27 protein-coding genes are annotated in these 47,968 nt (G+C 34.6%); 8 read left to right on the forward strand and 19 right to left on the reverse strand.

Translation table 11 applies throughout. From position 1 onward, the window contains the following. Positions 1-98: 98 nt before the first annotated feature. The 3 genes from JGH11_RS05565 to JGH11_RS05575 all read right to left on the reverse strand — a co-directional run bounded on the left by JGH11_RS05565 (position 99) and on the right by JGH11_RS05575 (position 9,340). A complete protein-coding gene (locus JGH11_RS05565) occupies positions 99-3,974 on the reverse strand; it encodes a response regulator (RefSeq protein WP_201110582.1) in 3,876 nt (1,291 codons plus the stop codon). Between the two features lie 308 nt (positions 3,975-4,282). Next, on the reverse strand, positions 4,283-5,128 hold the full coding sequence (locus JGH11_RS05570; protein WP_201110583.1) for an outer membrane beta-barrel protein: 846 nt from the start codon (positions 5,126-5,128) through the stop codon (positions 4,283-4,285). An 18-nt stretch (positions 5,129-5,146) separates the two neighbouring features. Then, positions 5,147-9,340 carry a family 43 glycosylhydrolase gene (locus JGH11_RS05575; protein WP_201110584.1) on the reverse strand — a complete coding sequence of 1,398 codons (4,194 nt, stop codon included), beginning with the start codon at positions 9,338-9,340 and terminating at the stop codon, positions 5,147-5,149. Between the two features lie 277 nt (positions 9,341-9,617). On the opposite strand from JGH11_RS05575, the gene JGH11_RS05580 reads away from it, so the two are divergent. The 3 genes from JGH11_RS05580 (at position 9,618) to JGH11_RS05590 (ending at position 16,262) form a co-directional block, all read left to right on the forward strand. Next, a complete protein-coding gene (locus tag JGH11_RS05580; protein WP_201110585.1) occupies positions 9,618-12,218 on the forward strand; it encodes a two-component regulator propeller domain-containing protein in 2,601 nt (866 codons plus the stop codon). A gap of 104 nt (positions 12,219-12,322) precedes the next feature. After that, positions 12,323-14,764, forward strand: a complete 2,442-nt coding sequence (locus JGH11_RS05585) for a glycoside hydrolase family 31 protein (RefSeq protein WP_201110586.1) — start codon at positions 12,323-12,325, stop codon at positions 14,762-14,764. 130 nt (positions 14,765-14,894) lie between these two features. After that, positions 14,895-16,262: a glycoside hydrolase family 43 protein gene (locus JGH11_RS05590; RefSeq protein ID WP_370567565.1), complete on the forward strand. Its 1,368-nt coding sequence runs from the start codon at positions 14,895-14,897 to the stop codon at positions 16,260-16,262. 93 nt (positions 16,263-16,355) lie between these two features. Here JGH11_RS05590 and JGH11_RS05595 read toward each other — a convergent pair whose 3' ends face one another. The 5 genes from JGH11_RS05595 to JGH11_RS05615 all read right to left on the reverse strand — a co-directional run bounded on the left by JGH11_RS05595 (position 16,356) and on the right by JGH11_RS05615 (position 26,561). Further along, positions 16,356-18,998 (reverse strand): MG2 domain-containing protein, encoded by a 2,643-nt coding sequence (locus JGH11_RS05595; protein WP_201110588.1) that lies wholly within the window; start codon positions 18,996-18,998, stop codon positions 16,356-16,358. Positions 18,999-19,148: 150 nt separating this feature from the next. Next, positions 19,149-20,066: a BT_3044 domain-containing protein gene (locus JGH11_RS05600; protein WP_236263876.1), complete on the reverse strand. Its 918-nt coding sequence runs from the start codon at positions 20,064-20,066 to the stop codon at positions 19,149-19,151. Between the two features lie 31 nt (positions 20,067-20,097). Further along, complete coding sequence (locus JGH11_RS05605) at positions 20,098-22,110, reverse strand: RagB/SusD family nutrient uptake outer membrane protein (protein WP_201110589.1); 2,013 nt, start codon at positions 22,108-22,110, stop codon at positions 20,098-20,100. 11 nt (positions 22,111-22,121) lie between these two features. Then, positions 22,122-25,211, reverse strand: coding sequence for a TonB-dependent receptor (locus JGH11_RS05610; RefSeq protein ID WP_201110590.1), 3,090 nt, complete (start codon positions 25,209-25,211; stop codon positions 22,122-22,124). 30 nt (positions 25,212-25,241) lie between these two features. Beyond that, entirely contained in the window at positions 25,242-26,561 is a 1,320-nt protein-coding gene (locus JGH11_RS05615) for an IPT/TIG domain-containing protein (RefSeq protein ID WP_201110591.1), read from the reverse strand. A 404-nt stretch (positions 26,562-26,965) separates the two neighbouring features. On the opposite strand from JGH11_RS05615, the gene JGH11_RS20515 reads away from it, so the two are divergent. Genes JGH11_RS20515 through JGH11_RS05630 form a run of 3 tightly spaced genes read left to right on the forward strand, consistent with a single transcriptional unit; the run spans position 26,966 to position 28,822 of the window. Further along, the gene (locus JGH11_RS20515) at positions 26,966-27,163 is read left to right on the forward strand and encodes a hypothetical protein (RefSeq protein WP_370567566.1); all 198 of its coding nucleotides are present in this window, start codon (positions 26,966-26,968) and stop codon (positions 27,161-27,163) included. Between the two features lie 30 nt (positions 27,164-27,193). Further along, positions 27,194-28,108: a hypothetical protein gene (locus tag JGH11_RS05625; protein WP_201110592.1), complete on the forward strand. Its 915-nt coding sequence runs from the start codon at positions 27,194-27,196 to the stop codon at positions 28,106-28,108. A gap of 6 nt (positions 28,109-28,114) precedes the next feature. Then, positions 28,115-28,822: an NUDIX domain-containing protein gene (locus tag JGH11_RS05630; protein WP_201110593.1), complete on the forward strand. Its 708-nt coding sequence runs from the start codon at positions 28,115-28,117 to the stop codon at positions 28,820-28,822. Positions 28,823-28,877: 55 nt separating this feature from the next. Here JGH11_RS05630 and JGH11_RS05635 read toward each other — a convergent pair whose 3' ends face one another. The 3 genes from JGH11_RS05635 to JGH11_RS05645 form a co-directional block, all read right to left on the reverse strand. Continuing rightward, entirely contained in the window at positions 28,878-30,188 is a 1,311-nt protein-coding gene (locus JGH11_RS05635) for an RtcB family protein (protein ID WP_201110594.1), read from the reverse strand. A 769-nt stretch (positions 30,189-30,957) separates the two neighbouring features. Further along, entirely contained in the window at positions 30,958-31,605 is a 648-nt protein-coding gene (locus JGH11_RS05640) for a hypothetical protein (RefSeq protein WP_201110595.1), read from the reverse strand. 342 nt (positions 31,606-31,947) lie between these two features. Beyond that, positions 31,948-33,462: a TROVE domain-containing protein gene (locus JGH11_RS05645; protein WP_201110596.1), complete on the reverse strand. Its 1,515-nt coding sequence runs from the start codon at positions 33,460-33,462 to the stop codon at positions 31,948-31,950. 133 nt (positions 33,463-33,595) lie between these two features. Here JGH11_RS05645 and JGH11_RS05650 point away from each other — a divergent pair, with 133 nt between their 5' ends. Both JGH11_RS05650 and JGH11_RS05655 read left to right on the forward strand, forming a co-directional pair. Continuing rightward, positions 33,596-34,078, forward strand: a complete 483-nt coding sequence (locus tag JGH11_RS05650) for a hypothetical protein (protein WP_201110597.1) — start codon at positions 33,596-33,598, stop codon at positions 34,076-34,078. Between the two features lie 3 nt (positions 34,079-34,081). After that, positions 34,082-35,092 (forward strand): YafY family protein, encoded by a 1,011-nt coding sequence (locus tag JGH11_RS05655; protein ID WP_201110598.1) that lies wholly within the window; start codon positions 34,082-34,084, stop codon positions 35,090-35,092. Positions 35,093-35,128: 36 nt separating this feature from the next. Here JGH11_RS05655 and JGH11_RS05660 read toward each other — a convergent pair whose 3' ends face one another. The 8 genes from JGH11_RS05660 to JGH11_RS05695 form a co-directional block, all read right to left on the reverse strand. Then, complete coding sequence (locus JGH11_RS05660; protein ID WP_201110599.1) at positions 35,129-36,388, reverse strand: aspartyl protease family protein; 1,260 nt, start codon at positions 36,386-36,388, stop codon at positions 35,129-35,131. A 77-nt stretch (positions 36,389-36,465) separates the two neighbouring features. Beyond that, entirely contained in the window at positions 36,466-37,848 is a 1,383-nt protein-coding gene (locus JGH11_RS20145) for a TlpA disulfide reductase family protein (RefSeq protein ID WP_236263877.1), read from the reverse strand. 2 nt (positions 37,849-37,850) lie between these two features. Next, positions 37,851-39,527, reverse strand: coding sequence for a PKD-like family lipoprotein (locus JGH11_RS05670; protein ID WP_201110600.1), 1,677 nt, complete (start codon positions 39,525-39,527; stop codon positions 37,851-37,853). Positions 39,528-39,575: 48 nt separating this feature from the next. Then, complete coding sequence (locus tag JGH11_RS05675) at positions 39,576-40,433, reverse strand: DUF4843 domain-containing protein (protein WP_201110601.1); 858 nt, start codon at positions 40,431-40,433, stop codon at positions 39,576-39,578. Positions 40,434-40,440: 7 nt separating this feature from the next. Then, complete coding sequence (locus JGH11_RS05680; protein ID WP_201110602.1) at positions 40,441-41,991, reverse strand: RagB/SusD family nutrient uptake outer membrane protein; 1,551 nt, start codon at positions 41,989-41,991, stop codon at positions 40,441-40,443. A 10-nt stretch (positions 41,992-42,001) separates the two neighbouring features. Continuing rightward, positions 42,002-45,379 (reverse strand): SusC/RagA family TonB-linked outer membrane protein, encoded by a 3,378-nt coding sequence (locus tag JGH11_RS05685; protein ID WP_201110603.1) that lies wholly within the window; start codon positions 45,377-45,379, stop codon positions 42,002-42,004. Positions 45,380-45,406: 27 nt separating this feature from the next. After that, positions 45,407-46,555 carry a FecR family protein gene (locus JGH11_RS05690; protein WP_201110604.1) on the reverse strand — a complete coding sequence of 383 codons (1,149 nt, stop codon included), beginning with the start codon at positions 46,553-46,555 and terminating at the stop codon, positions 45,407-45,409. 165 nt (positions 46,556-46,720) lie between these two features. Next, positions 46,721-47,302, reverse strand: a complete 582-nt coding sequence (locus JGH11_RS05695) for an RNA polymerase sigma factor (protein ID WP_201110605.1) — start codon at positions 47,300-47,302, stop codon at positions 46,721-46,723. Between the last annotated feature and the right edge of the window lie 666 nt (positions 47,303-47,968).

Consider the following 47,968-nt stretch of genomic DNA (forward strand, 5'->3'; position numbering starts at 1 on the left):
CATATAACTTTTAATGTGGGTAGAACATGCTGTAGACACAAACACGCGAGGTTAATATATCACAGTTATATAGTCGTTAGCAAGTGATTCTGGCATATTCAAATTTCAGTCGGAGACTTATCAAAGTGCTTTTTGAAAGCCGTACTAAAATAGCCAACACTCGAGAAACCGCAAAATACACTTACTTCGGTTACACTATATTTTCTGGTCTGCAGCAATTCTAAAGCATGGTTTAGTCTAATACCCTTAATAAAATCAACTGGAGATTGATTGGTTAACGTCTTTATTTTTTTATATAGAAGAGATGGACTCACATACATTTCATTAGCAAAATCATCTTTCCCAAATTTAGGATTATCCATATTTGCATGCACAACTTCTATTGCTTTTTTTACGAACTGGTCATTAAACTCATTTGCAAAAACTTGCTCTTCCCCTCCTTTTGTTATAGCTTTCAGAGCCCTGTCTCTTACTGCATTTCGGTTCTGAATAATTGATACTATTTTTTGAAACAAAAGAACCATATCAAAAGGCTTAGTTATATAATCATCAGCCCCTATCGCCAGCCCTCGCAATTGCTCTTCTCTTTCGGTCAGAGCTGTAAGTAAAATAACGGGTATATGTGATGTTTCGAAAGTAGATTTTATCATATTACACAGCTCATAACCATCCATTTCTGGCATCATTATATCAGAGACGACTAAATCGGGCATTGTTTTCTGAATAAGACTCCAAGCCTCATCCCCATTTTGAGCCACAGAAACATTTAATTTATAACTTAACGAGTGCTGAATAAAGTTTCTTAAATCATCATTATCCTCAACTACCAGAATCTGCATATCTTTATCTATAGAATTATCTTTTATTGATAATCTTTGGCTAAAGCCCGTTTGCTTAAAATCTATATCCTCTCTGTTTAAAGTAAATACCTCATCATCCTCATTTATCGCTTTAATAGGCATGGTAATTTTAAACTTAGAGCCCTCGTTTTCCCTGCTATCAAAACTTATCGAACCTCCATGTAATACAACATAATGTTTAACCAGTAGTAACCCTATTCCCGAACCTACAATCTTTGAATTAATAGCATTCTCGCTACGATAAAATTCCTGAAAAAGCTTATTCTGCTCTTTTTTTGATATTCCTATTCCATAGTCCTGAACTTCCATAATCCAATCATTTTTATCGAAAGTCATAGTAATCTCTACCTGACTGTTCGGATACGAATACTTTATAGCATTTGAGATTAAATTATCTACTATTTTAGTCATCATAACCTCGTCTACTTTAACATAAAAATAAGGCCGATTATGGATTAAGATCAATTCAATATTCTTATTTTTAGCTAACGACTCGAACATTAGCTTACGATGTGATACAAATCTTACAATATCAATCATGCTAAGCGACATTTGTTCCTTGCCTATATCAACTTTTTGAAAATCCAAAAGCTGGGTTGTTACAGAAGAAAGCCGTCTAATCTGTTCGATAGCTAAACATAAAAAATATTTACCTCTTTCTGTTAAATTCGGCTCTTCACTGAGTTCTTCCACCGGAGCTTTTATTAGAGTTAAAGATGTTCGAATATCGTGAGCCATATTTGTAAAAAATCGAACTTTATCTTCTGTATGTTGCTGTTTTAACCTATTTATATAAAATTTTAATGACGAATATACGATATATGATAATATCAGTATAATTAGCAATCTAAACCACCATGTATTCCAAAACGGAGGAGCTATATATATAGATAATTGGCGCTCACTGATTATTTCAGACAAAGAACTGTCAAACATCCGAATTTTCAACTCAAAGCTACCACTCGGTAGGTTCGTATAAGTAAGATTTCGATAATTAGTCGGTTCAGTCCAGTCACTATCTATTCCTTCCATTTTCCACGAAAATTTAGAGTCGGCAGTAGATGCCCCGATAAATAAAAATTCGAGTGTTAAGGTATTTTGAGTATAATCAAGCGATATTTTTTTTAAAGCATCAAGAGGTTCATCTAATGTAAATGCTGAATTTTTTCTTATAGATCTCCCGGAAACAATTAGATCTTGAAAGAAAATACGTCCCTCGGATGGGATTGGCTGTAAAGATATAGGATCGAACATTATTGCCCCATTATTAGTTCCCCATATTAGCTCACCACTTTTCAGCTTGAATCCTGAATTTGGATTAAAAGAAACATTTAATGTAGGAGATATCGAAGAATATACCGAAACATTATGATCATTTGGGTCAAATTTACATAATCCGTTTTCTGTACCTAACCATAGATAACCATTTATAAGAAGAATGTTATTTATATAGTCTGATAACAACCCTGATTTTGTAGTAAACTTATTAACCGATTTACTTTCTAGATTAAAACATAATAAACCATCACCACTAGTTCCAAGCCATATATCGTCTCCCATAATTAGAATGTCCTGAACTATATGGCCATCTAGTATAATCTGGGTTGATTCTTCTTTTTTGTCTAATACACACAATCCGAAAGTACAACCCAATAATATTTTATCCGGAGACAATTCTGCGAATACATTAACTGGCTGATATGGATAAGCCTTAAATCTATTTTCAGAAGCCTTATAACAAAAAATATTACCTGGAGGGCCTCCTAGCCAAAGGTCTCCATCGCTATCTTTAAAAATATCAAAAATAAAGTTATTAGTAAGGGTTGAATTTTGCCGTTCTTTTGAATAATATGCTTTTTCTTCACCTGTTTTGCCATCAATTACATGAACTCCTGAAGAATAAGTTCCTGCCCATATATTACCATTATTATCTTCACAAAGGGATAAAAATACTTGAGCATTATCATTCTTACTATCAAAATAAGTTTTCCATTTATTCGTTTTCACATTCCAACAACTTACACCGTTGTTAGTTGCAAACCAGATATTGCCCTTACTGTCTTCAATTATTCTATTTACATCGTTATTTTTCAGCGAGTTTTGATTATTTATATTATGAGAAATCTGAGTTACATTGTGTGTCTGCCTATCGAAGAATGATATTCCGCCACTATAAGTACATACCCACACTCGTTTATTACCCTCACTAAAAATATCATATACTCCATTTCCTTTCAAGGATTGAGGATTATCTGCATTCTCTTTATAGATATTAAGGACTTTATCTCCAGCTCTGGTCAACTCCCAGACTCCTTGCCCATCGATTCCTATGAGTATAGTAGAATCGCTATTGACAGAAAAAGCCTGAACTGGCTGTTTTGGAAAATTTTTAACAGAAACTTGCTGTAATTTTTTATCAGAAATATCAAAAATAAAAGCACCATCTGTACTACTTCCCAGCCACAGTTTTTTTATTTTTCTATCATAAAAAAGTTTGACGAACTGAATTGACTTATATGATGAATAATCGCAAAGCTTTTCACTTTTTTTGCTATTTGTATTCAAGAGCCAAATTCCACCATCACATATAACAAAGAATCTATGGTCCTCATACCATTCAATAGTGTGTATCTCTGTAGTGAATCCTTCAAAACGATGCAATTCTTTATTATGATATCTGTATAGGCCAACCGAAGATGCAATTATATACGACCCATCATTATTAACAACAACTTTACTTATTCCTAAAAAATAATCATTTAGAGGCTTTCTAATATCTATTACCAGACTAAATTTATCAGACACTTCTTCATATTTAAATATCTGTCCATTATTGGTATAAGCCAAAAGAGTCTGATTTTCGTAGGTCAGTTTAACAAAAATTACATTTGCTGTTTCATAGGGTAATTTGTAAATACGATAATCATCTCCGGAAAGCCTCAGTATGCCGGTTTTTGATGACCCCCAAATAAAACCATTATTATCTTTACATATAGATGCGACTTCTCGCATATTTATATTTAAAGTTTCATTGATATTATAAAATTTAGTATTTGATGAATAACCGGTAAATATTGATAATATAATCAATAATGTGATCATTATAATTTTCATAGTAACAAGATAAAGTTTAACTATATCATATTTGTTGAGAGCCAATATTCAATATTACGTTAGATCTGAAACTTATCCTATTAGTACAAGGTTAACAAAATTCATACAAATAATTTTTTACTTACATTTTCCTTCTTAAATAATCAATTATAATTCATTTATATATTTAGCCAGCTTACTATAATATACAGACGAAAGGTCTGAATAAAATATTCTATTCAAGACCTCTTAATAATTAAACAATACTGATAAAGTATTGTTACGAACAAAGAACGCTTAACTTACGTTATTCATCGTCGTGAAGCAAATCATAAATTAAATGATAGTCTTATTTTTATTCCTGCAGCAATAGGTACAGCTTTACCTATAACCTTCGTATTAACAACACTATTGTTAACAAAGTTTTCAGATTCATCAATTTTATATTCTATTAGCTTTTTACCCTTCTTACTTATATCATTAAGTCCAAAATCAAAATACCCTCCGGTATAGAAAGAAAAGGCTTTATCCAATTGCCACTTTATACCGGTTTCAATAGATAAAAGACAAGCTATTTTTAGACTAATGTCATCCTTTATATTTTGTCGCTCGAAATTTCCAAATCCCATAAACTCTTGTGTATTTAGAATTAGGTCCTTTTCTCCACTCCAAATCGGATATAATCCAGAATTAGAAATGGAAGCATTCAGTATCTCATATTTACCTGAAACCGGTATACCAAATTTGAATCCACTCCCTACGAAAAAATGATGATTTTTAAGAATAGGAGTTAGATAGTGTACATGAATAGGAATGTTCAAGAATAATGCCTCTTGCTTTTCTTTATAGTTTGTAACCACTGTTCTAAACTCAAAATCATATTCTCCATCATTACTACTATAAGAATCTGAATAGTCATCCAATGTTATTTGAGCATTATGTAGAGATAGCTCTAGCCCTGTCCCAACACTCCATTGCTTCGATAAATAGTAATTATACCCTATTCCAAAAGAACCTCCTATACAATTCTTCATACTTCCAAAATCACCACTGTATCTCAACGTCGATAAACCTCCAGAAATAGAGAATGATATTTCGTGCTTCGAAGGGCCTTGCGCTAATATATTTTTCTGTGGGAATATTACTATTATTATCAATATTAATATTTTCTTCATATTCTTATAAATTCATTGTTACTTTACAATTAACCGCTCTTGCCCAGTCCATCCTTCCGACACAGCTTTTAATATATAGATTCCGCTTGAAGAAGGCATAACAATGGTCGTCACATTTCCTGTTGCTTTAGTCGAACCCATTTTTATTCCGTTAATATTATATATCTCTATTGTTGTTTTGTCTAGGAGACCTTGGTCAACATCTAACAGAACTGAGACAGTCTCTCCATTCTTAATCGGATTAGGATATATCTTCATCAACATTGAATAGTCTATCTTGATTTCTTTGTCCCATGAACGAAGTACCTCGCCACCTTTAGTCGTAAGCTCTACATAATAATTTCCACTTAGTTTGTCTGTTTTATTAGGTCCTGCCGAATAATATTGACCTCTCGAAATTTCTTTTCCGTTATTGAACCACTTATACTGATCAAACTCAAATCCTCCGTTGGTGCTACTATTACCGTTTACAATTAAAGTATTGTCCCATCGTGTAATAATAATGTCATCGAAGTTAAAGCGTTTTTCTAGTCTTAAGGTATAATTTTGACTATGTTTCCCATCCGGAGAAACAATCTTAAAAGTCAAAGTCTGAATAGAAGGCTTAGATGTATTTACTACCATCTTTTTGCTAACCAACTCCTCATTGCCAATAAAAACTTTTGCATCTAAGGCAGTTTCAATTATAAATGAGTTTTCTGATAATGTATTATCCCGAGGAACAATATACCATTCATTTATATCAATATCTTTACCATCTTCAGTTATCAATCGATGTAGAGAAGCGTCACTGTTCCATTCACCTTCTTCATCCAAATAAGGATATACATCTTCAAGATAGATAGGAATATTACCAAATGACCAGAAACCGACTCTATATATTCGGGACAAATCTAAAGGTTTCGCCTCTCCATCTATATACTTAACTAAGGTTTTAAGCTCTATTTCAAGTAACTCTGTCCCATCTGCAATATTAATCATCGCAGGTTCTGTCCAATAACTACTTTCATCCCATATTCTGAAAGAGAAATTACCTCCTTGTACAGGCTTTGTGAATTTAACTATCAAATGTGAGTACTCCGACAGGTTTAGTCCGTTGTTAAACTCCCAACCTCCGAAGCCAAAAGGACCTGTTATCAATTTGCCATTACTCTCATCAAAGCTACCATCTGTCCATATTGAAGGGTTTAACAGTTCACTAATTAAAGGGAACATCTTCGAATTGACCTGAACTTCCAATGATCTAGGATCACCAAATGCAGACTTATAGTTTATTGTAAGATCTGCTGCCCCCTCCCTTAATCCAACTATTTGCCCATTAACATATCTTATAATATCAGGATTATTATTAATTACTGTCACCTTGGTAGTAACATCCTCCTCACGCCCATCTGCAAATATGGCCGTCACCTTTAATGTTTTGCTCGTTCCAACAAGCATCGTTATATCATTTGATTCTGTTTTAAGATCAACAAGTGTCAATTGTTCCTCAGAATATCCAACGAAGGAATCATCGTAAAATTTATCTTCGGTAAAAATCTCTTCCGTACTGAACCAATCTACATCCACATAACCACCCAACTCTGAGGTTGCATAGTTGAATATACTAAATTTGACTCCGCAAAAAATGTCATAGTCGTAGACCATTGTCAACTCATCCCCCAACTGTTTATAGCTCACATTGTCTAAGCTGTAATAAAATCGGGCTTTACTTGTTCCATAGTTTGTTATTGCTCTGAAATATATAATAGAATCATTAGTTACTTCCCCAAAACTATAATTCGTATTATTTTTAATAAAAAGTTTTCTCTCCCCACTCTCATACTTAACCCCAATCAAAGCATCAGGTTTTTGAAATATTCCTAGCCCAGCAACATCCCCCTCTTGCATATTTTGTATATGCATCTTGATTGTACCATACGAATCTATCTCATCCGAGTGATAACCGAATATTCTTTGAGTCAATGTATTTTTAGCATCTATAAATTCATTTGTAACTTTTGCTGTTTTCATTCTCAAAAAACCCGGACGTTCCGTCAACGACCATTTTGATCCATCGGCATTATGATTCCATCCCCATTGTAGTCCCAATTTATAATCTCTAAAATTATCGTTCGTTGGTAATATTCTAATTGGGTAATCTCTCCCGACATTTGGTTTTTGATAGGTTTTAACACCTTTATTTACTCCATCAACTTTCACCCCTATTTCAGGCCAGTTATCGGCCCATTTTATCGGCTGCAGATTGGGTAACCGCCCATAAGGAAGCTTATCATAGAATAATACAGTCCACCATTCTCCTGTCTGAGTTTCAACTAATGCCCCTTGATGAATATTATCATCGTCCAACAATATTTTTTCTTCATAAGGGCCAAATATGTTTTTTGATCGTAAGGCCGTTTGATAGGAAGGAAAACCTCCATACGTAGCATAAATATAGTAATACCCATTTATCTTATACAAGTGAGCACCTTCAAGCCCCTCCTTTGCTGTTCCTGTAAAAACAGATTCTTCTTTTATAAATTTAAATTCTTGATCCAACTCGGTTATTCTAAGTTTCGAAATACCATGTGCGATGTATATTTTTCCATCTTCATCAAAGAATAATCCCGGATCATAATAGCTATGAGATAACTTCCGAATACTCCATTTTTCAGAGGGATCTGTCGCTGTCATCAAATAACTACCTTCATTCAAGGTCGTAAAAAGTAGATAAAATTTACCATTGTTGAATTTTATACTTGTAGCCCATTGTCCACGTGCATACCTGTATTTTCCGTCTTCTCTTTGGCAGTTAGAATCCATATTATAGCAATCATCGGATTCTATCATCTGTAAAGGATTACTACAATATTCCCAATTAACCAAATCATATGATTTAAGAATTGTTGCCCCGGGGAAAATATGCATCGTTGTTGTTACCATGTAATATATATCACCTACACGGATAACATCCGGATCTGGAAAATCTGCATGAATTAGCGGATTGGTATATGTTCCATCCCCATTATCGCTATGAGATTGATTTAAGAAGTCAGGCCTTGGATAATTTGATTTAGCATACTCTTTGTACCAATGATATGTAGGCCACGGACATGACTCAGGATCATTTAAAAATGTATATTCTTCTCCTTGTGCAGGTGGTATACCCGTAAATTTTGCTAGTTGGTCCGGAGATGTAAAGATAAGCCAACTAACATTTCCTGCATCATCTACAATTTTCTTAAAGTTGGCACCAAAACCGTCACCTCCAGCTGTTCCCGTATGCCCTTTCCCCCACGATGCCTGATATTTTTCATCAGCCCAATCCATCTCTGTAACAACTATTGGGGCAAAATCGGCAACAGGTTTTACATTTATGTCCCATTCTTTTTTGAATGTTTCATAACCGTTTGCGCTACCAAACCATCCCGGATATATATGAATTGCATAACCTATATTCTTTCCTTCTATCGGATTTAGTGCATACCCTTTATATAACGATTGATACCCTAATCCAGGAATCCAAAGGATATTGTCGCAACCCTGACTTCTCATGACATCTACTATCTTTTGAAAGTATTCTTTCAATTTATCGAAATGTCCCTGTGAACTTGCTCCATAATCACCTTCTGGACCTAATATATTTATTGGTTCATTAGCTAATTCGAACATAATATTAGGATGATTCTTTAGCTTAGGATGCTGAGCCACAATAGTCCATACCCGAAGAAGAAACAGGCTATAATCATCACCTACAGCTATTCTTTCGGGACACACTCCCGGCGGACGCATTATAACATATAATCCTTTAGATATGGCATACTCTGCCATAGGAATAAACACTTCATCCAAGTATTTCTTAAAGCGGTTTTCATCAAAACAGTTTGGAGCTTCGTGATAATCTGGGATACATCCGGGAACATTACTCCAATGTGGATCCATATGTAAGCGAAGAAAATTCATCTCCCAACCCACTTCCATTATTTTATCGATAAGGCTTTTATTATATTTCAAACAGCCATCAACATCATAGCCATCCCAATATTTTCCCATTTCGTTAAACCACGGACTATATGTTTGGGCAAAGCCATGTAAATTAACAATATTACCATGGGTATCCTTCAAATAGCGACCGTCTATATGAAGGCTAGGGAGCTTAGTTTGGGCACTTAATTGTAATGAAATAGCGGCAATAATTATAATAATTAATGCATTTGATTTTTTTTTCATCAATAAAAATTTACAATTTCTGTGTTTATATTCTTATAGTGTTTTTCAATTCCGACTCTTGGAGTCATCAAAATTTTTGATCCTGATATTTATTTTGCGTTTTTCATAATCAATTCGATATAAGTAAACCTCCCAATAGTTTACATAACACAAATCTAGAAACTGATTTATATACTGATTTCCAGTTTTAGATAATATATTTCCAGTTTTAGATAAATAAGACTAGACTCAATGCTAACATGCCATTTTGTATTTCTAAAAGTTTTATCTTTAGAATATGAATTGGAAATTCAAAATAATAATAGTAATTATATTACATCTCTTAGCTATATATATTGTTAAGGCCAACGATTATGTATTTACTCCAGTAAATGTATCTCATGGTCTAAGCGATAACCAAGTACGATATATTTTACAGTTACCTGATGGACGAATGGTATTTACGACAAGTGGTAATGTAAACATATACAATGGAGCGCATTTCTCGTATATTCACCGCACATTCGGATCTACTTACAGACTGAGTACATACGATGGATTTTATCGTATCTATCAGGATTCAAATTCTCATCTTTGGATAAAAGAACTAAATAAATTATTTTGCATAGATTTAAAGACTGAGCAATATGTAAAAAATATAGGCAATTATTTCAAAGAGCTTGGAGTTGAAGAATCGGTAGAAGATATGTTCATCGATAGTGAACATAGAATGTGGTTACTTACGCTTCATGGATTACTGAGGCTAGATACGCAAGAATATTTTGATTTATCTTCAAACAGTGGCAATTTACAGGACTTAGCTGTAGAAAAAGACAACTTATACTTATTCTATAATACTGGTGAAATTGTATGTTATAGTATAAAAACGAAAAATCAACTATACAGTAAAGCGGCATACCCTGAAGCAGAACTTGAAAACTTTAAAAACACATCACTCGTAGTCAAAGGAAATGATGGATTGTACCAATTACGAAATGGAGTAAAAGGGGGCTTCTTCTTTTTTGATATAAACAGACAAATATGGGAGAAAATACTCGAAACAGACTACGTATTAAATACATTGATTGTCGCCCCCGACGAAACAATTTATATTAGCTGTAAAAATGGAATTTGGATAATTAATCGTCGAACAGGCAAAAAAGAATATCTACCAATCTTAAAGACTATTGAAGGCGACATTATCAATACAGAAATAAGTACCATATTTTATGACAAGCAAGGCGGTTTATGGTTGGGAACCCTTAATCGTGGTTTGTTATATTACCATCCATCACGCTATAAGTTTACATATATAGGACGTTCCTATTTCCCTGAACCCATCTCTCAAGACATTATGGTACAGTATTTTGCCGAAGATAAGAGTGGTAATATATATGTAAAATGCAATTTCAAGTTTTATCAATATAAATCATCTTCGTCCAACAATCGTTCTTTGATCCCTATTGAGCAATCAACTTTATCTTCAAAAATCCAAGAAAAATTAAATGTCAGCCCACAAAATATTTTTCGAGATCAAGAGTATACATCCCTTTATACAGATTCAAGAGGTTGGACTTGGGCTGGAACACAAGATGGTTTAAAATTATTTACTTCTGATAAAGATAATGGACAAACCTTCTATACCGAGAATGGTTTAAGTAACAACTTTATACAAGGGATATTAGAAGATTTTGAAAATAACATCTGGGTTACAACCAGTTATGGTATATCTCAAATAAAAGTTGATCCAACAACCAAGAAGTTTCATTTTGTGAATTTCAATATTTACGATGGAACATTAGATGGCGAATATATCAGAGGATCTATTTTTCAGGCTAGTAACGGCACTCTCTACTTTGGTGGAATAGATGGCTTCAATATGTTAAATCCATCCGTTTTATCTCCCTACAACCTGCCTTTTAAACCTATTCTTACAAATTTACGGTTACGTGGAGAGGATGTTATTATTGGAAAAAAATATGATGATAGAATAATCCTTTCCGAATCAGCCTCTTTCACTGATGAGATACAACTATCTTATAATCAGAACTTTTTAACGTTCGAGCTCTCGGCAATCAATTATATAAATCCAACACAAACCTTTTATCGCTATCAATTAGTAGGCATAGACAATAATTGGATCGACACTTATTCTAAAGGTCAAGAACAGAATGATGGTATTCTACGAATCCCATATACAAATCTGCCTGCCGGCAACTATATACTACGAGTTATGGCCTCTGATAACAATGCAGAATGGAATGGAGACATTTACGAATTAAAAATAACGATTCACGCTCCTTGGTGGAAAACAACTACAGCTTATGTTCTTTACTTGTTATTCCTAATTCTTATAATATTTGTAGCTGTATATTTATATACATATATTACAAAAAGAAAGCTTGAACGCCAACACAAAGAGGAAATATTATTACTAAGAATTCGCAGTTTAATAGACCAATGCAGTCAATACGAAGTTGAACAAAAAAAATATACTGATCAAACAAAAGGTTTCCAAGAAAGGGTAAATAAGCAACAAACCGACAATTGGAATTTTTCCCCTACAGATAATGTATTTCTCGCACGTGCTATTGAATTTGTTGAAAAAAACATCAACAACCCCGATTATTCTGTAGAGCAGCTAAGCCGTGATCTATGTATGGATCGAACGGGCCTATACCGCAAGCTCATAGCTTTACTGGATAAGTCGCCATCGCTATTTATTCGAAATATACGTTTACAGAGAGCTGCACAACTTCTACTTGAAGGAGAGTTGAGCATAGCCGAGATTACAGATATGATTGGATTCAGTAGTCCAAGCTATTTTAGCAAATGTTTTCAGGAAATGTACAATTGCCGACCTTCTGAATATGCTGAAAAAGTAAAGAAATCAACATAGCTTCTATTTGTTTCAACATGGTTAGTATACCCTTGTGAATGTCTATAAATAACTTTAGACTCAATTTAATCAATTATTAACTAACGAGTTTAACTACCATGAACATGAAATCTTTTAAGATATTAATGTTGCTACTTTTCGTCTGTAGTACCGCATTAATAGCACAGAGTTATGAAAAAACGAAATATGGACTTAAGACTACAACCAATTCGCTGGATCTGGAAATTCAGTTTATCAACCCATCTACTGTACGTATATTAAAATCTCCGCAAGGAAAGGTTTACACCAAAGAGAGTTTATCTGTAATTGAAAAGCCTCAAGATGTTAAATATTCAATTGTCGAAAAAGACAATAATATAAGGATAAAAAGTGACATTATTGAGGTTACTCTGAATCTATCATCAGGATACATTTCATTTTACGATTCTAAAGGGAATAAGTTACTAGCCGAGAATAACACTCCATCATTCACAGACTTCAATGATGCCGGAATAAAAACTTATAAGGTAAAACAGTCGTTCATACTCGATAAAGAAGAAGCTATTTATGGCCTAGGTATTCTTCAGAATGGAAAAATGTCTCAACGTAACCAAGTTCGTAATCTAATTCAGGGGAATACTGATGATGTTACAACGTTCATTCAATCAGTAAAAGGATATGGATTATTTTGGGATAATTATTCACCTACAAAATTCACAGACAACCAGAATGAAACATCGTTCGATTCCGAAGTTGGTGATTGTATCGATTATTATTTTATGTATGGAGGAAATTCTGACGGAGTAATAGCTAAAATGCGATCATTGACAGGCGAAGTACCAATGTTTCCTCTATGGACATATGGTTTTTGGCAAAGTCGTGAACGTTATAAAAGTCAGAATGAGCTTTTGGAAGTAGTGCGTAAACATAGAGAACTCGGTGTTCCTTTGGATGGTATTATTCAGGATTGGCAATATTGGGGTAACAACTATTTGTGGAATGCAATGGATTTTTTAAATCCTGAATTTTCTAATCCCCAACAAATGATAGATGAAGTACATGCCAACAATGCGCATATAATCATTTCCATCTGGTCTTCATTTGGTCCTCACACGAAACCTTATCATGAACTTGATCAAAATGGAATGTTGTTCAACATCAGTACATGGCCTGAATCAGGACTTGAAGCTTGGCCCCCAAATATGGATTATCCGTCGGGAGTTCGCGTTTATGATGCATACAATCCTAAAGCTCGCGATATTTATTGGAAATATCTTAACGAAGGTCTATTTAAACGAAAAATAGATGGTTGGTGGATGGATTCTACAGAACCGGACCATTTAAGATGGAAAGCCGAAGATTTTGATACTCAAACCTATTTAGGTTCCTTTCGTAAAGTACGCAACGCATATCCTCTTATGACTGTAGGTGGAGTATATAAAAATCAACGTGCAATATCATCAGATAAACGTGTATTTATACTCACTCGATCAGGTTTTGCCGGCCAGCAACGTTATGGTGCTAATGTATGGTCGGGTGACATAGGCTCATCTTGGGAATCGCTTCGTAAACAGATCCCGGCAGGTTTGAACTTTACATTAACAGGTAATCCTAATTTTAACTCAGATATAGGCGGTTTTTTTGCCGGAGAATATAATAAATCATGGAATGATGGTAGTGCATCTAAAAACCCTATGTATCAGGAATTATACGTTCGCTGGATGCAGCAAGGAGCTTTCACCCCGATGATGCGTTCGCATGGTACTGATCTTAAAAGAGAAATATACTATTTTGGTGAGAAAAGCGAACCTATTTATGATGCTATTGAAAAAGCAATCCATTTACGTTATTCTCTGTTGCCTTATATTTATTCTACATCATGGGAGGTGACCAATAAGCAATCGAGCTTCATGCGAGCATTGGTTATGGACTTTGCAAATGATAAAAATGTATGGGACATGAATGATCAATATATGTTTGGAAAAGCTATTCTTGTTGCTCCAATAGTTGAGGCTCAGTATACACCTGAAAAGATAGTGAAAGTAAACGAAGAAAGTGGCTGGAATAAAAAAACGAGCAATACTGAAAAAGAAAAGGAAAAGATAGACTTCACTCAGAAAAAACATACTCAAGTGTATTTGCCTGCAGGAACTACCTGGTATGACTATTGGACTAATGAAAAACATAATGGTGGTCAAGAAATTACAAGGGAAACGAGCATTGACATGATACCTCTTTATGTGAAGGCCGGAAGTATAATTCCGATTGGGCCAAAGGTGCAATATGCAACTCAAACGAGCTGGGATAATCTAATATTGAAAGTATATGACGGAGCAAACGGAAGTTTTATTCTTTACGAAGATGAATTTGATAATTACAACTACGAAAACGGCGCATATACAGAAATACCTATAACGTGGGATAACTCGTCTCGCAAACTGGCTATCGGCCCAAGGAAAGGCTCATACGAAGGTATGCTGAACAATAGACAATTTACAATTATTCTTCAAGACGGGGCAACTAAAAAGGTTAATTACGACGGAAAGAAAATTGATGTTAAGTTCTAATTGATTTGACTACAAATGCATATTTATTTCAATTCTGGGATAACATTTAGCTGATCATACAAACAAAATACGGTATAATAGTTATGCGGAATGAAATTCAGTGTGCCGGAAAATAATGAAACAACATATTATGAACAGATTATATATAATAACAGTAATACTGTTTATTGGCACTCTTGCAAATATAATAAAAGCTCAAGAGCCAATTATCCAAACAAAATTTACAGCTGACGCAGCCCCAATAGTACATAATGGAACCGTATATCTTTATACTGGTCATGACGAAGATGATGCCCCTGAAGGGATGGCTGGATTTCGTATGAAAGAATGGCTTTGTTATACTAGTACCGATATGGTAAACTGGACTGAACGTGGCGTTATAGCAAACTTATATGATTTTAAATGGGCCGATGCAGCCATTTCAGGTTGGGGTGAATTCGAAAACGGTGCTTGGGCATCTCAATGTATTGAACGTAATGGTAAATTCTATATGTATTGTCCAGTACAAGGCAGAGGTATTGGAGTATTAGTTGCAGACAATCCGCTTGGGCCATTTAAGGACCCTATCGGTAAGCCTCTGATAAGCAACCAGTATGACAGTATAGACCCAACAGTACTCATCGATGATGATGGTCAGGCATATCTATATTGGGGTAACCCGAACCTTTGGTATGTAAAACTGAATGAAGATATGATTTCATATTCAGGAGAGATTACAAAAGATTCATCGATAGCTAAAGTAGATGGACAAAAAGACCCATATCATTATCAAGAAGGACCATGGGTATATAAACGAAATGGACATTATTATCTGGCATATGCCAGTACATGTTGTCCCGAAGGTATTGCCTACTCAATGAGCGATTCTCCTATTGGCCCGTGGCAATTCAAAGGTTATATAATGAAGCCCGATAGAAGATCGTCTGGTAATCATCCTGGAATTATAGATTATAAAGGTAAATCTTATCTTTTTGGGTTTAACTATCGATTAAATTTTATGATAACCGACAAGCATCACGAGCGTCGTTCTACTTGCGTTGCCGAGATAAAATATAATTCGGATGGTACAATACAAGAATTACCTTGGTGGTATGAAGGCACAGCAGTTCAAGCAGTAGGTTCTATAAATCCATACAAGAGAGTTGAAGCTGAAACTATGGCTTGGAGTGAGGGTCTTAAAACAAATAAGAATGATAAAAATGATATCTATATAACGTCCATAGACAATGGAGATTACATTCAAATTAAGTCTGTTGACTTCCAAAAAGGAGCAACATATTTTCAAGCATATGCCGCCTCGATCAACGGTGGAAATATAGAAATCAGAATAGATAGTCTTGATGGTCCACTTATCGGTAATTGCCAAATTGATAATATCGGGGGTTGGAGATCTTATAATTCTGCTATAAATAAAACGAGTGGAATACATGATTTATTCCTTGTGTTCAAAGGTGGTGAAGGACAATTGTTCAATATAGATTATTGGATTTTTAAATAACCCTTTCTAAGGCTATTAATTTTAATAAAATCACCTTCTATCTACGATGTACATTAACCAAATAGAAGGTGATTTTACTCTTTCTGTTAAGTATCAATTATCTTGTGTTACCGATATTTCATATTGCGAAGAATGAATGAGATGGCCAAAACTACTCATGCCTTCGATAACAACTCGATATTGGGAAGGAGAATCTGCTGTATAGAAACTGAGAGTTGCCGATCCTGTACTATCAAGTTGTACATTCGGATTCCAATAAATAGTAGTTCGCAAATCCAAGGTTTTACTATCCTTCTCTTCTTTAGTTGAATAAGTTGGAGAATAGAATTCTACTACTTGTTTATAACCAATTGGTTTCATAATCTTTATATTATTATTAATCTTATTCTTTTCTACATAGCCTTTCTTAGTATTGATTATGATTGCTCCAGAAGCAGCACGAGTTCCGAAGATAGGCATTACTGATATTGCAGGAGTAAAGAACACCTCTTTGATATCTCCGATATCCAAGTCCTCATAGTTAAAATTCTCTTCCGGAATATTATCGATAATAGTCAAAGGGATACTATTTCTATGACGAACTTCATTACCAATTACAGATATACCAGGCAATCTCTGTAATAAAGAAAAAACAGATAAAATATTCGACTTATTTACGTCATCTTCAGTCAATACTCTAGATGAACTGATCGAATAATATGGCGATGTTGTCGATTCTCTCAACTTTCTTTTAGCACTTACAGTTACACTTGACAAATTATATATTCTAATGCCATTTTCTGTCATATATTTTTCACCCATCTTAGTTAGGTAGTTATCATTTACCAATTTATAATCCGCTCTGTCAAGTATAGGTACAGCCAAAGGTGGTAAGCCTTGGGCTTTGTCTATTTCTAAGAATACTCTATTCGAGCCCTTCTTATTTAACGCCTGTATCATATAATTTGTACCCTCAGGATATTCTAGATCTTCAAATCTAAATCTACCTTTCTGATCTGGATGTGTTATTGACGTACCTAAGACCGAATCCTTAAAAGCAATTAGAGAAATACCGCCTTCTTTCAAAGCTGTAAATAATCCTTCTGCTTTACCCGTCACAACATCTCCCAGTTCTACAGGATATTGCAAATCTTTCTTTATCTCACCTTTCAATATTTTAGGAACATCATAGCGCCTCCAACCTTGTGTCAGCATCAAAACATCTAAAGATTGTTCTGATTTCTTATTATCTCTCATTAAATAGCTCATTGGCGATTCAATATATCCTTTAAGCTCTGATGAAAGCAAGAGTGTAGATATAATTGTATTAGTTGTATCTATTTTTATGTCTTTTGTATCAACTATTGACATGGAGATATTTCCTGACAAAGGAACTTTATCTTCATCCAGTACTTGAATCTTCAGATTAACTTTGTCTCTAGTTACATAGTGTGCTTTATCCGTAATTACATCTGTATTAGCATAGATACTACCCTGTGTTGAAAAGACAAGACGTTCACTAAGTATATTTCGCTCCTCGTCAATAAGTAATAAATGTATTATTCCTGTAGGAAAAAAGTCTCGTTCGAATGTCAAATATTCTTTTTTGTCATCCCAAAGCTGTTCATAAATAACGGCCCCTTTTATGTGAGCTATCAACTTTGTTTGCACTGGCAACCGATAGTCAGGAGATTTAGCTAATGTTATTCGTAAAAAATTATTATTCCAAAAAGTTTTTAGAGATACAGCTTTATCTAAAGCATCCGGTAATTCAAAACGTTTCGACACGTTATCCTTATTAGTACATATAGCATGATACTTTCTTCCGGGAGAATAATACATTCTGAAATGCCCCATCCCTAAATGGGAACTTTCGAAAGAAGTATAGGGCTGCCCCAGATCATCGAAAACCTGACCTTTAATATCCTCTGATAGCCCTTCGCTATTTATTGATTTAAAGGCCATCTTAATATCACTAGAGACAGGGGCATAACCTCCTTCCGGGAAGAAGGTAACATCGAAACTTTTATCTAAAGAAGGTATTTTTAAATAAAAGTTATATACTCCATATTCAAAAACAGCTTGTAATAGAACTACTCTGTTTGCACGAATGTTTTTTTCATTAAATGTATAGTAGCTCATATCGTTTTCAAAAGTTAAGGGCAGCCCTTCCTTTTCGGTATCTCCATCATAAAAAATAAAACCTTGCTCTGGCATTTTTTTTTCATTGTCAGTCTTATCTATAAAAGATATCTCGGCCTTTATCTTTTTATTATCCTCAAAGAACCTTATTGAGGGTAACATTTTTTCTGTCATTAGGTCTGTAATATAGATAGATTTATGAAAAAAATAATCATTCCCCTGATTTTGCATAAACCTTGTATAGGCCCTTAAGGTGTAGTTTCCTTCCGCTAGATCAGCATCTAACTGGATACTACCATAAAAGCAGCCTGTGCTGTCAGGCCTGATTTTTACTCTTTGGATGATGCTATCCAAAGGATTAATAAATTCCACATAGATATATCGGCTAGCATTTGCCTGCTTTAGGAAGAGAGCATCCACCAAATGTGCCCGAAACCAGATAGTTTCTTCGGGAAGATATACATTACGGTCAGTCTGAACATATATTTTCTCCTGTGGAAAATAGGATATTTGTTCTAGAAATAGTTTTTCTATAGAAGTTGTGTCAAGACTTTGTGCTTGAATATCATTATTCAGAATGACTATTAAAGAAAATATAAAGAATAAGAATCGCATAAGCTATATATTGTTTCTTATATTAAAATGGTGAGAAGATAAAGAAATTGTACTTAAGGGTTACTTATATTTTTCTAATGAAGATAGGGGAATACAAGAAGAGTATCCCCCTATTAAATGTAATTACTGTTTTATGGAAAATAATCAGCCCTATTTTCTGTTTTCCTCCATCCAGTCATTTATAATTCGTTGTTCTTCATCATTTTTACGTTCTTTGTATACAAATCCGCTAACTTTTTTAGTTACTCCGTCTTCTACAAATCTATACCACAAATCGTAGACTTTCAACTCAGGATAATAAGTTCCTCCTCCTTCAAGAATATTAAAATTCTGCCAAGTGGCTAAAGATAATGAGTTATCTGGATTTACAGAGATATTAAAGCAATAGTTCGGACGATAGTCTGTAGCACCTTTTGTCCACTCATTCTTCAGATGGTACATACGCACAGTATTTCCATCTACAACTGCTTGCAATGTTCTTGGAGATTTATAGATAATAGAGTCGTTCGGGTTTGCTTCTTCTTTAATGACGCCATCCATATAATATAAACCCGAGTAGTCATTCATTAGATTAAATCTCATCAAGACAACTGTATCTTGTTTTGCTAATTCAAAATCAGATGATGATTTTAGTCTCAATGCTATCATATATAACGAATCAATATGTAGGCTTGACGGTTCTACATAAATAGGATAGGTGCCATACACTTCTCCTTTTTTCACTACGACATTCGGATTGGGAAAACTATAGATACCACTTGCTAGGTTTTGATATAGAACATCAGTTGTACCAAGTTCTTTATCATTATAGTTTTTTATAGCAGAAGGGTCTTCTTCTATTTCAACCGTAACATCTCTGTCTATTTTTATTGAACTGCTTATTGCAACTGAAGCATGAACTGTATCTCTAAGGAAGCCAATATTCAAGTCCCTATCTATAATTCGGCCTTTTGCACCAACAAGATAAACAGATTCTGGATACATTAGTTTATCCATTGGTAGCTCATCATCACAACTGATAAACCACAAGGCTATAAGAGATAAAGATAATAATAATATTTTTTTCATCTTATTCATTTTAAATGCATTAATAATTTGATTACCAGCCTGGATTTTGCTCCAGTCTACCATTTTTCTGAAGTACATTTCTGTCGATAGGCCAGAAATACATCTTGTTTTGGAACATACGCTTCATGTATCTCTCAGTATTCCAAATTCTTACTGTATAAAACTGCTGACGTTGCGACTGTCTTGCACTCACATCTAAACCTCTTATTGGTTTGTTATATGCATCATATGCGTCTTTCCAACGGCGTAAATCCCAGTAACGTTGATTTTCGAATGCAAATTCAATACGTCTTTCGCTTTTTATCAAATCCTTCATTGTCTGATAATTTGAAGCTATTTCAGTTGTTATACCAGGTTGTCCCGCTCTATATCGTATCTGGTTAAAATAGTATACCATTTGATTAACATCCCTTGATACTGTGATTCCAGAAGCCTCATCTTTATAAGAACCATCCATTTCATTCAAAGCTTCTACATAACCCAACAATACTTCAGCATATCGAAACAGAGGATAAGTTTTTGCCTTAACAGTTCCATCCCAAAATATACAATCATCTTGATGCACATATTTTTTAAAAGTATATCCTGTTCTATTTCTGTGATTATTATCATTCAAGTTAGTAGCATTTCCCCCCTGATAATATTCAACATCTAAATTCTTTACCGCAGCATCACTCCCTCTATAAGAAGTGGATGGCCAAATACAATGGTTAAATCCTATACTGGCATAATAGCGAGGCTCTCTATTGTCGTCCATAAAGGCTCTGGAAGCTGATAGCTGATAATCTGAAGAGAAAGTTCTACTTGTTCCAACGGCTTGCCATGATTTCTCAGCTTCTGTTGCTTCACTGAATTTTCGCCCATCAGCCATACGATATTCTTCGATCAAATCTTGTGTTACACTAAGAGTAGCATTACCACCCAATTTAGCCGGAAAAACAAGGCGACTATCACTATTACCTTGATATGCATTATTAACGGCATAATAAATATATTCTTTGATAATATAAGGCTGATAGGTGCCATCGAAAAGAGTTTTATAAGATTTGTAGGGATCAATATCTCCTGCTCCATCCGGGAAACTCGCATTTGAAACTGTCGAAGGAAGAGGTAAAGTTCCAGTTCCTTTGTCATTAACTATTTTGCTTACTGTATGAATGCGGTATCTGTCCATATCGATAATTCTCTTAAACGTAGCAGCAGCCTTGCCCCATTTATTTTTATCTTCTGTTTGAGATATGAAATGAGAACCATCGGACCGGGTCCAATCCGAATAATATGTATTCCCATTAAATAAAGGACTTGCAGCATACAATTGCAAACGAGCTTTAAATGCTAATGCAGCCCCTCTTGTAGGTAAGTATTGCTGAGATTCTATCCTGTCCAGAGGCAATAGCTTCGATGCTTCTTCAAAGTCAGCACATATTTTTTCGACACACTGATCATATGTCGCACGCTCGATAGAAGCTGTTGCAACATCAGCATCTGTATCAAAAGCTAAATCTGGTAAAATAGGTACTGGTCCATATAAACGAACAAGGTAAAAATAAAAATAAGCACGAAGGAAATAGGCCCTCCCTCTAAAATCGCGGGATTCCATTTCAGTAATCTCTTGATTCTTACTAATATTAGCAAGTATAATATTAGCCTTTCGAATTCCTTTATAACAGTTTGGCCATGGGTTAAATCTGGTATTTGTTTCTGTTACTTCATCATATAATAGGCTATTACCGTTCAACATGAAGGGTATAATTGCTTCATCTGCAGATGCTCCACTAGCTGAAGCAACATTCCAGTTCCATTCGCTTCCAGTTTGTATTGCTTCATCAATTAAGAGCGCTGCCGCACCATTAATATATTGCTCCGTTCTTGCTTTTGACAAGAAAATGGAATCCAACGTTGTTTGATCGTATACATATTTGTCAATATCCAGATAATCTTCACATGAGCTTAAAGTGAAAATAGTAATCAGAATGATAGCAAATCTCAGTAACTTGACATGTATAGCGACTATTGCTCTATTAACATTAAATATTTTATTCATAATCTGTTGTATTAAAATGAGAGATTCAATTGCAAAGTGTATACCCGCTGGATAGGATACTTAGTTCCATTTTCCTGAGCTTGTCCAGGATCTAACATTTTTTCTTTAGACCAGACAGCTAAATTATCTCCAATAAGGCTGATCACGGCACTCTGAAGCCCAAACTTCCGTAGTGTCTTTATTTTTGCAGTGTATGATAACTGCACATTTTTGAGCCTTAGGTAGGCTCCATCCTGAAGCCAGAATGTTGAAGACATACTGTTATTCCAGCTACCGCCATACGAAAGTCTTGGATATTTTGCATTAGGATTTTCTGTTGCAGGATCTCCGGATATTTCTCTTGATATCCAACGATTTTGAGGATCTGCGAAATCTGTTATTACATTCCCAGTATTACTACCGGAGAATGGATTGTACATATTTCCTTGTCTAAAATAGGCAACCCGACTCGTACCTTCAAAAAGAACGCTCAAATTGAAATTTTTCCAATTGAACTCAGTAGCAAATCCATACTGAATTTGAGGTATACCAGAATATTTTAAAGGTACAATATCATCATTATTAATGACTCCGTCTCCATTCACATCTTTGTATTTAATATCACCAGGAAGATAATTCCCAAACTCTTGCCGAGGGCTATTCTGAATGTCAAATTCGTCTTTAAATAGTCCTTCTGCAATAAGTCCTCGTCTTATACCATCCTGAAATCCGACAGCTGATTGATAAGGATATCTCTTTATATCCTCCTCAAATTCAACCACTTTATTCTTTGACTGCGTAAAATTAGTACGAATCACAACATATTTACTTTTATCTCCGGGATCAAGAGGCTGGGTATAAGAAATATGTCCATCAACACCCCAACTTTCCATTTTCCCAACATTTGCCCAAGGTAAAGAAACTAATCCCATTTCTTCCGGAACGCTCTGGCGTAGTTGGTAAATGCCTGAACGAATATCTTTAAATATATCCACAACCATATCGAAGCGATCCTTGAAGAAACGCGCATCCATACCTAAATTGTATTTTGTTGCTTTTTCCCATCTTAAGTTGCTCGAACCAACCTGTGTCTCGGTTATACCCTCGCCATTATTCCACTGTCCAGAACCTGTCATACCAATCAATGTCAGATATGGGAATCGGACAGAGTCGTTCCAAGTAAGTTTGTCATTACCTACAATTCCATATGAGGCCCTAAATTTAAAATAATCTAAAAAAGGTATATGCTTACGCATAAAATCGTATTGAGTTGGAACCCAACCTAAAGAAACCGCAGGAAACCAACCAAATTTCTTACCTCTCTCAAAAGCCTCCGACCCCGTATACCCAACATTAAACTCGGCCATATATGTATCGTTATAAGAGTATGTAAAACGGCTGGCATAGCTGTTATATCGTTTTGGAATGGCTGTCAAACCAGTATTAAATCGGGAAGATTCATAATCACTCCAATAAGCATGTATCAATCCACCAACTCGATGCGCCTTATTAAATATACGATCGTAATTGATCCGTCCCTCAAAGTAATATTTACGTTCAGTCTCTGTTGCATTTCCATAGTATGGTTCAATGGCTTCCTGCACTTTATCTAAATTCAGAGATCCATCGCGTTTCCGTCCACTTGCATAATATATTGCCGGAGATTTCTCTCTTATCTGCCATGTTTTACTACTGCTATCTAAATTTACAAGTCCCATAATTGATAAACCCTCAGTAACCATACCCAAATTTTGATTAAGTTGCATGGTTATCTTATTGTTGTTGAAAGAATACTTTCTGTAGCCAGTCATATTGAGTAGCACATAAGGACTTATGTTGTTTTTAGTATTACCGTACCCTGGAGCTTCTCCGGTTGAATATAGAAGTGGCACAGTAACAGGAGTCAGATTTGCTTGCGCTTCCCATAAAACATCAGCATTATCTCCATAACCCGGATAATTTTGATTTATGATTACACTTTCTTCATTCAGAGAGAGTGTAGTAGTAGGAGTTATATTTACATCTACATTTGCACGGAAATTAAACTTATTGTAGTTAACGTTGGTGTCGTACTTGTTTATATCCTTATCTTGTTTGAATATGGCTTCTTTATTCATGAAACCGGCACTAATATAATAGCGTGCAATCTGTCCTCCACCTGAAGCACTTAAAAAGTATTGTTGATTCCATGTATAATCTTTCAATATAACATCTCTCCAGTCTACATCAGGATGAAGGTCCGGGTCCATATGATTGGCATATAATGCAAGATCAACATCCGAATAAATAGGGATTCCTCCTCTTGTAACTGAAGCCTCATTGGCAAGAGATGCATAATCGGCTGCCCGAACATATTCAGGCATACGTGGAGAATAAGATATTCCCGTATTTGCCTTAACTCTGATATCTAACTTTCCTGCTTTTCCTTTTTTAGTTGTCACAAGAACAACCCCATTTGCACCCCTTACTCCATATACAGCTGTAGATGAAGCATCTTTGAGTATAGAAAAGCTATCAATATCCTCAGGATCAAGTGTATTAAGATCCCCTTCTATCCCGTCAACGAGAACTAATGCTCCTTGACCGGCACCGAATGTACTTATTCCTCGTATCCAGAATTCAGAAAAATCTTTTCCCGGCTCGCCACTTCTATTAACCGATATAATGCCGGGAACACGTCCACCAAGCATATTACTGATGGAAGTAGCGGGTGCTTTCAGATCCTTGGTTTCTATAGACGTAATCGCACCCGTAACATTAATTTTCTTTTGTACTTTACCCGAAGCTGTAACAACGACTTCATCCATCATGTTTACTGTCTCTTTTAAAACAATACGCATACGTTCATCGCTTTTTTCAACTTTAATTTCTTGTTTATCAAACCCAATATATGAAAAAGTTATAGTTTGATTCGATTTTATACCAGTTAATTTGAAACGTCCATCTGTATCAGTCATCGTTCCATTAGTAGGATTTTCTTTTACTGAAACGGAAACTCCAATCAAAGGTTCTCCTGTTTCGTCCATTACAGATCCTCCGGCTGTCAAGTTTGACTGAGCAAACATAGCTCCGAGGGATGCTACCCATAATGTCAGCAGCAATAATATATTTTTTATCTTCATATTATAGTTGATTTGTATTTAATTAGGCTTTTATTCGATAGTAAGCTTCCTGACAACTCTTGATGCTCCTTCTCCCACATAAAAGTTATCTTCTGAGTCTATAGCAATACTTTTAGGTTGATCAAAGTATGCATCAAGAGGATATCCATTAACTTTACCCCATTGGTCTGGATGACCAGCAACTAATGATACAAGACTACCTCTGATTTTGACAATACAATGGCCATCCTTACAGCATACATAGATTTCGCCCTCACTATTCACAGCCATTCCACAAGGAGCTCTGAATACTGCATCAAGCAACTTATCTCCAAAGGCGGTACCTCCTGAATTGAATCCTGCATATTTTTCTACATGCCATACACCAGATCCATCCTTATAGACCTTAAATATACCGTTTGCATCAGCGTAAGACACAAAGAAACATTTGTGATATTTACTATAAATCAGGTATTGCCACCATGAACCAAGGTTCACACCATTAAAAGCCGCATGGTCATTTTTTGTAAATAATTTTTTAACTTCTTTATTTACCAGATCCACTTCAACCATTGTACCTTCAGACATGAGATATAAATAGCGATCATCTTCGGCATAGGTCATTCCGCCATGCAAACTTCCGGGAAGCATATTACCATCTATTTCAATGCCAGTGGGATTTAATGTCCATCCATCTTCTCTTGTAGCAGTGTATAACATACGAGTACCATCTCTTCTTATTACACATGCCTTTTCCTTCGTATGATCAACAGCTATCGCTCCCATATAACTGATATTAGTGAGTCTCATCATCATATTATCATCGAAAGAAACAAAACTGGTTCTATCGCCCCAGTCTCCTTCGACAAGAATAATATTATCGCCTTTTTGACCTTTAACAACTCCTATTCCTGTTACATTTTGAACACGAGCTTCATCCAGATTACCTTCTATATATCGATCATCTTCAAATTTACCTACAACAGTTTTAACAGATTGTGTTTGATAATATTTAAAACGAACATTATCAGGAACAATACTATCTTTGCCAACGACAAGTGACACTGAATTATATCCTGGTGCTTGTTTAGGAACCATTCCATAGAGTTCCCTTCCGTCACAATTTATAACAACTGCTCTTTTCTTATCAAAATATACTTTTATTTGAGCTGTGTCTTTAGGGAAATTTCCTTTGATAACAAATGTTTGATCGATTCTCCCCCATGAAGGAAACATCGCTTCAAAAGCAATTGGTTTATTGGGTTCATAGTAATCACCGACTTCAGGTATTTTTTCTATTTCTTCTTTACCACTACAGGCATAGAAGATTAGAGAAATTAGAAAAGCAAAAATTAAATACTTTTTTTTCATTTCGAATAGATTTAACAGGTTTAATATTTCAATTTACATAGATACTATCTACTGGTAATGTCTGTATTACATTATTCACATGCAAATACCAGACTCATGTTGGCTCACATTGATTTATTTTTCATAATATTTTAATTTTAAGATTAATGTTTGTTATTCGTTAATATATGCCATCGTTCTACGGACACACAACTAACCACACCATTTCGCAAATACAACTACATAGACTTAAGATTATTAGCTAGTCTTTGGGACCTTTCACAATGATAGCTTAGTATATATCGAAAGTAAAATTATATTAGAACAATACTATCGTTGTTTAGTTTTAGATATTTGATTTCTATTTTTAGATAATAGAAGACAGATGTTACAGATGAACAGTACAGGCACACTCAATAAGTCCAATCAAAAGATATAAAAAGCCATCGGCTGGATTATGGGATGGACAGACTGATGAGGATGAACTGGGAATGACTTACGATCAAATTGATGCTTATATCCTAATTGGTACATCCAGGAATGCAGGCATAGATAAACTAATTGCAAAACGTATAGCAATGTCAACACATAAATTTGCTAAAATTCCTATATTTAAGGGTTAATATTCTATCAATCACTAAATAACAAAATACATGAAAACAAGATATGAGCAAATAGTTGATGTTGAAAAGATTGCATCGTTTAATAATAGAGTAGATATCGCTGAAGTTATTTCTTTAGCGAAGGAAGAGAGAATGGCCCCTATATCGCAGGACAATAAACAAATTCTACTCTTGGCTATCGATGTTCAGAACGACTTTATGGAGAATATTGGTAGTTTATCAGTGCAAGGCTCTAAAGGAGATGTCGAACGTCTTACAAGTTGGATTTATAACAATACGAAAAGTCTAACCCAGATTATATGTAGTCTGGATTCACATTCTATTACTCAGATATTTCATGCAAACTGGTGGGTGGATAATAAGAGTAATAATCCTCCGCCATTCACAATCATTACCTATCAGGATGTTATTAATGGCAAATGGCAAGCTGCTAATGGAGAAAAAGACCGCTCGTTAGAATACCTTAAGAATTTGGAATTAACAAGTAAAAAACAACTTTGTATATGGCCTTATCATTGCTTGGAGGGAACAAATGGAGCGAAACTGGAAAATGAATTTACCAAAATGCTGTATTTCCACTCTGCGGCTCGTAGCAGCACTCCCATCTTTATCTACAAAGGACAAAATCCATATACGGAGATGTATGGGATAGTAAAAGCAGAATATGATCCTGAAAATTATGTAAATCAATTAGTTCTGGATGCTGTAGAAGAATATGATGAGATATACATTGCCGGAGAAGCTTCAAGCCATTGTGTGCTGGCATCAACAGTTCAGATCCTTGAATATTTCTCGGATCGTAAAGATATAATTACCCGTATCACTCTGTTAGAAGATTGTATGTCTCCTATAGTAGGCTTTGAGGAATCAACCCGGCTACAATACCTAGAGTTGAAAGAAAGATATGGTATTCAGATTAAAAAGACAGTCGATGTAATATTATAACTAACGATGGATAAGTCTAACGAATATACATATAAATATCCGCGTCCGGCAATTACAGTCGATTGTGTGATATTTGGATTTGATAAAGACCAGCTTCAACTTAAAGTATTATTGACAAAACGTGCCATTAATCCTTATATAGGTATGTGGCCCTTCCCCGGTGGTTTTATCAATATCGATGAAACATCAGATGAATGCGCCCGACGAAAGTTGAAAGAAGAAGCAGGGCTGGAATCCATATTTTTGGAACAGTTATACACTTTTTCAAAAATTGAAAGAGACCCGAGAGAACGTATTATAAGTATAGCATACTATGCATTGGTTAGATCTACGGATTATATCCTTAATATCGGACTGAATATCGAAGATGTACAATGGTTCTCTCTTGATGAAATACCACTATTAGCTTTCGACCACCAAGAAATACTAGATGTAGCAGTAGAACGCCTTAAAGGAAAAATCCGATATCAGCCGATAGGTTTTGAATTATTACCGGAGAAATTTACATTGCCGGACCTACATCGATTATACGAAACCATACTGCAAAGAGATATAGACCGGGGCAATTTTAGAAAAAAGATACTAAGTATGAACTTGTTAATAGATCATAGTGACAAACAAAAGAATCGACCTTCGCGAGGAGCTAAAATTTACAGTTTTGATAAGAACCGATACGAAAGCCTTACTAAGTCGGGATTCTATTTTGAGATATAACACTACTAAAGCTCCTGTAAAATGTAATTTACAGGAGCTTCCATTTCTCATACTTCTATTTGGCCTTAATATTCATTATTGGCCTGATTGAATCTATAATTGTTGCCGTACCTTTTATAGCTACCATTATCAAATTCTTATCCTTATAAGCCATTGGCGATTCGTCAAGAGTCGATTGACAAACTGAAGACGAATAAATACCCTCCATTTCTTTTGTAAATTCTTCCATATCCAAAGTCTTTAAAGCTTTGTTTCGAGCCAGTACACGCCCTGCACCATGAGGAGCCGAACAGTTCCAGTCAGCATTGCTTTTTCCCTCACAGATAAGTATTCCGTCACGCATATTAAATGGGATTACCATTCTTTCTCCTTTATAAGAACGGATTGCTCCTTTTCTGATAATCCAGTCGGCGGTATCTATAAAGTTGTGCATAGAATATACAGAATCAACAGAATAATAATCTTCTCCTAAATCTTTGAATATAGCTTTCGACATTGCTTTATGATTGAATTGTGCATAAGTCTGGGCTATAACCATATCTACAAGATAATTATACATATCATCACCTTCGAGCATATACTCCTTTTTATCCACCTTATATTTTTTTGCCAGCTCTTCCAGTTTTTGTGGTATATCAGATGTTGGTTGGGTATTTTTAGTTATTTGTTTAAATTCATCGAAATATTCCTGAGTCAAACCTCTTTGCGACAACATCTTTTTAGCATGATAGTTACAAACTTTCAGTCCGAGATTTCGCGATCCGGAATGAATAGTCAGATAATGCGAACCATCCTTTGCAGACTCTCCTATTTCAATAAAATGGTTTCCTCCGCCTAAAGTTCCAACTGAGTAATAAAATGTATCCTCATTGATTCCAAGCTTTTTCGCTAATCGGCTGATATATTCCCTATCGACTGTTTCCAATACTTTCTCTTCATCAAAACGCTTCGCCCATTCTTGTTGAAATGATTGAAGATTCAGATTTACAGCTTCAATGTATGGGTCTACCCACCAATTATCGTAGGTCTTTTCTTTTCGAATATTCATCCCCATTGGTACAGAACGTCTGATTGCCAGATCCAAAGTCGGTAAACGGTCTGCTTCAATACGCTTGTTTAACTTATGAGTTGTAACGGAACAACCGATATCAACGCCAATATAATTTGGATTTATCATTTTAGTCATTGGCATAGTAAATCCAATAACGATTCCTTTACCTACATGTGTATCGGGCATAATACGGACTTGCACTCCTTCAGATATTTCGTTGTTCAGTATATTCTGTACCAGCTCAATAGCTTCTGTTTCCACATCGTCGATGAAGATTTTACAATCTTGGTTATATTTTCCTTTTAATTCTATCATACTCGTATATTTTCTAATAAAAAGTCAGGGTAATAAGTCGAAAAGGCCTTACATTCCGGTGTTTTACTCTCAACTACTAGCTTTCGCATGGCAGGAATTGCACCTGCGTCGCCGGATCACACGAAGAACTCCTTTTCTACGACACCTGACTAGATTTTTAATTTTAAAACGAAGCTATAAGCGGAGAAAGCTCGTGCAGGATTCGAACCTACGTTGGCCACTTAAACGAAGTAACTTTCTTCTACGGCATTCGTTTACAGGAAGAACAGAAGTAACAAACGAAAAGAGAAACGGGGCTTGACATTGCCGGAGTCGAACCGGATAGCCTTGTCGGTTTTACGACTTCGCTATTCCTCCCCTAAAGTGAGTCGAAGTAACTCTTTTCTACGACATTCTGTTTATATCTCAAAAACAAGGTAACAGACAATAAGAATTTATTTTGAGCTACATCCTTTCGAATGGAGGGATTTGAACCCACAACCAAGTAACACCTGCTCTACCGAAGTAACTCTTATTTACGACACTTATTATATCTTAAAGAAAACAAGGCTACAGACGAAAAGAGACTATATTCCTGCTCTACCCACTGAGCTACACTCCCATACTTAATTTTCGTTTTGTAGGAGTGGCGGGAGTCGAACCCGCGACCCGGGCATTAGAAGTGCGAAGTAACTCTCTTCTACGGCACTTGTTTTATGCTATTATATCAATGACCTCTTTCTTTAATAATACAAAGTTAGAACAGCAGTACGCAGTCTTTTTGCGTGGATTAATTTATTTTTAAAAATTCTATTATTTTCTCTGTACAAATAGAACTACTATTGTACGCTATATTGTCTGAACCACAATTTGAGCATGCGTAATATTGTATATTTCTGAATCGTTTCTTCTTTAAAACAGGTTCTTGTAAAGATGAGCACTTCTTGCAATAGATATAATTTTTTACTTTTTCATATATCCCCTTTCTCTCTGCTTCATAAAAAATAAAGAACTCATTTTTTATTAATTCATCAATTTTATCTGTACTCAATTCTGGAAAATAATAAGGTGTACCCCCATGTTCAATAGAATATATATCATCAGAAATATATATAAACTCAATATATTTATTAAGATAATCAAGATTAGCTATTTTTACCATATTGGCTAATCCTTCATCCGGAGTCATTCTACAATCAATGACATCCCTGACCGTTTTAAGAGCAAATATGTTAATCAATTTCTCATTATCTGTTTCTGGGACAACATCCAGTTCCGAAAGCACCTTTTCGAAATATTTCTTTAAGACAAGACTATCCTCACAATCTAAACCTGCTAATATATATAATGATTCAGTATTATAGTTATTTTCGAGCAACTTGATAGCACACTCAATATATCTTGTATTATTAAAACCATTTACTATTTCGTCGGCCAACAGTAAATTAATTTCTTCTTATAGATCAATTTTCATCTCGATTTCTTTCTTTTTATACCTTTCAAATCTGCTCTATTCAGTTGAACTCAAACCCACAACCAGAGCATGCTTAATACGAAGACCTATGTTTTTACGACATTGTTATATTTTCAAAGATGTTAAAAAAAGGTGACAAAAGTTACATGTTTTATACTATTTTTCACTGTCTCCTTTTTTCTTATATCCGCCCCTGCTTTTCAATATAGATAAATAAACTTTGCGAAGTTACAAACGCATAGAGTCTTTAGGAATTTACAGTTCGAAGTATCTCTATACTACGACATCCGCAAAGTTTCTTATCTATCATAATTCTATTTTCCGTATCTCATCTAAAGCATCGTCTCCACGATCTATAGCCGCTATTATATCAAATACCTTATCTGACCAACCTGCTATCAGGCATACATCCTCACGGGTGATATCCAAAGGTGTGGTTCCGTATCCCGATAGGTCAAACAAATATAGCTTGCTTTCCGGTGATATCTTTTTGTATTTGTCCCACAAATCAGCTATTTTTTTATCGTTACGATTATTCCACAGCTGACAATCGGTAAACATCATCACTTTATCTATTCGTTGGTTGCTCTTCAGCAAATCATTTATTACCAGATAACCATTGGTCGCATAGCCGACTTCGCCTTCACGACGATAGAAAGCATCCACATTGGACAATATACCCTTGGTTGGAACGTTTATCACTTTCCACTTATCTCCGAACATACCTGTTATAGCATTTTTACAACGAGATTTCAGCAACATGGCAAGCATCAAACCTATGTCATATGACAATATTTTGCTCTTTGGTGATATAGCTTGCTGCATAGAACCCGATACATCGGCGGCTATCAATACTTTAGTATCAGCATCAAAGCCGGATATGTTTTCTGCCGAAATAGCAACAGCCTGCTCCAACGCATTCATAATGCGACCGGCATAAGCCGATTTTACTTTCGATATTTCACGATAAGCCGCAAGGAATCGGAATGGCAACTGCTTCGAACGGCGCACTGCTTCTGCATTCGACAAAGTCTCACATACACTCATTATATGCTGTTGCGATACCTCGGCCTCCAATATGTTACGCAAGTTACGCATCAATGCCATATAACCTACTTTACGGCTATCTATCAGTTCTTCCCACTTCATGCGAAAAGCAATTTCTTTTTCTTTATCAAAAGTAAACTTAGTTTGTCCCAATGACGAAAGTTCAGTTTCCCACGTGTATGGAGTTTCCAACTCATTGTTTATTATCTTATTGAACAATACTTGTTGTGCCTTGTCTTTCGCTTTTGGATGTACTAGGAACAAAGCATCTCTAAGTTTTACTTCAGTATCGCGATTGTATTTTGCAAACTGGTATTCATCGAATTTGTTGAAAGCATCTTGTAAGCCTGACTGAAGTTGTTTTGACAATCGGTTCAGTTTTTTGGTATCCTTGCGTTGGTTAGCCAATTGGTAGTATGCAAGCAATTCAGTTATCTCATCGGCACGCTGTACGATACCCGATACCATTTTACATACAGTAGAGTCTCCTCTATGTACCTTTGCCAACTCTACAGCCAATACCAAAGATATGGAACGCATATTCATCTTCTGACGGGTATATATTGCCAACTGAGCTACAAATACTGGATCACATTGAGCTATCAGTTTACGCAATGTCTCTACCCTTGTTTCTGCTTTTTCGTAAAACTTGTCACTCAACGAAGAGGTTACGGCAGCAGTATACAATTGCCATTCTGGCGACAAGCGATATGCTGATTCACCTTCGTGATTCATTGCCTTGTTTTTTCCTTTTGTTGTAAAATTAAATTTCATCACTGTAATTTTTAATTGTTAAGGTCTTTTACGACACTCTTTGTTTGCTTGACATCACAAAGATTCAAATACAATTACGCAATCTTTTTGCGTAAACAAAATTATTTTTCATATTTTTAAAAAAAAGTTTTTAATGAACTCTATAAAGGCTAAAATAGATAAAAGTGATTATCAAGAGGATTGGTTATATCCTAACTATTATATTGACAATTTTTGGCTTGATGAAAAACTGGATAAATTATATCCAGACAATTTATATAAAGGATTAATTCCAACATTGCTCTACGGATTAATAAATCAAGAAGAAAAAATAGTGTGGGAAACAATTTTACCCAATAAAGGAGAGATTACAATATGTCCAATATTGATGTGTCCAGATGATTACGACTTTTCATGTACATTGATTGTAGCAGAAATTGAGAATCATGGATCTTTTATTCAATGGAAGCAAATAGGTGTTGATAAACAAACTAAATGGTTCGATGATGAAATAAAATATGACATAGTTTGGTTCTCGAATTTTCAATCATTAAACTTTGAACTTGACGATTATCAGAATATGATACAACATTTTAGAAAGCATTATCAATTGGATAAATTAAAAGATAATATTTAGACTATGCCGGTAAACCGTAACGCCCTCATCCGCTATAAAACAATAGATACTTGCCTGCGCAACAAGTACAGACAGTGGACACTAGAGGATTTGATCGATGCCTGTTCCGATGCCCTTTATGAATATGAAGGCATAGACAAAGGTATTAGCAAACGTACTGTGCAGATGGATATTCAGATGATGCGTAGCGAAAAGCTTGGATATAATGCTCCTATTGTAGTTTACGATAGTAAATATTACAAGTACGAAGATGAGGATTATAGTATCACTAATACACCGCTATCGGAGCAAGACCTAAAAACCATGTCGGAAGCGGTAGAAGTTCTTCGCCAGTTTAAAGGCTTTTCTTACTTTTCAGAGATGCAGGACATTGTCAGTCGTTTGGAAGACCATGTTACTTCTGCCAAACAAAAGACTATTCCTGTTATAGATTTCGAAAAGAATGAAAGTCTTAAAGGACTGAATTACTTAGATATTATCTACAATGCTATCGTCAATAAGCAGGTATTGAATATTAAATATCGATCTTTTAAGGCTCGCTCGGCTAATACTTTTATATTTTACCCTTATTTACTGAAAGAATATCGTAATCGTTGGTTTGTATTTGGACGCCGAAAAGGGAGCTTAATCAATCTGGCATTAGATCGTATACATGATATTAAAATAGCCGAAAAGGAGAAATTTATCGAAAATGATCTTTTCGACCCTCAAACTTTCTTTAATGATTTGGTTGGTGTAACAAAAAACATCGGTATGAAAGCCCAAACCGTTCGCTTCTCAGTAAATAAAGAAAATGCACCTTATGTGCAAACTAAGCCTTTTCATAAAAGTCAGAAAATTGTAGAAGAGTATAAAGATGGCTCCACAGTTTTTGAAATTCATGTTGTAATCAATCAGGAATTGCAGAGGGAGTTTCTCGGATATGCAGATACAATACGTATCCTTTCTCCTCAATCGCTCGTTGACTTCATGGCCTGGAAGTTTAGATTAGCTAAAGAATTATATATAGAATAAGAAGCTATTATAAAGGCTAAAACTCATATCACATTTTTAGTTTTTATATCTTTTATTCGGAGATAGATAAATTTGTTTTGTGAGCAAATCGATTGTAAAATTAAATTGTTTTATCAACTGTATTCCTATTGATCCTAAAGCGGCTGTAATTTGCCCACGTCCGGTCGAAGCCTGAAGTGCTATCGGCATATTCTCGAACGTATATTTGTTAGCAAAAGTAAATGAATGTGCCTTACCGTTAAATACGGGAGAAACCAGCCCTAAACTGACTGTAGTCCCCTGAGATTCGGGTTTAAATCCGGATAATAAAAGCCTATTCTTTCGGACATAGTTTTCAAAAGCAATAAGATGGTAATTAGCCCCGGTATCGAAAGCAAATCTACCCGGAGCATCCTTTTTACCAACGATATTTACACTTCCATCGATCATCATAATACTACCCTCAGAAGCATGTATATTTATTCTATCATAATTTTGTGCCGGCTGATAATCTCCGAAGCTATAAAAATTCATCACTTTATTATCTAAGTCAACTTCTATTATGTATTCTTTAGCAATATTGAGTCCTATTATTCCATCGGTTTGTTTGTCGGAAGTATTTTCAAGAACTATAAAACCCTGATTTTTTAGAGATATTTGATCTGATAAATAAAATACATTTCCTGAAGATTTTTTCACTTGTATACTTCCCCCAACAACCTCAGTTTTATGATCTTTATACACAATAGAGGTTAGTTTAGAGGCTGCCTCTTTTGTCAATGCCGTTCCATCAGCCCCTGTATCGAATAGAAGTCTTAGGGATTGGTCTGAATCATTAACTTTGATTGTCAAAACTATTATATTATCATCAACTTCAATAGGTATAGAACCTCTAAACTCAGACTTATTATATCTGCTAACTCCGAAAAGCCGATCTAACACGTCTGCGAACACTATTTTACAGTTAGAATCGAGAGCAATAATCCCTTCGATGTTTTTTTTGTTCTTAAGCTTTGCAATAACATTTACAGTTGTAAGTTCATTTTCTGTATTCTTGACAGATACAAATTCAATATCTGTCACTTCATTATTTTCTATAATTGGTTTTAAATAGTGCTGAATTGAAGGAAAAGAACTCATCCCAAGAGAAAAGCACGAACTTAATTCTTTGTTTATAAGCGCTGTATCTCCACTTTGAAGTCCTATGGAAAACCGGTTAATTGTAGCACATATTTTATCCTTATTTATTTGTGCTGTTATATTATCAATTATTACCGAAAATAAGATAAGAACACATAATAAGAATTGCTTTTTCATAAAATACTTTTTTAATTAAACTGAGATAAAATAAAAATCCAGCATAAATACCTTATGCTGGATTTATCGTACAATCATTATTTCTTTAATAAGGTACTATTAAGTAATAGTTTTATTTCCGGACTCGAAGGCCTTGGAGCATCACTAGAGACAATCTTACCATCTTTATCGATTAACATAAAACGAGGTATTCCTTTTATTTTATACGGCTTTGATATATCTCCGGCTTTATCTCCGGCAAAAAGCTGAATTCCTTTCATCTTATTGTCTATTAAAAATTTCTGCCATTTAGGATGATCTTTCTGAACATCGATCGAAACTCCTAGAAATACAACATTTTTACCCTTATATTCTTCTTCGAGCATTTTTAAATGAGGAATTTCCTTTTTGCATGGGCCACACCATGTCGCCCAGATATCGATATAAACGACTTTACCTTTAAAATCAGACAAAGCGACTTCTTTCCCTTCTGAATTCTGAAACTTAAAATCTACAGCAGGGTCTCCTTTTGCATTTTTCGCCTTAAGATTAAGAAGTTCTTTAAAACGCTCTTTTTGGCTATCAGTTCCCAAATATTTTGAAAACTCTTTTCCAAAATCTATCATACCTTCAACCGTTTGTATAGCTTTAGCATATATCAATACAAGTTCTCCCTTCAAAACATCATTGGAGGTACTTTCAAGGTTCTCTTTCAGTAAAGCTTGATCTCTAGAACTTAATGTATCGTCAGCCTTTCTTCGTTCAAGGTATACGCGCATATTCATATTCGAAAGCAGTCGATTTCCATAAGGGTAATCCATTAATGCTTCCGATTTACACATCTTGTCGAATGATATGTCTTGATAGTATTCAGGGAAATCTTCATCTTGAGGATGAGCTGAGTTAGGTAAAAAGAGAAAATACAACGCATTAGCAGCAATATCCCATTCTTTGAACCCCTCAATAGAGTCATCAAATTTTTTATTGCCTGTTATACTCGATTTCTTAACTATATTTTCTTCTATCACCTCTTCCAAAGCCGGGAAAAATTCTACGTATGTGGGGCTACTGGCTATCCTTGAATTCATGGACATTTGATTGACTGGCTTTATAATATCAAACCATTCTTTCATCACCTTGTTTTCTGCAGTATTCTCCCCTATTAATTCATATCCATTAGCGGTTACATTTACATTCAGGTTATCATCGGGTTTCAAATAAAATATATGTTTGCCCATAGGAGATTGATTATTTTCAGTACCAATGACATAATAACCTTCCTTTTCAAGATGTATAGCAAATCCGAATTTTTTATCTTTTCCCAGAATATATCTGGCCTTTTCTTTTATCTGTCCATTTTCTACTTCGTAAAAACAAACAGCGTTTCCGACATTATTCCAGCTACCTGATATAATAGAGATCGCAACCATATGGTTAAAGTAACCAAGAAGCAATAACGATAAAATTAAAACTTTCCTCATTATTATTTTTCTTTATAGTCTATGTCTATGATTTTTCCAAAATCACCCCATTTCATATCAATCTGAGAAACACCTTCTGCCGCTTTTTCAGGATGCTTAGCTAATGTAATATTACCAGTAGTAATATTCATCTCAAAAAAGTGTAATGCACCTGATGTATCCAAATCTCCATTTGGATCATATGTAGCGACAGTAAGTAAGTTTCTTTGTGACGATTTGAAAGACTTTAGATTTTTTATGCAAGAGATTTTATGTCCTGCCGGAAGTTGAAGTTGGTCTGTAATTTCTTTTACGCTCATATTTGCCCCACTCGCCAAACCTATATATAATTTATCATCTGTAGCCATATAGATGATAGGTTCACTCGGATTGAATGCATATCGCTTAATTGTAGACATATCAACACTCTGAGGAATTACTTTCCGTATTCTACTACCAGGAGTTACCATACCACTCCTCATACCGAACAAAAGCAACTCATAGTCAGAAGTCTCCTTGTTCCGTACTATAACAAATATTTCATTTGTTGATTTAGAATCCATATATATCAGCTCATAATTCTTGTTATTAAAGCTGAAAGCATCTCCCTCATTATCTATAATCTTAGTCGTTCCCCATAAGTTAGTGGTATTTATCACATATAAATCGTCGAACGAATCATATGTCTGTATCATAAAACAATTCTCATCCTCATTGAAAAGCACTGCCCCGGAAGCATTAACACCAATATATGGCGCAGCTTTATAAAGAGTAGATGTACCTTTATATCTATTTATAGGATGCATAAAATTTAATATCGACATGTATCTGGAAGCAAAATACCAATGCCCGCTAATGTATCCATAATATTGTGTGGCTGTTGCACTAGCTGTGATACCTCTCATTTTTTTGGCTACCAACCCTTCTGTCAAAAGATTATCTGAAATATATGATATCTTCGACAGATTATATGCGTCTTTAAAAGAATAGTCTATCGCATTTACTCTATCGGTTGATTGGTCTGTTAACAAGAAAACCGAATAAAGAATTTTTCCTATACTTAAATCATTAGGTTCTGGAGCTGTAGCATCATTACAAGTATATATGCCTAAAGGTTTACGCCCGTCTTTTAGATATGTAGATCCACTAAAGTCTAATATACTTCTGTAAGGCATCAGAATAGTTACACCATCTTCGATGAATGATGAAACCAACTCTAACTCTACACCGGCTTTCTTTTCAGATATTGCCAAATAACCTGTTTGTATCTTATTCTTTACTCGGAATAAATATTTTTTTTGATAAATAATTCCTGTCTCGTTATTCTCTATTTGCAGGTATACATCATAATTATTTGTAATTCTTAGATCCAGAGGCAACTGTTCTAAATCTAATACTGCCGTTTCATCTGAACTCGACATAATAGGGTACGATACATTATTACTTACCCTTTTCTGGTATCTCCAACGATAAGTATAACTACCCTTTCCAACTCCATCACTATAAGTTACTTTCGGATCAATAAAAATGGGTGAATTTGGTTCTATATCGATTGTATCTGTTACTTTAGAGTTCTCAATTTCTGCTTCAGATATATCGCGATAAGTATAATTCCCTTTATCTTCATTACATGACACTATATAAAGGCAGACAAGGAGGCTGGTAATTATATAATAAACAGTATTTATTTTCTTCTTCATATTTCTTTTATATCAACATTAATAATATAACATTAAAAGATATCTATCCTATGGTTTAAAACCACCTATTATAATATATTCTCCATTCTCATCTTTCAATGCTTCTCCATTCTCATCTTTATACTTTTGCAGAGCTTCTTCAAGTATCAGTTTCCAACCGTTAGTTAATGCTAGAGGGAAACGTTGAGAAAAGATAGCTGATGCTACCTCCCCTGCACTCGGATTGTATGTAAAATACTCATAGTTAAGATCTAGTACATCGCATATAAAATTAAACTTCACAATTGAATAAGTTCCAAAAGCTCTCTTAAAATCGCCTTCACGCGCAGCCCATAATATTGGCATCCCATTCTTTGCATCATAAAATATACGGAAGATATTGGACTTCATTTTATCTTCAACATTATATTTACTAGCCTCTTCTATTTTATCGTAATTCGCTAGGAAATGGTCATTCGGAGCAGTTTTTATAACAGCAGTAATCGCCCGTTCTTTTATCTTTTCTGTATTTATCAGTTTCACAAAAATATACCCGTCCCTACTGTTAGCATCCATATACGACATATCATGCAACAGCTCTATATCTTCGCCCAATTTAGCCGTTGAAGATGTATCCAATACAAAATTTATAGGGCGGTTATAATTTACATAAGTGCCTAACAACCTCATTTTAATTTTGATAATAGAGTCTTTTTTTACCGGATTATCATACCCAAAACGTATCGATACTGAGTCAATGACCTCAGTGCGACCTTGTCCATTATCAAAAGATGACGATTTCGATAAAGAATATTCAAAAAACACATCATCTTTTCCCGAATAGGATTCCAATTCTGAGTTTTCACATGATATGAAAACAGACGATGCAAAAAGAAGTAATAATAATTTAATATATATATTTTTCATAATCTTCTTAATTATATTTTTCAGTGTCAGGTAATGGTACCACATAGTCGTACAGATCCATGTCCATGTATCCTTTTGTACCATTCGAATTCAATATAACATCTGATTCTATGCGTTTTAAGTAAAAGAAAGCTTGTCCTTCCGCATAAAATTCTCTATAATATTCTTTAAGGAGAAATTCTCTCAATGCCAACTCGGATGCGGTAGTTTTATACAGTTCATTATCTTTATAACCTCGTCGTATCATTAACAAGTCTGCCAGTTCTGTGGCTGAATCTAATTTCCCTTTATTAATTTCATCTTCAAGAATTAAATAAAATAATTCGGTCATCCTCATCAATGGCTGCATGTATCTTATTGAGTTTTTAGCCTCTATATTTCCAAATTTTTTATATCTGATCGAAACATATTGGTTTGCACCTAATTCTATAGCGGCAGACCATTGTTTAATCCTGAGATCGGACGATTCTCCTATACTAGTGGCTTTTTCCTCACCAAATATATTTGATATAATATTTGTAATATGTACTGAGTAAGTTTTACCATTTGTAGCACTCTCCGTAAATTCTGTCCAGTTCGAGTACAAATCAATATTATGAATACTAAATAGTACTTCTGTCTTAAAAATGTAATCTTTTTCTTTGTCTGCTGTTATGTTATCCGATTTTACCCATGTAAATATAGCGTTACTATTTACCCTATCTACAGGCTCTATCAATCCCGGTAAATTGATAAGGTCTCGTGCAATATCTGCAGCTTCACTCAATCTGTCGGCAACAACTAGAACTCTGGCATGTAAAGCTCTGACAGCAATTAAATTTAATCTCTTATTCCGTGCATATTTTTCAAACTTATCAACACTTGACAATCCTTCTTCATCATTAGGATTCAAAATACCCTCCTTCAAGATAGGATCATTTTCCAATAATCTTTCAGCTGTTTCTATATCCGAAAGAACCCTATCCATAAAAGCCGCCGCTGTTAAGACAGGATAAGTTTCAGCCTGACTTTTATCATTATACGGCAATGATTTTTTTTCTGAATTTCCTCTGTAAATAGGACCGTATAGTCTGAAAAGATCTAAATGTAAAAAAGCTCTTAACGCATAGGCTTCACCTAACAATATATCTCTTTTTTCAGGTGTGACAACTGTTGTATTTTCAACATTGGCGATAAAATTATTTATACGGAATATCAATGCATATGCGTCAGTCCAGATTTCCTTAAAAGTATCCTTTATAACATCATTATTATAATCATAGCTTTGATACACATAAAATTTTGAATAATTGGTGTTTGTAACACCTATATCAGTACTTGGCACATAATAGTAATGTGCTAAATGCTCTATTGTCGTCTGAGACATGTTTCCTCCATATAGCTTTTTTGAACTCATACCGATATAAATCCCGTTCAAAACATTGTTAATCCCTATTTCGCTGGAAAATTGCTTCCCTTCCAAATTCTTGTCTTTGGGTTCCACATCTAACCAATCCGAACAGCTACTTCCCAGGATAACAGCTATTACAAGACTAATATTTATTATATATTTCTTCATATTATTTTATTTAAAATCGGGCATTTAAACTTAACGACACTGTTCGGGAGAAAGGATAGTCAATACCTCGTTCCTGTTTGACTCTATAAATATTAAATATATCTGCCATTGCAAAACCAGCATACAAATTTCTAAGGCCAATTTTTTGTATCCACTGGTCACCAGTGAAATCCCATGTAATTTTAGCCGATTCACCTCTCAGATAATCATTTCTTTGTACAAACCGTGAACTCAACTGAAATGTATTATTTAACGAATTTATTCTTTTGAAAGAAGTTATATCCCCAGGCTTTTGCCACCTGTCAAACAATGCCCTTTTATCTTGATTATAAAGAACAGTGGTAGCAGTAACATTTTCAACTTTATCGAACAATGCCCTATTAAGAATATCACCTCCCAGACTATATCGCAAAACAAAGTTTAATTGTACTTTTTTATATATAAAATTCAGTTTTATTGCACCGTACAAAGTCGGTTGTGTATTTCCAACGATAACTTTATCTTCCGCATCAAATACAAAAGTTTGTGTACCATCTTTCTTTATGAATATTTCATCCCCAGACGCAGGGTCAATCCCAGCAGAACGAACAGCCCAAATATCATCAGGACTTGCCCCATCTTGATAATGAATCGTCGAATTCAGACTAGTAAAATCTTGGTTGTATGCTTCATTCAGGGTACTTAATGCATCTCTCATATTATTATATTGGGACTCTACATGAGAACCTTGGACTCCAATACTCAACATGATGTTTTCTTTCATATTATATATTGGGAAAAAAGTAGTATTAAACTCTACCCCTTTTGTATCCATATCCCCAAGATTTGTATAGAATTTTTCTATACCGGAAGATGGGCGCATAACCAAGTCAATCACCATTGGATCTGCTTTGTGATAATAATAACTACCACTTAAAAGAAACCGTTTATTAAACATTTCTAAATCAAAGTTCAATGATGTTTTTCTCACTTTGGTCCATCTCAGATCAGGATTTCCCAGCTGAGATATATACACTCCCTGCCCGAAGATACTATTACCTTTTTGAAGGGCATAGATAGATGAAACCGAGGCGCTATTAGAAGTTTTCTTTGAGTTAGTCCCTGTAGAACCACTCAATTTCATTAACGATAACCATCCCCAATTTTTCGCAAAACTTTCACGATGAATATTCCAACCCAGCCCAACGGACCAAAATTCATCAAACTTTTTATTTTTTCCGAAAGAATTAGAACCTTCCTCATTAAATGATACATCAAAAAGATATTTATAATCATAATTATAATTTAATGCACCTATTAACGAAACTTCCCGATCAATCCTCTCCTCATAAGGAGGTGTTCCATCTTCAAGGTAACTTCCTGAGGATGGTAATCCGGTAGACCCCTCGGCAAAGCCTTCTAATTCATATCCCTTGTTTCTATAATTAATTTCTTTTAATTTACTATAGCCGCTAAAGGTTATATTTTGTTTGTCTAAGAACGTTTTTTTATATGAAATTCTAAAATCACCGGTTACAGACCATTCATTAGAATTCTTTGAAGATCTTGTTCCCTTCTTATCATATGCATCAGAATAAAATTCCGTATTTGTTGGATCTACGAACCTATCATAGTCAACAAAATATCTCTCAAGGCTAAGTCCCCCACTCAAACGAAGATCATTGTTTACGTTCCAATCTATTTTAGTATTATTAGTCACGATAAAAGTTCTCTCAGTTGAATATGAATTCAATGAAGCATTATATAAAGGATTGAACAGAATATAACTTCGGCTCTCTCCATTCTCCCTTTTAACTATTTCATCGAGTCGCGGTGCAAGCTCTCCATTCTCAAGGCTTTTTTCAAAATATGGATTTGCTTCTGCAAATTTCCTAAAACTATTGCCTGTAGTCCATGCTCCATTATTCCCATTTCTGCCCCAAACCTTTATATCATTGCTTATATTCAAACTATTAAATCCTCTATAAATCAACTTAACATTCGATCCATAAGTTTCTCGGTCTGACCCCTTCATCACACCTTGATATTTTTCATAATTCGCACCTACAGAATATAAGATATTATTTCTGTCACCTCCCTGTATCAATAGTGAATGATTATGAGTATATGCTGTGCGTATTGGTTCTTTAATCCAGTATGTATCTACACCTCGTTGAACATTTTTGAGCCTTGCATAATATTCTTTATTAGCTTCTTCGTTTGCCACACCAATATTCCAACGTCCGGCTAATCTTTCAAACTCAAGTTTCTCAGCAGCATTCATTAAATTATACTGACTTAGGTCTGCAAACCCTACTTTATAATCTCCGTTATAATCTATCATAATCTGACCAGGTTTAGGTTTTACTGTCTCTACAATAATAACCCCATTTGCACCCCTAGCCCCATATATGGCTGTAGAACCAGCATCTTTTAATATTGTAATACTTTCTATTCTATTGATATCCATTCCGTCTACCTCTTGCATAGTTGCTTCAAATCCATCGACAATAAATAAAGGTCTGTTTTCGGAAGAATTGGTAGTCTGATCGCGTGTCGCGGATATATCCATTGTACTTTTTCCGCGAACTTCAATATTTGCCAACATATTAGGATCAGATCCAAACTGCATATTATCGTTGATGACAAATCCGGGATCAAAAGACCTTAAGCTTTCCAAAACATTGGTTGTTCCTATCGATTTAAGCTCTTTTTGTGAAACACTAGTATAAGAACCCGTAAACCCCAGTTTATTATGTTGCATGATACCAGCCTCTACAACTATATCTTTCAACTGAGTATCTCCATCTTTTAATACTATATCAATCTTTGTTTGTCCTGTATACTTGACTTCTACAGATTCCATGCCTAAGAATGAAAAAACAATAACAGGGTCTTTAAAGTCTTTTGGTATAGCGAGTGTGAATGCTCCATCAATGTTTGTACTAGTCCCTACAACTGTTCCTTTTATCACAACGTTGCTCCCAGCCAAGGCTTCTCCGCTACTATCTTTCACTGTACCTGTAACTTTAATTGGATTATCAGGTTGCTGTTTTAATAGTTGGCCACGTTCACTTAAAGAATTGATGACAATAACATTATCATCAATTGTATAACCTAACCCTATGGGGGTCAATACTTCAGAAAGCACCTGTGTCAACAACTTATCTTTTACGTTGATATTCACTTTTTCTTTCCCTTTGACTGCCTCATTTTTATAGAGAAATACATAGTTCGTCTTTTCCTCTAGTTTACGGAACACCTCTTCTACGGAGGCATTGTTAATGCTTATTGAGACCCTGGTTGATTGAGGATAGGCACTCGCACAAATACACGGAATACCTATCAGCATAAACATTAAAAGGGTCTTGAAGCGCAGTTTAAATTTACACTGTCGTTTTTTGTTCATAGACTTCTTTATAAAAGGTTGTTAGTTTTATTTCTTAGAAATAGTTATAGTGTTTTTTCTTAATTCAAATTTTAGTTCTCCAGCCTTTTCAAACTTTCTTAATACATCTTCAGGATGAGTGTACATCTTTATTTTACCACTGTATGTAACGTTTCTTATATCAGGATTGTCATCCAAATATTTTATCTTAAGGTCATACCATCTGCTCAGTTGTCTCATTATCTCATCGAGAGGTGTATTATCGAAATAAAATATATTGTCGGCCCAAGCTACAATAGGTTCTACATTAACTTCTTTTACATCTAACAGATGAGTTCTTTTATCAAATACGACTTGTTCTCCCGGTAATACCCGATGCTCTTTATTATTGTCTAACAATTCTATTTTACCTTCTATCAATGTGGTATAAGAATTGGGATCGTTATCATATGATTTTACATTAAATTTAGTTCCGAGAACCTTTATGGATATATTCTCTGTTTTAACTATAAAAGGTTTTCCTTCCGATTTTGTTACTTCAAAAAAAGCTTCCCCATTTAATGTAACAATTCGCTCATCTAAATAATAATCATCTGAGAACGAAAGAGTCGAGCCTGAATTTAAATGAACTTTTGTCCCATCCGGTAATTTTACAGTATACATACCTTTATATGGTACATCGATAATATTAGGTTTATTATTGATCTTCCTTTTTACCGGTATTTCATTGATTACTAAGAGACCTCTCTCGTTTTGGAGAAACAGATTATTTGATAATGTAGTATTAATAAGGGTGTCGAGGTTAACAATACTCCCATCGGATGTTTTAAACAGAGTTGTCCCACTACCGATGAGCTTACTATTATATGGTGTATCATAAGTCAACCAATATATAGTAAATATAGTAATGATAAGTGCAGCTATAGCAGCAACCCGAACAAAAAGATAATTGTATCTTCTTGTCTTATGATTATATTTCTTATTTATTTTATTATATGCGGAATCTACATCAAATGATGTAATTATAGATAATTGACGATCTATCTCTTCTTTATTTTGCAACTCTTTATACAGTTCTTGTACAGAAGGGTTTTCATTCATAACATCAATGATAGACTTTTCTATATCAGATGGTAAATCTTCTTTCTGTAAGTATCTTAATAACGATTTTGCGAATACAAATGGATTAACTTTCATATTAAATTAGGTTTATTTCTACATTTCTAAAGAAACCGAAATAAGTTTCTTCAGAAAAAAATGTTCCTTGTTAATGAATACAAGCGAAGGAAATAAAAGGATTAGATAAAATGTGATTTTAACATTTTATCCTAGTGATTTATAGTATGTACAGATTACTATTCGCTACAAGTGAAAAATAAAGACAGCGATAGGGTATAGATGTTTTAGATATTCTCGTAATTGTTTTTTAGCGTTATTCTTTTGTACTTTCACCGTATTGACACTTATAGACAATTTTTCGGAAATTTCATTATTGTCCATATGTTCAATATATGCAAGTTTAAATATTATGCCACACTTCTCGGGTAAACTATTTATCGCACTAATAATTTCCTGATATATTTCGGCCCGAACAATCGAACCCAGCATATCAGTCTCATCATCAATAAATAGTGCACCTATTTTATCTAAAATCTTCGAATGTACTTCGTTTTTCTTCAATTCATTGATACATTCATTTCTTATCGCTTTGTATAGAAAAAATTTCAAATGATCTTCACTTGCATATAACTCTGATTCATTTAGCGTTTTTATGAAAATATTTTGTACAACGTCCTCAGAGAGATCTTTATTTTTCAAGAAAGAAAAAGCAAAATAACATAGTGTCTGATAATTCCTTCGAAAGAAGCTATCAAAGAATACTTCATCTTTTAATGAAATATTTTCGGAAGGATGCATTTCCAGATATTTAGTCATTGCACTCATCTTGGCCCTTTGTTTTTTATTCTCTTTTAGAAGCTGTATGAATGTAGTCTAATAAAACCACTGCAATCAGAGAAGTCTAATATATATCTAATTTATTACTAAAAAGTTTAATAACAGACTTTCGCTAATAAGATACTTCATCAAATATTATAAATTCATTATCACTCTACTTCTTGGGTTATAGCTTATTTGATATTACTCAACATCAAAACGCTTGCTTATAAACCTCTTGGAATATAAGCTTATTCTATATCTATAAAAACCTTTCGGTGGAAATACTTACTCTCTCTAAAGTTAGAAACAAATATCTAAACAATCTTCCAACTATAGCATAGATCATAACAACAACTACATAGCATGAAGTGATGGTCATCAAAGATAACTATTAATTACAAAACCAGATATGACTTGTTACTTTAACAACGCTCTACAAATCAAGACTGCCTCATTATTTGTCTATTGGGACAAAAATACAAAAAAGTAAATCATCAAACACTATTACCTACTACTTTCTTTTTGCAGGCATCTCGTTCTGAAGCTGCTACAAACAAAGTGAAATTAAACTCTGATTCATCCAGAGACTCCACCTCGTATACTTTACATATCACACTGCCACATAATTACATATATATGACTCATAAACAATCACATACATCATAACAAAAG

The sequence above is a fragment of the Dysgonomonas sp. Marseille-P4677 genome, assembly GCF_016652235.1.
Classification (GTDB): domain Bacteria; phylum Bacteroidota; class Bacteroidia; order Bacteroidales; family Dysgonomonadaceae; genus Dysgonomonas.

Coding starts and splice junctions, on each gene's coding strand:
- JGH11_RS05590 (WP_370567565.1), top strand. CDS start 14,895: ATGAACAGATTATATATAATAACAGTAATACTGTTTATTGGCACTCTT.
- JGH11_RS05685 (WP_201110603.1), bottom strand. CDS start 45,379: ATGAACAAAAAACGACAGTGTAAATTTAAACTGCGCTTCAAGACCCTT.
- JGH11_RS05670 (WP_201110600.1), bottom strand. CDS start 39,527: ATGAAGAAGAAAATAAATACTGTTTATTATATAATTACCAGCCTCCTT.
- JGH11_RS05610 (WP_201110590.1), bottom strand. CDS start 25,211: ATGAAGATAAAAAATATATTATTGCTGCTGACATTATGGGTAGCATCC.
- JGH11_RS05630 (WP_201110593.1), top strand. CDS start 28,115: ATGGATAAGTCTAACGAATATACATATAAATATCCGCGTCCGGCAATT.
- JGH11_RS05605 (WP_201110589.1), bottom strand. CDS start 22,110: ATGAATAAAATATTTAATGTTAATAGAGCAATAGTCGCTATACATGTC.
- JGH11_RS05645 (WP_201110596.1), bottom strand. CDS start 33,462: ATGAAATTTAATTTTACAACAAAAGGAAAAAACAAGGCAATGAATCAC.
- JGH11_RS05660 (WP_201110599.1), bottom strand. CDS start 36,388: ATGAAAAAGCAATTCTTATTATGTGTTCTTATCTTATTTTCGGTAATA.
- JGH11_RS05635 (WP_201110594.1), bottom strand. CDS start 30,188: ATGATAGAATTAAAAGGAAAATATAACCAAGATTGTAAAATCTTCATC.
- JGH11_RS05575 (WP_201110584.1), bottom strand. CDS start 9,340: ATGAAAAAAAAATCAAATGCATTAATTATTATAATTATTGCCGCTATT.
- JGH11_RS05570 (WP_201110583.1), bottom strand. CDS start 5,128: ATGAAGAAAATATTAATATTGATAATAATAGTAATATTCCCACAGAAA.
- JGH11_RS05580 (WP_201110585.1), top strand. CDS start 9,618: ATGAATTGGAAATTCAAAATAATAATAGTAATTATATTACATCTCTTA.
- JGH11_RS20145 (WP_236263877.1), bottom strand. CDS start 37,848: ATGAGGAAAGTTTTAATTTTATCGTTATTGCTTCTTGGTTACTTTAAC.
- JGH11_RS05680 (WP_201110602.1), bottom strand. CDS start 41,991: ATGAAGAAATATATAATAAATATTAGTCTTGTAATAGCTGTTATCCTG.
- JGH11_RS05625 (WP_201110592.1), top strand. CDS start 27,194: ATGAAAACAAGATATGAGCAAATAGTTGATGTTGAAAAGATTGCATCG.
- JGH11_RS05565 (WP_201110582.1), bottom strand. CDS start 3,974: ATGAAAATTATAATGATCACATTATTGATTATATTATCAATATTTACC.
- JGH11_RS05675 (WP_201110601.1), bottom strand. CDS start 40,433: ATGAAAAATATATATATTAAATTATTATTACTTCTTTTTGCATCGTCT.
- JGH11_RS05615 (WP_201110591.1), bottom strand. CDS start 26,561: ATGAAAAAAAAGTATTTAATTTTTGCTTTTCTAATTTCTCTAATCTTC.
- JGH11_RS05655 (WP_201110598.1), top strand. CDS start 34,082: ATGCCGGTAAACCGTAACGCCCTCATCCGCTATAAAACAATAGATACT.
- JGH11_RS05600 (WP_236263876.1), bottom strand. CDS start 20,066: ATGAAAAAAATATTATTATTATCTTTATCTCTTATAGCCTTGTGGTTT.
- JGH11_RS05650 (WP_201110597.1), top strand. CDS start 33,596: ATGAACTCTATAAAGGCTAAAATAGATAAAAGTGATTATCAAGAGGAT.
- JGH11_RS05695 (WP_201110605.1), bottom strand. CDS start 47,302: ATGAGTGCAATGACTAAATATCTGGAAATGCATCCTTCCGAAAATATT.
- JGH11_RS05690 (WP_201110604.1), bottom strand. CDS start 46,555: ATGAAAGTTAATCCATTTGTATTCGCAAAATCGTTATTAAGATACTTA.
- JGH11_RS05595 (WP_201110588.1), bottom strand. CDS start 18,998: ATGCGATTCTTATTCTTTATATTTTCTTTAATAGTCATTCTGAATAAT.
- JGH11_RS05585 (WP_201110586.1), top strand. CDS start 12,323: ATGAAATCTTTTAAGATATTAATGTTGCTACTTTTCGTCTGTAGTACC.